This window comes from Variovorax ureilyticus (assembly GCF_037889935.1).
Taxonomy (GTDB): domain Bacteria; phylum Pseudomonadota; class Gammaproteobacteria; order Burkholderiales; family Burkholderiaceae_C; genus Variovorax; species Variovorax ureilyticus.
The window spans coordinates 388,669-445,294 of record NZ_JBBKZU010000004.1; the positions used below are offsets into that span (position 1 = coordinate 388,669).

A 56,626-nucleotide genomic window follows, 5' to 3' on the forward strand; every position below is an offset into this window, starting at 1 on the left:
TTTCGGGTTGGCGACGCCCGAGCAGCCGATCGCATTGCACATCGTGCAACTGATCATCTTCGGGGCTGTGAATTCGCTGCAGTTCACGGCGATGAACACCATCACGCTGAAGGACCTGGACGGCAGCATGGCAAGCGCCGGCAACAGCCTGCTGTCAATGGTGCAGATGCTTGCGATGAGCCTGGGCGTGGCGGTGGCGAGCGCGGTGCTGGCGGGCTACACCGGCGTTTTCGGAAATGCGACGCCGCTGGCGACCCTGCATGCCTTCGAGGCCACCTTTGTCACCATGGGGTTGGTCACCTTGGCCTCCGCGATGATCTTCTGGAATCTCCCACCCGAAGCGAGGGCGGTGCAGCCTGCACAGCCCGAGGTGTCCGGTCAGGGCTGAGACTCGCCCTCGTCCTGTTCAGGCGGGGTAGATCGCACCGAGAACGCGCGGCCCCCGAGCGCCGGTGACGCTCGCCAGATTGCCGGATTCCCCGCGCACCGCGCTGCGGGCCAACCAGGCGAAGGCGGCCGCTTCCACTTCCTGCGGCGGCAGGCCGCGTTCGACGGACGACACGACTTCGACGGCCGGCAGCAAGGTGCGCAGCCTGGAGAGGAGGTGGAAGTTGAGCGCGCCACCGCCGCAAACGATCAGCAACTCGCTGCCCGCGCCATGGCGCCTCAGATGCCCGGCGCACACCGATGCGGTGAGTTCCGTCAGGGTGGCCTGCACGTCGGCGGGGTCGCCTTCGGTCGTGCCCAGCTGCGCCGCGAGCCAGGTCGGGTTGAACAGGTCGCGGCCGGTGCTTTTCGGCGGGCTCTTGGCGAAATACGGATCGCCGAGAAGTCGCGCCAGCAGTTCGGGCAAGACGCGGCCACTCGATGCCCACTGGCCGCCGACGTCATAGGGCTGGCCGAGGTGCGCCTGGCACCAATGGTCGATCAGCGCATTGCCCGGGCCGCAGTCGAAGCCGAGCACCGTGCCCTCACCCGCCGGGAGAATGCTGAGGTTGGAAATGCCGCCGATGTTCAGCACCGCGACGGCCTTGTCGTCGCGTGCAAACAGCGCGCGATGGAAGCCCGGAACAAGCGGCGCACCTTGCCCGCCGGCGGCGACATCGCGGCTGCGGAAGTCCGCGACAACCGGAATGCCGGTCAGCTCTGCAAGGAGAGAGGGGTTGTTGATCTGCAGCGTGTAGCCGACCTCGTCGAACTCCCCGGGCCGGTGGCGCACCGTCTGGCCGTGCGCGCCGATCGCGGTCACGGCTTCTGGAGAGAGACCGGCATCGGCGACGAGTTGATGGACCACGCCTGCGTAGGCGCGTGCGAGGCCATTGCCCGCCAGGGCCGCACGATGTAATTCGTTGTCGCCGGGCGTGTTGAGTGCCATGAGCTCGGCGCGCAGGCCGACAGGAAAAGGTGCCGCTGCATAGCCCTGAACCGCGATGCGCCCGTCGGAGAAATCTGCCAGGACACCGTCGACGCCATCCATCGACGTCCCCGACATCAGGCCGATGAAGAGTTCAGCCATCTTCAGGGTGTGCAGATCAGGCCTGCGAGGCCTGGGTCAGTCCGCGCTCGCCTGAACCACCGAGAAGGCGGCGGCCAACTCGGTGCGCGTCGCGACGGCGAGCCGCTCGAATGCGGGCCGCGATGCGGCAGTGATCGGAGTGCCGCCATCCTGCTGGGCGATCGTGGTCGGGTCGTGGTATTCGCCGTTCACCCGGAATTCGAAGTGAAGGTGCGGCCCCGTGGCCCAGCCGGTGGAACCGACGGCGCCGACGGTCTGGCTCTGGCTGACGCTCTGGCCTTGACGGACGTCGATGCGGCTCAGGTGGGCGTACGCGGTTTCCTGATTGTTGCGGTGCTTCAGGATCACGATGTTGCCGTAGCCGCTCTGGATGCCGGCGAATTCCACGGTCCCATCGCCGACGGCGCGAACCGGCGTGCCGGTCGGCGCTGCGAAATCGATGCCGTGATGCTGGCGCCAGCTGTTGAGGATCGGGTGGAGGCGCATCGCGAACCCGCTGCTGACGCGCGTGAACTCGACCGGCGAGCTCAGATAGGCGCGACGGAGGCTGTCGCCGTTCGGGCGGTAGTAGCCGCCTTTCTGGCCGGACTCCTGATACCACAGTGCCTGATGCAGCTTGCCGCCGCTTTCGAATTCGGCCGAGAGGACGCGGCCGGTGCGCAGCGTCTGGCCATCGCCGTCGAAGGTTTCGTAGACGACGGCGAAGCGATCGCCCTTGCGCAGCGACCGGAAGTCGACGTCGCCGGAGAAGATGTCCGCCAGTTGGCTCGCCACCGCATCGGGAATGCCGGCGTCGTCCGTTGCGGCGAACAGCGAGGTACGCACGATGCCGCTGGCGAGACGTGTACCCGGCGTCAGCGTGTCGCTTTCAGTCCGGGCTTGGAAGCCCGCCGCCATTTTTTCGATGACCACGCGCTTGAAGTTGCCGTCGCCGTCCGGAATCCAGCGCGCGCTGAGTTTTTGCAGCGTGTTTTCTTGCGTGGCCTCGGCGGTGACCGTGCGTCCGGCGCGACTCAGAAACGCCGTGCGGGCGTCGGCATTGCCGCGCACGAAGGTGGCGGCCGCGGGATCCGCGATGCCCAGACGTTGCAGGAGTGCCTCAGCGGTATCGCTCGACCGCGTGATCTCGGTGCGAAAGAGGGTGAAGCTGTGGTTGTCGAGCGCTTCGACCTGGTCGGCGAAGGATAGGGGGGTGACCGCTTCGAACACCTGCTTGACGGGGAGGTCGGCCGCATCGGGACCGAGCGAGGCCACGGCGAAGGCGCCGCCGCCAGCGGACAGAAGCAGCGCGGCAACGGCAGCCGTGATCTGCTTCGGATACGTCCGAAATATGTAGGCCACACGGGAAGCGATCAGCTCCTCGGCGGCAAGAATGCCGTTGATCAAAACTTCGAATCCAGCTCAGGTTCTGCAAAACCGCGCTGCGAGGGCCGTGTCGAACGGTCGGCAGGTCGGTGCGGGGTGCAGCGCCGCTTAGAATTCGGCGCTTGAAAAAGTCGGCAGAGTATAGCCGTGGCATGACTTCTGCCATAGGAGAGCTCGCCCTAAAAGCCTAATGAAACCCGGTTTTGTTACATCCGCAAGTCTGTCTGAAGGCGTAGGCAGAGCGCTCGAAATTTCGCTTCGTGGAACTGACGAGCTTCTTCCCCAGGATGAGTGGATCCGCAAGCTCCAGCGCTCCGAAGCGACGGGGACGCCGCTTCGAATCAAGCTGGGCCTCGACCCCACTGCGCCGGACATCCACATCGGCCACACCGTGGTGCTCAACAAGATGCGCCAGCTTCAGGATCTCGGGCACACGGTGATCTTCCTGATCGGGGATTTCACGACAACCATCGGCGACCCGTCGGGCCGCAACACCACGCGGCCACCGTTGACCCGCGAGCAGATCGAGGCCAACGCCCAGACCTACTACCGGCAGGCCAGCCTGGTGCTCGATCCGGCCCGGACCGAGATTCGTTACAACTCGGAATGGAGCGACCCGCTGGGCGCGCGCGGCATGATCCAGCTGGCGGCGAAATACACCGTGGCCCGAATGATGGAGCGCGAGGATTTCAACAAGCGCTTCAAGGCCGGCCAGTCGATCTCGGTGCACGAGTTTCTGTACCCGCTGATGCAGGGCTACGACTCGGTCGCGCTGCGTTCCGACCTCGAGCTCGGCGGAACCGACCAGAAGTTCAACCTGCTCATGGGGCGGCACCTTCAGCAGGAATACGGCCAGGAGCCGCAGTGCATACTCACTATGCCGCTCCTCGAGGGGCTCGACGGCGTCGAGAAGATGTCGAAGAGCAAGAACAACTACATCGGCATCAGCGAAGACCCGAACACGATGTTCGCCAAGGTGCTCTCCATCTCGGATACCCTGATGTGGCGTTGGTACACGCTGCTGAGCTTCAAGTCGATCGCTGAGATTGCCGCGCTCAAGGCCGAGGTCGAGGCAGGCCGCAATCCCAAGGATGCGAAGGTGGCACTCGCGAAGGAGATCACCGCCCGTTTCCACAGCATCCCGCTCGCGGACGCCGCCGAGCAGGATTTCATCAACCGCAGCAAGGGCGGTGTGCCGGACGAGATTCCGGAGTTGAACCTTTCGGGCGCCCCGCTGGGCATCGCCCAGCTTCTCAAGCAGGCGGGACTCGCGCCATCGACATCGGAGGGCAACCGTCTCATCGACGGCGGCGGCGTTCGCATCGACTCCAGCGTGGTCAGCGACAAGGGCCTGAAGCTTCCTGCCGGAAGCTACGTGGTGCAGGTCGGCAAGCGCAAGTTCGCGCGCGTGCACCTCGCCTGACCTGGTCAGGTCAGCGGACCTCGATCGTCACGCGTCGGTTCCGGGGCTCTGGGACCTCGTCGGCGGTCTGGATGGCGAGTTCCCGCTCGCCCCTGCCGACGGCTTCGATGCGATTGGACTGAAAGCCCTTGTCCACGAAGATCTGTCGCACCTGGGCCGCGCGCACGCGCGACAGATCGTCGTTGTGCGCGACCGTCCCGACGGTGTCGGTGTGGCCTGCCACCACGATCTCGCCGCCGCTACGCGCCTGCGCCGCGACCAATGCTTCATTCAGCGTGCGCTGGGATGTGGCCGTCAGGACCGTTTCGTTCTGTTCGAAGTAGACCGTGAAGCGCTGCGGCGCTGGCGGCATGAGTTCGAAGAGCGCCTTGTTCTCGGCTTCCAGACGACTGGGATCGACCTTGTCGACGACCGGCGCCCCCCGTTCGCGCGACTTCGCGGTCGCGCGCTGAAATGGTTCGGAGAGTGTCTCTTCCCCATCCTGGGTGCTGACGACGACGGCGGAGGGCGTTCCGTCCGCCTGCGGCAGCAGCACCACACGCGTGCCGGAGGTCGAGCATGCCGCGACGACGAGCGTCGTGATCAGCCCGGCGACGAGGGATCCGAGGCGGCGAACTGTCACGGCTGTGGATCGGCTTGAACGATGAAGTCGGTGCCGCGGATACCGATGACCGCAGTGGGCGTTTCGACACGAACCGCATCCGGATGCGTCTTGCCGATCAGGCCGGTGACCATCCGCGCCGAGCCCTGCAGCAGTGAAAGGAGCATCCCCCCGTCCTGCGTGGTCGAATCGAAATGGAATTCCTTGAGATCCAGCCGCGAGGACGGTCCCACGACCAGTTTGGTCCCGTCGCGCAGGACGACGCTCGCACCCGAGTCGGGGCCGGTCACGATGCGGTCGATGGGGGCCACGACATCCCCGGACTTGCCGGTGCGCATGGAGCCGTCCGGTGCTAGCAGCCGGACGTCGCCGCGCACGGACTTGAGGACGCCCGCGCGTGCTTCGGGCTGGGGCTTGGCGGCGCTGGTGGTGGCGGTTTGGGCCAGCGTGTTCGCAGTGGCGCAAGCGAGAACAAGGCTGCACAGGGTCGTGACGACGCTTTTGATCACGTGAGAATCTGCCGTGGTTTTTCTTTTTGAAATACTACGCGAGTATTACCGGTGCACCCCGGCGCGCGGGCCACATCGCGATAATTCGGGTGATCTTTGAAGACCTTGACTCGCATCCTTTCTTGTCCTCCGTCCTCCGTCTCTCCAAGCTTTCCACATTGAGCCCGCGGACGCTGCTGCGCGTGTCGATCGCGGTCGCGCTCGTCACCATCGTGCTGAAGGGGTGGGCGGGATACATCACGAACTCGATGGGGCTGATCTCGGATGCGATGGAGTCCTTCGTCAATCTCGCGAGCGCGACCTTTGCCCTGGCGATGATCACGATCGCGATGCGCCCGGCCGACGCGGACCACCCCTACGGACATCACAAGGCCGAATACTTCTCGTCGGGCTTCGAAGGGGTCCTGATCATCGGCGCCGCGGCCGCGATCATCTGGGCGGCGGTGGTGCGCCTGCTGTCGCCTCAGCCGCTCGAACAGTTGGGGTGGGGGCTGGCGCTGTCGGTGCTCAGCTCGGCCTTCAATGGATTGCTTGCCCTCGTGCTGTTCCGCGCGTCGAAGGTGCACCATTCCATCGCGCTCGAGGCCGATGCGCGGCATCTGCTCAGTGACGTCTGGACGTCGGCCGGGGTGCTGGTCGGCGTCATCGCGGTGGCGCTGACAGGCTGGCTCTGGCTCGACCCGGTGCTGGCCATCGCCGTGGCGCTGAACATCCTGCGCGAAGGGGCGAAGCTGGTCTGGCGATCGTCGCAAGGGTTGATGGACGAGGCGCTGGATGCCGAGACCCAGTCGACGCTGCGGGCCACGCTTGCGCACTTTGCCGCCGGCGTGCCGGAAGGGGCGCAGCTGCGCTTCGACGACATGGTGACGCGCCGCGCCGGCCAGCGGCGCTTCGCCGATCTGCACATGCATGTGCCGGGTGCGTGGTCGCTCGAGCGCGCAGCCGGTCTGCGCGATGCGCTCGAGCAGGCCCTGATGGATGCCGTACCGGGCCTGCGCGTGACCATCCAGCTGCTGCCGCTCGGGATGGAAGCGCGCGCCACGCAAAAGGAAAAGGAGCACTCGCCATGAAGGCCATCCTGCAGCGCGTGAGCAGCGCGCGCGTCGACATCGACGGCCGCAGCGTGGGCGCCATCGACGCCGGTCTGCTCGTTCTGCTGTGCGCCGAACGCGGCGACACGGAGGCGCAGGCCGACCGGATGCTCGCCAAGATCCTGAAGCTGCGAATCTTTTCGGACGATGCCGGCAAGATGAACCTGAGCGTCCAGGACGTGGGCGGTGGATTGCTCGTCGTGAGCCAGTTCACGCTCGCCGCCGACGCGAGCGCAGGCAATCGGCCGAGCTTCACGCAGGCGGCCGCGCCCGACGACGGCCGGCGGCTCTACGAGTTCTTCGTTTCGAAGGCGCGGGCTGCGCATCCGGTCGTCGCGACCGGCGAGTTCGGTGCCGACATGAAGGTGCATCTGGTCAACGATGGTCCGGTGACCATTCCGCTGCAGATGGCGCCTTGAGCGCGGTCCGTCAATACGGGTTCTTGATCCCGAGCCCGCCGAGGATCTCGATCTCGCGCGCCTCCATCGCCTCGGCGTCTTCGTCGCTGGTCTCGTGATCCCAGCCCTGCGCATGCAAGGTGCCGTGCACCAGCAGGTGCGCATAGTGGGCGGCGAGGGTCTTGCGCTGTTCCCTGGCCTCTCTTGCGACGACCGGCGCGCACAGGACCAGATCGGCCATGACCACCGGCGACTGCGCGTAGTCGAAGGTCAGCACGTTGGTCGCGTAGTCCTTGCCGCGGAACTCGCGATTGAGCCGCTGGCCCTCTTCCGCGTCGACGATGCGCACCGTGATCTCGCCGTCGCTGTCGAGGGCGTGGCGGATCCAGCGCGCGACGCTGTGGCGTGGCAGCGCAGCGCGATGACGCTCCACGCCCTTGAAGCGGCCGAACTGCAGCGAGAGGGAAAGTGCCGGCAACGCCATCTCAGACGGCCCTCTTCTTGGCGCTGTCGTAGGCGTCGATGATTCGCGCCACCAGCGGATGGCGAACCACGTCCGCGCTCGTGAAATGCGTGATCGCGATGCCGTTGACCCGCTTCAGGACACGCTCCGCATCGATCAGCCCGCTCAACTGCCCTTTCGGCAGGTCGATCTGGCTGACGTCGCCGGTGACCACCGCCTTGGCTCCGAAGCCGATGCGCGTGAGGAACATCTTCATCTGCTCCGGCGTGGTGTTCTGGGCCTCGTCGAGGATCACGAAGGCGTTGTTCAGCGTGCGGCCGCGCATGAAGGCCAGCGGCGCGATCTCGAGCGCATTGCGTTCGAAGGCCTTCTGCACGCGGTCGAAGCCCATGAGGTCGTACAGCGCGTCGTACAGCGGTCGAAGATAGGGATCGACCTTCTGCGTCAGGTCGCCGGGCAGGAATCCGAGCCGCTCGCCGGCCTCGACCGCGGGCCGCGTGAGCACGATGCGTTGAACTGCGCTGCGCTCCAGCGCATCCACCGCGCTTGCAACGGCGAGGTAGGTCTTGCCGGTGCCGGCGGGGCCGATGCCCAGCGTGATGTCGTGGTTCGCGATGTTGTGCAGGTAGACGCTCTGGTTCGGCGTGCGTGCGCGCAGGTCGGCCCGGCGCGTGGCGAGGATGATCGAGCCGTCTTCGGCCTCGGTCATCGATCCGTCGCCCGCCAGCGTGAGCTGCACGACCGCCGCATCGATCGGCCGCTGCGCGATCTCGTAGAGCGCCTGCAGCACGTCCATCGCGCGCTCCGCATTCGCCTTGGCGCCGTCGACCTTGAACTGCTCGTGGCGGTGCGCGATCTTGACGTTGAGTGCTTCCTCGATGCGCCGCAGATTCGCGTCGAGCGGACCGCAAAGATGCCCCAGGCGCGTGTTGTTGGGCGGGGCGAAGGTGTGTCGCAGAATCACGCCATCCTCACTTTCATTCATTCCTCATGTCGTGCCGAAAGACTGCTCCCGAAGAATCGGGGGCCAGCGCAGCGCAGCCCATTCGGGAGACGCCGCGGAACTGGCTTGGCCAGGCCGCAGGCGTCGCCCCCCTGGGGGGGTGTCCGAGCCACACGCAGCGGGCGAGGCTGGGGGGGGGCCAATGATAGGCAAACTCACCGGCATCCTGGCTGAACGCAATCCTCCGCAGGTCGTGGTGGACTGCCACGGCGTCGGCTACGAGGTGGACGTGCCCATGAGCACCTTCTACAACCTGCCGGCCGCGGGCGAGCGAGTCTCGCTGCTCACGCATTTCGTGGTACGCGAGGACGCTCAGATCCTCTACGGCTTCGGCACCGCGGCCGAACGTGCGGCTTTCCGCCAATTGATCAAGATCACGGGCGTGGGGCCGCGCACCGCGCTGGGCGTGCTCAGCGGCATGAGCGTGACCGAACTGTCGCAGGCGATCACGCTGCAGGAGGCGGGTCGCCTGGTCAAGATTCCGGGCATCGGGAAGAAGACGGCCGAGCGGCTGCTGCTGGAGCTCAAAGGCAAGCTCGGCGCGGAGATCGCGCTTCCGGCCCACGCGGCCACCGACAGCCAGGCCGATATCCTGCAGGCGCTGGTCGCGCTCGGCTACAGCGATAAGGAGGCGGCCGCGGCATTGAAGGCGCTGCCGAAGGACGTGGCTGTGGGCGAGGGGATCAAGCTGGCGCTGCGGGCGCTGGCCAAGTAGGCGGCTCAGGCCGGCGCCGGGCCGCCCCAAGGCGGCCTGCGGCCCCCTCGGGGGGCAGCGACACACGCAGTGAGGAGAGTGGGGGCAACACTTTCAGCGCCAGTCCTGCACGGCGAGCGCCAGCGCGAACATCACGGTCTGGACGGCGACTGCGATGCTGTGCCGCTGCATGAGTTGACGGGCCAGAAGGACGCGATCCGCCAACGGGCGCGAAGCATCGGCGGTGCGCCGCAGCCCCAGCCCTTCGAGGGTGCCGTCGAGGGCTGCCAGCGAGCCGATGGCCCCTCGGGCGAGCGCTTCGTACATCCCGGCGTCGAGGCGCAGCCTGAGCGCCAGATAGCGTTCGAGCAGCCCGACCAGCGCCACCACCGCGTAGGCGGCCCATGACACCGAGGGCAGCGAGCGGCCCGTCAGCGCGAGCACCAGTCCCGCGATGAAGGAAAGCGCCAACCCCCAGGTGGCGAGCGTTCCGCTGGCGCGCAACAGGCCGGCCGTGGCAGCGCACAGCGCGCGATCGTTGTCATTCATGCTGGTGATCGACAAGGTTCTCGCCTCTTCACGGTGGCGCATTCTGCCGCATGGGGCGCCATGCCGGTCGGCCGACTAAACTGCTCGCTCAGCCCGCAAGCCCATGACCATCCAGACCGACGATTTCGCCCCGGCCCCGCAACGCGTGGTGTCTGCGGCGCCCGCCTCGCCCAATGAGGAAGCGATCGAACGCGCGCTGCGTCCGAAGCTGCTCGACGAATACGTCGGCCAGGCGAAGGTGCGTGAACAGCTCGAGATCTTCATCGGCGCGGCACGCCACCGGAAGGAAGCGCTGGACCATGTGCTGCTCTTCGGTCCGCCGGGGCTCGGCAAGACCACGCTGTCGCACATCATCGCGGCCGAGCTCGGCGTGAATCTGCGGCAGACATCGGGCCCGGTGCTCGAAAAGCCCAAGGACCTCGCGGCGCTGCTCACCAACCTCGAGCGCAACGATGTGCTCTTCATCGACGAGATCCATCGCCTCTCGCCGGTGGTCGAGGAAATCCTCTACCCCGCGCTGGAGGACTACCAGATCGACATCATGATCGGCGAGGGCCCCGCGGCGCGCAGCATCAAGCTCGACCTGCAGCCGTTCACCCTCGTCGGCGCGACCACGCGCGCGGGCATGCTGACCAATCCGCTGCGCGATCGCTTCGGCATCGTCGCGCGGCTGGAGTTCTACACGGCCGAAGAGCTCGCTCGCATCGTCCATCGCAGCGCGGGGCTGCTCGGCGTGCCGGCGGACGAAGCCGGCGGCCTGGAGATCGCACGACGGTCGCGCGGCACGCCGCGAATTGCCAACCGCCTGCTGCGCCGGGTGCGCGACTACGCGCAGGTCAAGAGCGATGGCCGCATCACGGCCGACGTCGCGCACAAGGCGCTGGCGATGCTCGACGTCGATCCACAGGGCTTCGACCTGATGGACCGCAAGCTGCTCGAAGCGGTGATCCATCGCTTCGACGGCGGTCCGGTCGGCCTCGACAACATCGCGGCGAGCATCGGCGAGGAGGCCGGGACGATCGAGGACGTGATCGAGCCCTACCTGATCCAGCAGGGCTACCTGCAGCGCACGCCGCGCGGCCGTATCGCGACACTCGCGGCGTACCGGCACCTCGGCGTCGCCGCACCTCAGCGCGACGGCGACATGTTCGGCAACTGATCGCCCACGCCGGCATTCGACGGGCGCACGTTGGCTGCGATCAGCCACTGCGCCGCGTAGTAGGTTGCAAGCACCCACAGCGACGCCACCGGCAGCGGCAGCACGAAGCGGTTGGTCGCCAGCAGCGAGTCGCTCAGCATGAAGAAGCAGGCGCCGGCCGCGACCTCGAGCGACGCCCGATCGCCCGTGACCGCTGCACGCCCGATGGCCTGCGCCGCCATGCAGGCGATCACCACCACGTAGAGTCCGACCGGAATGCGCAGGCCGCCCGGCAGCCCGCCCCACCACAGGAATGCATACATGGCCGCGCCGATGCCGAGTGTCGCGGCAAGCGCATTCGGCCGCGGAAACAGCCCGACGCCTTCCGCGAACAGCCCGATGTAGGCCAGGTGCGCGAGCAGGAAGCACACGAGCCCCGGCACGAAGAACTGCGGCCACATCAGCAGCACGTCGCCGGCCAATGAGGCGACGAGGCCGGCGATCAGCAGCCGGACGAAGCGACCCGGCACCTCGGGCCCGCGATGGCGCGTCAGCGCAAAGCCGATGAGCACAGCGAGCGCGAGCGGCTTGAACACCCCATGCAGCGCCCCGAGACCCAGCGCACCGCTGGCCGTCGCCAGCGCCGCCGCGTCGATGAAGAGGACTTCCGCCACCGTCAGGCGGCCCTGCAACGCGGCGCCCGTCGCCCAGAGCCCTGCGGTCAGCGCCGCGAGCCACACCAACGACGTGGTGAACGGCAGCGCGTCCGAGATCCACAGGAACGTGACGGCGCCCGCCAGCAGCGCGACGAACTGTGCGGCAGCGAAAGCCCTTACGCCGCCGGATGCCTGCGGCTCGTAGCGCTGCACCTGCCGGATGTCGAAGGCCGGCTTCGGGTCGATCGCCGCCACTTCCACCGGCCGCCAGCCGGGCGGCTTGATCCACACGCGCAGCTTGTCGCTCCATCGCCGGGCGCGCCAGCTATCGCGCGCGAGTGCCCAGTACACCTCGGCATTGGCCCAGATCGGGTCCCAACTCTGCAGCGGGCTGCGCGTGCCGTAGACGCAGGGTTCGTCTTCTTCCTTGAAGGTGCCGAAGAGGCGGTCCCACACGATGAGAATGCCGCCGTAGTTGCGGTCGATGTAGCGGTCGTTCACCGCGTGGTGTACGCGGTGGTTCGACGGCGAGCAGAACCAGCGGTCGAACCAGCCGAGCTTTCCGACCTGCTCGGTGTGCACCCAGAACTGGTAGAGCAGGTCGATGAGCGCGACCACGCCGAAGACCAGCGGCGGCACGCCCGCGATCGCCATCGGCAGATAGAAGATCCACCCGAACAGCACACCGCTGGAGGTCTGCCGCAGCGCGGTCGAGAGGTTGTAGTGCTGGCTCTGGTGATGCACCACGTGCGCGGCCCACAGCACTGCGCTTTCGTGGCCGAAGCGGTGCAGCCAGTAGTAGCAAAGGTCGTAGAAGACCAGCGCCAGCAGCCAGCCGTACCACTGCATCCAGAAATGCTCGTTCGGAAACAGCGCGAACGCCGACCAGCACGCGGTGTAGATGCCGATGCGCAGCAGCCCGGTGAGGACCGCGCTGATCTGGCTGAGCATGCCGAGACCGATGCTGTTGATCGTGTCGGGCAGGCGATAGGTGTCATGGCCGGTCCCGAGCTTCGCGCGGCGGCGGCCGACGAAGAACTCGATCCCCATCAGCAGGAAGAAGACTGGCGTTGCGAGAACGATGATCTGGCCCGGTCGCATGAGACGGATTGTCCCGGCCCGCGGTCATGTCGCCGGCATTGCTGCGTCATGGTTTGCCCGAAGGGCGCGCCAGCCGGCGGTGTCGCTGGCGCGTCATCGTGCTGCCATGACCCCGTCACGCGCCGCTGCGAACGTGCAGGGCCATGCAAAGAGATGACGCTTTCCTTCGTGCATGGAGCGAGCAGATCCCGGACGCGGACGAGACCGATTTCACGCGGCCGGTGCAGCCCTTCCGCACCCTGTGGATCTCCGACCTGCATCTGGGCACGCCCGGCTGCCAGGCGCGGATGCTGCTCGACTTCCTCAAGCACACCGAGTGCGAGACGCTGTTCCTGGTCGGCGACATCATCGACGGCTGGCAGCTCAAGCGGCACTGGTACTGGCCGCAGGCCCACAACGACGTCATCCAGAAGCTGCTGCGCAAGGCGCGCAAGGGCACGCGGGTGATCTTCATCCCGGGCAACCACGACGAGTTCGCGCGCAAGTACCTGCATCACAACTTCGGCGGCATCGACGTGGCCGAGGAGTGGATCCACGAGACGGCCGACGGCCGCAAGCTCTGGATCATGCACGGCGACCTGTTCGACGGCGTGATCCAGTGCGCGAAGTGGCTCGCGCATGTGGGCGACTCGCTCTACGAATTCACGCTCAAGCTCAATCGCCATCTCAACTCGCTGCGCGCGAGGATGGGGTTGCCGTACTGGTCGCTATCCAAGTACCTCAAGCTCAAGGTCAAGCGCGCGGTCAGCTATGTCGGCGATTTCGAGAGCGCGGTGGCCCGCGAAGCGCGCCGGCGCGGCGTGCACGGGGTGGTGTGCGGCCATATCCATCACGCCGAGCTGCGCGACATCGACGGCATCCTCTACGCCAACGACGGCGACTGGGTCGAGAGCCTGACCGCGCTCGCGGAGCGCGCGGACGGCGCGCTCGAGATCCTGCACTGGGCGGATCAGATGCCGGTCGCCACGCAGTCGGGACGTGCCTCCTCGCGACGGGATCCGGTGCACGCATGAGCGCCGCCCGGCCGCCCGAAGGCGCTTGCACCGCAGGGCGAAGCACGGAGGTTGCGCAATGAGGACCACGCGCACCGTCGACCTCGTGTACTTCAATGCCGGCGGCGGCCACCGTGCCTCCGCGCTCGCACTCGAATCGGCGATCCGGCGCGCCGGCCTGCCGTGGGCGGTGCGGCTGGTCAACCTGCGCGAAGTGCTCGATCCCAATGACGGATTTCGCCGGCTCACCGGCATGGACCCCGAGGACGTCTACAACAAGCGCCTCGCGCGCGGATGGACGCTCGGCCTCGCGCAGGAACTCAAGCTGCTGCAGGGAATGATCCGCTGGTGTCACGCGACGCTGGTGCGCCAGCTGCAGCAGCATTGGCTGGCGACCGAGCCGGACATGGTCGTGTCCCTGATCCCGAACTTCAACCGCCCGCTGTGCGAGGCGCTCGCATCGACGCTGCCCGGCGTGCCCTACGTGACGGTGCTGACCGACCTTGCCGACCATCCGCCGAATTTCTGGATCGAGGAGGGCCTGGACCAGGACCTGATCTGCGGTTCGGCCAGGGCGGTAGAGCAGGCGCTCGCCGCTGGCCATGCACCGGCGCGGGTTCACGCCAGTTCCGGGATGATCATTCGCGCGTCCTTCTACGACGAGCCGCCGGTGGACCGCCGTGCGGAACGGGCCCGTCTCGGCCTCGACCCCGATCGGCCGACTGGCATCGTGCTCTTCGGCGGGCAGGGCTCGAAGGCGATGCTCGGCATCGCGAAGCGCCTGCCCGATACGCAGCTCATCCTGGCTTGCGGCCACAACACGAAGCTCGCCGACGCCCTGCGCGAACTGCCGGCGCGCGCGCCGCGCCTGGTGCTGGGCTTCACGCCCGACGTCCCCCGTTACATGGCGCTGGCGGATTTCTTCATGGGCAAGCCTGGCCCCGGCAGCCTGAGCGAAGCGGTTCACATGGAACTGCCGGTGATCGTGGTGCGCAACCGCTGGACCCTGCCCCAGGAGCGCTACAACACCCAGTGGGTGCGCGAGCGGGGCTTGGGCATGGTGTGCAGCAGCTTCACCCGGGTCGGCGAGGCCGCCGCCGAACTCGTCCGGCATCTGGATCGCTACAAGGCGGCGACGCGCAAGGTGCGGAACAGGGCACTGTTCGAGCTGCCCGTCATGCTCGAAGGCATCCTGTCGCGCGCCGAGCGCCCGTTGCCGGGCGCGCTCGTCACTCCGCTCGATTTGTAGTCGATAGGGTTCCTTTTTCGCGACGAATCGGGTTTCATTTAGTACTTTGAGTTTACATATGGGTTACAGTCCGCCCATCGGCATCGCCCTGTCGGGCGCGCCCCATCGAGGACAAGACCGTGAGAAAAACATCCTGCTTCGTCGTGGCAGCTTCGTTGGCAGTGGCTGGATGCCTGGGCGGATGCAGCAACGGCCGTGATGACACTTCGGCCTCGGCCGCAGCGGTGCCCGTCACCACGAAGAATCTGGTGATCGTGACCTGGCGGCCCCCGGACAAGACAGCCGAGTTCCTCAGCGCCTGGCGCGCCAAGGAATAGCCGCGGGGCGCCCCGCCGAACGGAACTGCGCGCCGGAACTTGCCCTTCGGCGCATCGATCGGAACGCCATGCGCCAAGTCCGTCCACTCACCCTTTTTCATCAGCAGCGCCGCGCGGTGGCCGCCGCGCTGATCGGCATGCCGGCCCTCTGGCTCGGCGCGCGGGGCCAGACGCCGCATCAGCAGCGGATGCTGACCCCGTCCCAGACCGAGGGGCCGTTCTATCCGGTCGAATTTCCGAAGGATTCCGACTACGACCTCCTTCGCAATGGAAGCCGGCCTCCTTACGCCAGCGGCCATCCCGCCTGGGTCGAAGGCACGGTGACCGACATCGCCGGGCAGCCGGTCGCCGGGGCGCAGGTCGAGATCTGGCAGTGCGACGAGCAGGGGCACTATCACCATCCGGGCGACGGCGATCGCGCGGATGCGGGATTCCAGGGTTTCGGCCGGGTGACGGTCGACGCGGACGGGCGCTACCGTTTCCATACGATCCGGCCGGTTCCCTATAGCGGCCGCACCCCACACATTCATGTGAAGGTGAAGCTCGGCCGGCGCGAGTTGCTCACGACACAGCTCTACGTGGCCGGCGATCCCGGCAATGCGCGCGACGGAATCTGGCGCGGCCTCGATGAAATGGCCCGTGCAGCGGTGACGATGCCGTTCACGCCCGGGCCTGACGGCCTGCAGGCGCGATTCCCGATCGTCGTGCGGGCCTGAGCGCGTCCCGTGACTGGATCAAAAGCAAAAAGCCCCGCAAGTCATTGACTTGCGGGGCTTTTCTTTTTTTGGTGGCTCTTCACGGACTCGAACCGCTGACCTGTGGATTATGATTCCTCTTATACATGTGTTGATGATGATTCTGGGATGCTGACTTATCGTATGCGGATACAGTTAAATCAACAACTTACGTGAGTTTTTTATCTGATGATGTACTGATCCGTTGGTCTTTGTTTCTATAATTTGCTTACACGGCTGCTTACATGGCGGCCCATGTAAGCAAAGGGCCAGGAATGGATCGAGTCAACTTCACTGCTGCGCGCGTCGCCGGGTTCCGATGCCCATCGGGTAGCCAGCAGGGTTTCTTGTGGGACAGCGGCGCGCCTGGATTGGCGTTGCGGGTAACGGCGGCTGGCAGCCGGGCCTACATCTTTCAATCGCGATTTCAGGGCGCCACGATTCGCATGACGATCGGGTCTCCCGACTCTTGGCGCATCGGCGACGCCCAAGAGCGCGCCCGCGAGCTTCAACGGCAGATCGACCAGGGCCGCGATCCACGTGCTGTGAAGGCGGAGGTCATCGCTGCCGACGTCGCCGCGCGCCAAGCGGTCGTGCAAGCTTCGGTGACGGTCGGCGAAGTGTGGGCGGCGTATCTGGCCGAGCGCAAAGAGCGCTGGGGCGATCTGCACTATCGCGATCATGTGAAGTTGGCGCGCGCGGGCGGGGTGCCAGCCAAGCGAGGTACCGACGGTCGCGGCGTCACTATCGCGATGCCGCTGCACTCGTTGATGTCGCTGAAGCTGCGCGATCTTGATGCGGAGACTGTCGAGGCCTGGGCGCAGAAAGAAGCGAAGACCCGGCCTACCAGCGCCCGGCTTGCATGGCGCCTGCTGAAGGTCTTTTTGAACTGGTGCGCGGAGCACAGGGACTACAAAGCGATCGTTCCCACGAACCCAGCTAAGACAAAAAAGGCTCGCGAGGTTTTGGGCGAAGCTCGGGTGAAGAAGGATGCCCTGCTGAAGGAGCAGCTACGGGCATGGTTCGCGGCCGTGCGCAACCTTCCAAACCCGAGCATCGCTGGCGCGCTGCAAGTCATGCTGCTGACCGGCGCGAGACCGGGCGAGGTGCTGGAAATGCGTTGGGAAGACGTGAACCCGCAATGGCGTGGTCTGACCATCCGCGACAAGGTGGAGGGTGCGCGCGTCATCCCCCTGACGCCGTATGTCCAGCACCTTCTCGCGAATCTCCCGCGACGGAATGAATGGGTATTCGCAAGCACCCGCACCGTGAAGATGGATGGCAAGAATATGGCTCGTCGCGAGCGTCGTGCGCATGCCAAGGGCGAGTCGATGGCGTTGGGGGAGGTTGTCGAGGCCAGCGCCAGCGGCCACATCTCCGAGCCTCGCAGCCATCATGCATGCGCGTGCAAGACGGCGGGCATCGACGGCCTCACCCTGCATGGCCTGCGGCGCAGCTTCAAGAGCCTGACCGAGTGGCTGGAAATCCCGGCCGGCGTGGTGGCGCAGATCATGGGCCACAAACCCAGTGCGACGGCAGAGAAGCACTACACCGTGCGCCCGCTGGACTTGCTGCGCATCCACCACGAGCGCATCGAAGCCTGGATGCTGGAACAGGGTGCCGTTCCGTTCGGTCGCGACGACAAGGCCCAAGGCGAGGTCGCGCCCGCCGCCCAACAGGGCGCGGACAAGGCGGCCGAGGCGGCATGAACACCCGGCGCGCCCCGCGCCGCTCAAAAGCGGGGCAGGCGTCGGCCGAGACACTGGGGCGGCCAGCACCTCTCAATCGACCAGCAATCCCTTGAGGAGAAGACCATGCAAATTTCGACAATCACTCTGGTGAACGACTATCGCGGCGCCATTCGCGGCGACTCGACCGTCGGTTATTTCTCGAACGTAGACGGCCCCATGGACGTGAGCCTCTACATCTGCGCCGACAGCACGGACTCCCACATGTCGCGTGCCGCCGAGCGCTTCGAAGTGCCGATGGAGGCCCTGATCGCGTTTCGCGACAGCAGTGTGCACGGCGAGTCCCGCGCGCTCCCCGTGTAACCCTTGTTGCCCTCGCCGTTGGCCGATCAGGTGTCGGCCGGACGGCACCGGGGCGCTGAAGTCTCATATGGAAATTGGTGTTTCACCCCAACATCGCGCCGTCATGAAGCAGGCAGCGGCGCTGGAGCTGCGGAGGGCCGGTGGGAATCCGCCCGAGCACTCTGTACTGCTCGTCCTGGCCGAATGCGTGCTGTCCGGCGCTCCCATCGAGCCGGAATTTCAGGCGTGGGCGAATGCGATAGCGGCGAAAGTTGTTCTGGCGGAAAAGCTCCCTGCGCGGAAACGCGGCGTGAAGGCCGGTAGCGGGCGAGCGTCCTCCGAGCACGTTGCAGGGATGTACTTTGACCTGATCGACGGCGGCATGGCGAAGGGCGAGGCCATAGAGCGAATCTCCGCCGAGTTGCATCTTGTTGACCGGCAGGTGTCACGGCTGGTGGAGGCGGGCGGGGTGTGGCATGGGGCGTCCAGGGAGGCGCGAGATCAACAGCGCATCGAACGCAAGCACCGCGATTCGTCGTTCGCACCGGACCATGACGCAGATGAAGCCCCCCTCGGGCTTGCTGGGCTTGCCTTGGATGACGCACTGGCGCGCCTTGCCTCGATGATCGAGCAGTAGCACCGGCCCAATGGCGGAATCGTGCACCGTTCGGCGGGTGCACTTGGCCTTTGACATCAAAAGGTCGGGCAATTGAAGTCATAGGCGTTTGGGGTCCACGCCGACACCATCGAGGCATCGACAACGCCATACGTTGATGCAGTGACTCAAACGAATCTCAACACCCCACCAACCCCCACGAGCTTCCCGCCACTCGAATCCGTCACGAAGCCTAACGTGACGACTGCCGAGGCCGCTTACTACCTTAGCCGAAAGTCGCAGACCCTGCGCATCTGGGCGTCGTCCGACTCCGGCCCCATTCGCCCCATCCGAGTCAATGGCCGGCTTGGCTGGCCGGTTGCCTGTCTCAAGGCTTTGCTGGGAGTGCACTGATGCCCGCCGACCGCATCGTGCTCGTAGGCAACATTGGCCGTGAGGCTCTCGCGCAAAAAGAAGCCGGGGACAGCTTCCCGCCCCCGGCAAAGACCAATTGCAAAACTGCCGCTGTACGCGGCAACGCAATGGTTGCCTGGGCGCCAGTCGAGCCACAGCTTCGATTTTCCAAAGGGGACGCTCATCGCTTCGATCAGGCCCGCCTGAGCCTGATGATGCGAGGCCACTCGCTCACCGTCGAATGGACCATCGCCGGCCGCCATCGCTTCATCGTCGGTCATCGCGGCTGGTGCCGGTTCTTTGATTCTCTCGATGGCGTTGAGGAGTTCCTGCGCGGCCTGTGCGCCCTCAAGGCTGAGCAACGCTTCAAGGCGCCGGCCCTTCTGTCCAAGGTGAAGGGGTACTGATGCAGAGCGAAATCAACGCCCTGCGCGCCGCCGGCCACCGCGTAGAGCGCTCTTGCGCGGGCGGATGGCTTGTCAGCAATCCTTGCATGGTGACGTACTGCCGTGCTGCCGTAGACCTTGCGGCCCTCGCGCGCCGCGTCTTGCCGGACCTTGCCGCCTGATGCGCCGCTCGCGCCCGCCCAGCCGACCAACCGCCGTTGCCCACGCGGTTCACCACCTGTCGACCTCCAGCATTCGCATGTCCACCATCAATCACAAGAACCATATGCCCTCGCCGGAAGCGACCGCCAGCCAAGCGGCGCACGAAGACGACGAAGACGACCGTGAGGCCATCGAACAGACCGACTGGCGCCAACACCTGCCGCCGGAACTGGCCGCGCTGATGAATGACGGCACGGCCGATGCGGAGGCCGTCGTCGGCACGAAGTCTGCGGCCAAGGCTCGTCGCCGTCTCATGGAACTGGTGAAGACGCAGGAGCAGATCGAGAAGGCCCAGCGTAAGGAGCGCGCCCAAGACCGAGCGCTTCGTGCTGCCCGCGCAATTGCCGCGCGCAAGCTCAACGGGTGGGATCAAGAGGAGGCCGCGCGGCGCCTGGGCTATGCGAACAGCACCCAGCTCTCGCTCCTCGAATCCTGTAGCCGAGAAATCAATCTGGACCACGTGATGCGGTTTGCCGATGTGTATCGCGTGTCGACGGATTTCCTGCTTGGCCGCACCCCTACCGAAGTGGAACTCGACGCGCGCCGGCTGGCCGCGTCCCGCGTGGAAGACGGATTGCGCCATATCGCGGGCACGCTCATGGCCTACATCGGAGCCAGCGACTGCGCCATCGGTGGCCCGACGGTGGAGACGGTGCGCGCCCTGGTAACGCATACGCGTGCCGTGTCGTCCGCGATGGCACGCATTGACGGCCCAGCACTGGACAGCGTTAAGGGCGGCACCACTCTGGCGTTTGCCATCGAGCAGCTTGAGGAGGCCGCCATGGACGCGGCCCGCGCCATCACCGGCTACGACGGTGAGGTGCAGCGCCTTCGCGACCTTCTGCGCACGTCTGCTTCCAACGACGCTGCCGCATAGCGCCGCACGAACACGAACAGCCATTTCAACCCAATCCCAAAGAGGACCGACATGCTGACCTGGACCAACCCCGGCGAACGCCAATCCGCGCTCAACGCGGCCATCTACCTGAACCCGCTGGCAGCCGCCGGCAGCCCGGACGACAAGTCCGACCTTGTTGCCCTTCGCGAAACCGACATGGTGCAAGAGGCCGCCCGGCAGGCCGCCTATAGCGTGAGCCAAATTTGGGCTACGCACGGCCAGATGCTCGCTATCTCGGAGGCCGTGCGGCGCGTGGGCGAAGCCGGCGACGACCCGACCCCCTGGCGCATCGAACAAGAACTGCAAGACCTGCTCGGCGAGGCGGTCGTGATGGCCGAGGACGTGCGCGCGGCCGGCCGCATCGAGGAACGTGTCGTCGGCGCATTCAAGAGCATGCGCGCCCCGCACGAATGGGCAGTGCGTCAGCGCATCGACCATATCAAGGCCCTTGCCTTCGAGAAAGGCGCCACCGAGCAGATGGCCGATGAGATTGCGGGCCTACAAGACTGGCTGGACGAGCCGTGGCGCGATCCCGACGAACTGCGCGACCTTTCGCACTGGTTCGCGGAAGCGCACGCCGATGGCACTGGTGACGCCGCTCAAGCTAAAGGCGCGGAAGGCGAAGAGGCGCGCGAGAAGGCTCAAGCAAGTTGGAAAAGTCAGGGTCGGCACGTCGCTGCACGTCGCTGACCATGCACCCATGACGCCCTACATCACCCAATCCCTTGCGCCGGAGCCGCTGGTGGATGAAGCCGTGGCCGCCCCCGTGGCGGGCCTGTCTCCCCGTGGCCTCCAGACGCGCCGCCTCAAAGGCCAAGACCATCCTCCGTACGTTCGCATCGGCAGCCATCGCATCAAGTACGCCCTGTCCCAGGTGCACGCATGGCGCGAAGCCCGGACAGTGCGCGGGACGAACCCGAACAGCTCCCGTCCAACTATCAATTCCATCGCCATAGGCAACACCCTGACCACCAACGCATCGGCTATCGCCGAAATTCAGAGCAACAGCAAGATCACTGCCATCGCGCTGGACATCGTTGCCGCTCAGCAGCGTCACCTCGCGCAGCATGGGCACAACGCTGTATTGCGCGAGGTCATCCGCACGCTGGTCGATGCCGGTCAGCACGTCACACTGGAGTCGGCGCTGGCAACGGCCGAGGGTCTGGCCGACGCCATGGAGGTGCAGCACCGCCGCGACGCGGAGAGCGCTGCCGAAGTCCCCGGCGCCGTGCGCTTTTACCGCGAAGCCACCAAGCGCCTGCGGGGCGAAGTCGAGAGCGCCGCGGCCGATATGCGCACACAGCGCTCCGTCGCCGCGCACAAGCGCGACACCCTGAACATCGTCAACGATCCTGCGCAGGAACTGCGCGGTCGGCTTGCCAGCACCATTGGCGTGGACCTCCAACGCCTCAAAGATGCAGGCTTTGAAATCAAGATGCCGCCTTCCCCGGCGCCCGGCACCGCCGCCGAGGTCGAGGAGCAGAACATGATCGCCTACCGACTGGGCCAGAAGATCGCGCGCCTGGAGGTGTTCATCAAGCAACGCGCTATCGACATTGACGGTCTTGCCCAGGTCGCAACCGAGGACGGCCACGACGGCATCCTCGTCTCCATTGCCCATGTGCGCGAAGTCCTCGGGCTGGAGCCGGCCGAGGTGATTGTCTGATGCCCACGATTCGCATCAAGACCGCGCCCACGGACGCCGAGCCCAAGCGGCGCGGTTCCAAGCCGGGCGTGAAGCGCGGCAGCTACAAGCCCCGGCGCGCCAAGGTCGCCGAACCGCAGACGCCCGAGGAACTTGCCGCGCTGGAGAAGCGTGCGCGCGACTACTGGGGCGACTTCTACAGCGAGGGCCGCAAGGTCTACGCCAAAGAGCTTGGTCGGTACGTGTCGATGCGGCACTACATCCCGCCGGACGATTGTGAACCCGGACGAGACAAGCTCGAAACGGAGGTCACGTCGAAAGTGTGTCGCGGCTGCGGGCTCGATTGGCCCCTGAGCTACTTCAGCCCCAACGGGCGCGGCGGCTTCAAGGCCCGGTGCAAAGACTGCCTCGCCGACGATGCCCGCGACTACGCACACACCCCGGAAGGAAAGACGGCTCGCGCTCGCGCGCAGGCCAAGTTCCGCGCGGGCCTCAAGGCCCAGGAGCGCCAACTCAAGGCCCGCGAAGACTGGTTTGAAACCCTCAGGAAGACATCGGCTGGCCGCGCAATCCTGGCCGATTTCGAGGCCCGCCAAGCCGCGAACGGAAAGGGTGCGAAGTTAATTCCGGCTAACTTTTTCCGGGGAAAGTTTGAAACGAACTATCTCCAAGGGCCTCGCTCGGAGGTGCAGACATGACGGGCAGCCTTCCTCGCGTCGGCAATGCCGTCCAAGCCCTCAACGCTCAGCGCCAGCGCGAACTCGATTCGCGTCGCCTTGCCAAGAGCATCCTGAGCCCGACGGAAGTTGCCGGCAAATACAGCGCTGCGCGCATGCTTACGACCACGCTGGGCGGCACCGTGCGGCCGATCACATCGGCCGACCTCATGGCCTTCAAGAAATCCGTCGCTGCAATGGGCGACAAGGCCCGGCAGGGCATCACGGCGGCCGAGGCGCTGGGCTTGTCCCGCCCGTCCGACGTGCAGCGCGCGCGTGAGCAGATTCACTACTCGATGATCGCCCGCATGCAGGCCGGCAAGCTGCACATCGTGACGGACTCCGGACCGCAATCAAAGGTGACGCGGCACCATGTCAACGTCGAGGCGGTGCAGTACGCCTCGGCTCTCGCGCAGCCCGGTACGCCGCTGGCGGCTGCGACGTGGCTGGTGAAACAGAGCGCGCTCAAGTTCGAATGCGACTGCGAGCACTTCCGATACTTCCTGCGGTTCGTGGCGACAGCCGGCGGCTGGGTGGCGGGCCGCCCTGAACACGGATTCCCGAAGTTGAAGAACCCCGGCCTGGACGGCGCTTGTTGCAAGCACCTTGCGAGAACGCTCAGTGACCTCCAGCAGTCCGCCGGCATCCGCCAGCGCATCGCGACCATGATCGCCGAGGACCGCGCCCGCATCGATCGCCCCGGCAAGGCCCGGCCGAAGGTGTTCACCGTCACCCAGCGCGAGGCGGAGGCCATGCTGCCCAAGCGCGCGCGGACCATTCGCGTGCCGGCCGATGCGCCCCGCCGTGTCACTCTCGCGCCAACGGCCAGCCAGCAGGACATTGCGCTTGCGCTCAAGACTTACGCTGGCCGCTCGGATGCGAACTCGAAGGCCATCGCCCGCGCGCTTGCCGCCCTGGCTGCGCATGGCGTTGGAGCCCGCGCGTGACCGACTCCATTCGCTACCTCCTGGCCGCCGCCGCCCGTGCGGTGGCCCTCTCCACTCTGGTCCGCGCGAAGGGCCGCACCAAGCAACACCAAACCATGACCAACACAGATACCCTCATGACCGATCCGACTCCGACACCCGAAGCGCAGGCACTGACCGGCGAACTGCTCGCGAAGATGGTCCTCGGCTCCGACGGTCAACCCTATGGCGAAACGCCCGAGGAATGGGACGCCAACGCAACGCCCGAGCAGGTCATCTCGCTCCAGCCAGTCAAGTTCAAGATCATCGAGCCCGATGCCCGCGCCCTTGCGCGCGAACTCGGCGCCGTTGACCCTGATCACGAAGGCGACGCGGAGGCGGTCATTGTCGAGTTCGACAGCGACGAGACTGCCGCCGAGGCCCTCATGGGCCGCTATGTGGTCCTCGAAGTGGCCGAGGGTGTAACCCTGACGTTCCTCGTGTGGTTCTCGGCCGCTGACCGCGACGCACCTGTTCCCGAGGGCTTTGAACTCGGCTCCGACGCTGTGCGCAATCCGGCGCTTGACACCCTCGGCGCGCGGCAGGCGCTGCTCGTGCAGGTGTTCGCCGAGGACGACCTCTCCGACGAATCGAGCGTGCAGCCATGACCGCCAGCAACACCGACGACTGGAGCCTGATGCTCCTGCCCGATCCTGCGGCGCAACGCAATCGTGCCCGTGACCCGATGCGCCCGGCCTCGACGCCGACGACACCGGCGCCGCAATCTGCCGTCCGCTCGCCTGCCGCCGTGCTGGACGACTTGCGCGACCGCTTTGATGCCGTAGTCCGCCAGCGCGTCCCCGTTGCGCCCGTGCGGCGCTTCTACCGAGACGGCCGCCTGGACGGCTACATGCAGATCGTGCGCCAGCGCGTGCGTTGATCCGAGGGAGACGACATAACACTGTTCAAATCGGACGGCCAAGGCTTTCTCGTCGGTGAACTGATCGACACCACGCGCGACATGCTCGCCGTGCAGCAGCAAAGCCTCACGGTGTGGCGCGCGGTGCGCACGGACGTGGCGGCTATCGCCCGCGCCATGGGCGTGCAGTCCTCGCGCGCAATGCCCGCTTTTGCGGGCGTGGCGGTGCGTGCATCGAGTGCGGCGCCATCATCCACGCCTGCGGCTACAACAGCGCGCGGAGGTTCGGCGTCGTCTGGCCCTTCCGGCGCACGCCCAGCAACCGTTGCGACGCGCACCTCTCGCGCGGCGAACGCTGGCGGCCGGGCTGAAATGACATCGGTTGCGGTGGCACAGCCGCGCGCGGCCAATGGGCGCTTCGTGAAGGGCGGCGGTGCACCCAAAGCCGGCGCTCCCGGAAGCGGTGGCGGCGACGACGGCTCGGGTGGCGGCTTTCTCCGCGACGCGGCGGGGCGCCTGACTCGCGCTGCGGGCTCGCTGGCGCAGGCAACTGGCGGCCTGGAGCAGGTGGACGCCACGGTGGCCGCGAGCAAAGAAATTGCGGATGTGGCGGCGCCGCTCGGACGCGGACTGTTCGGGCTGTTCGGCCGCTCGGCAGAGCGCAAGAAAGAGCGCTGGTATCAGCGCATTTGGAAGGCCCTGACTTCGCCGATTGGCGCCAAGGGTGGCGGCGCACAGCCGGCGGCGGCCGGCGGGCCGGGCATGCTGCAAACGATGATGGGCGGCATGTTCGGCGGCATCGGCGGCCTGCTTTCCAAGGTGCCGGGCCTGCTGCTGACGGTGTTCACGCGCATCCTCGCGCCTGTTGCCGCCTTGTGGGGCGCGTGGAATGTGGGCCAGTGGATCGGCAGCAAGATCAACGACTGGCTCAACGAGTCCGGCGTCATGCCGAAGGTGTTCGATGCATTCGACGCCATTCGAGACGCCTTTGGCGCTGCCTGGGAGACGGTGAAGGGCGCGGTGGACACCATCGGCACAACCGTCAGCGAGGTGTGGTCAAAGATCACCGATACGGTGAAGGCAGCCGTTGATGGATTGGCGAGCATCCCCGACAAGATCGGCGAATTCTTCCGCAGCATCGACGAGTCCATTCGTGGCATCCCAGTCATCGGCAAAGCCTACGCGGCGGCCGTGGACGGCGCCAAGGCGGCCATCGGCGATGCGAAGAAGGGCTACGGGGAGGGCGAGTCCGGCAAGGCCGACGGCAAGCCCACCAATGCGGCGCAGGCTGCCGGCCGCGACGTGGGACAGGTGGTGCGCGGCGCGAAGGACGTTGGCACGCAGGTAGGTGCAGGCTGGAACACGGCGCGGGGCAATGACTCGGATGCACCCGAGGCCGCTACGACCGTGCAGAAGGTGGCCCGCAGCGTGGGCATGGGCGCCGGAAAGGCGGTGAACGCGGTTACGGGCAACGCGAACGCCAACATGATGCTGGAGGCTGGTCGCGCCTCCGGGATGGGCGATAAGGAACTGGCGAATTTCATGGGCCAAAACGCTCACGAGTCAGGCAACTTCCGCGTCATGTCCGAGAACCTGAACTACTCCAGCGTCGCGCGCATCCGATCCGCCTTCGGCAAGAACAAAGCCGTCGCGAGCATGTCTGACGCAGAGGTGGCCGGACTGGTCAACAACCCCGACGCGCTTGCGAACAAGGTCTACGGCGGGCGCATGGGCAACACCGAGGCCGGCGACGGGTACAAGTTCCGTGGTCGCGGCTTTACGCAACTGACCGGGAAGGACAACTACGCGGCGGCGGGCAAGGCGCTCGGCCTGGACCTCGCGAACAACCCTGACCTTGCTGCCGACCCCGCGAACGCGGCCAAGATCAGCGCCTGGTACTGGAAGAAGAACGTATCGGCGCGCGGTGCTGGGGAGGATGTGACGGCGGCCACCAAGGCGGTCAACGGCGGCCTGAACGGCTTGGAGGACCGCAAGGTCAAGACGGCCGAGTGGGCATCGAAGATCGCGGCAGCCAACGTGGCGACGCCCAAGGTGCCATCGGTCCCGTCCGCCAGCGTGCCGCCGTTGGCGCCACCGCAGGTTCCTCCAACGCCAGATGCAGGCATCCCCGAACGTCTGAATGGCTCGGGCGGCAGTCAGGCGGTGCAGGTGCAGATTGCCGACAAGACGCGCCAGGATGTGGGCAACCGCCGCATCGCGCATTTGGCGAGCGGCGGCATTTCTGCGGCGTAGCGCGCGGCTCCTGTCGATGGCCCGCTACGGCGGGCTTTTTGCGGGCGAGAAATAGAGAAGAGATTCAGAGCCCAAGGCCCAACATGGCGTTGAGTGTCATATCGAGCGTCACTGGTGAAATGCACCTTGCAGAAATGCGTGCGATGGTGGTCGGTTCGCCGTTGATACGCTTTGCCGACACCGTTTCGGTTTGGACTCCATATCCAATCACCCGAACGCCTTGGCCAATCGCCTCCCCATTGAATATCTCGGCGCCTTTGATGCCAATGGAGGCGTTGTCGGAGGTCGTAGCGTTGAAGATGGTCAGAGAGTCGTCATCGACGTTCCGAGTTTCTCCCACGAAGGAGCCGGACTTGCCTTTGCTGCCGAGCGTGACTCGCATGATGTCGAGGGGGGGCGTCCCATCTAGACCTTTGGCAATTTCCCACTCGCGGCAATTGGTGGGTTTCACTTGCTTTGATCGAAGGCTGCTCTTTAGCGCCTCAATAGATGCCTTTTGGCAGCCGTCCTTCGTTGCGCTGTCGGCATTGATCTTGTCGCAATCGAGCACCGCGCTCCTGTCGCCGGAGCCGGATCGCTGAACAATCTTTGCTGACGCAGCTTCGGCCGCAGCCCGCGCCGTCTTTTGGCGTTCGGCTTCGGCACTGGCACGCTTGGCCGCATCCGCGTCGGTGAGCGGCCGAAGAGCCTGTTCACACTGATTGGTGTTCAGATAGAAGGGATCGGCAAATTTTTCTTTCGCATCGCCGCAGATTTTTGACGCACTGCGGGATGCAAATTCGGCGTGTTCGTACAGATCCTTGGCGATCTGCTCATACTGGGCCTGCTGTTCGGCGGACGGGCCACTCAACTTTTTTGCCTGCGTCGTAGGTGCGGCTTGCTGGCCTGCCTGCTCTTGGGGCGTCGCGGCGGGTTGATCTTGTTTGACGCCAGCAGCAATCGCGGCCCCGATGGCGATGGCGAGTGCTCCTTTTAGATTGTCGAGATCGCTCGCCCTTGCGCTGAATGGGGCTGTGAGAAAAAGCGCTGCCGCAAGCAATGCTCCGCCGCCGCGTTGAAGTGTTTTCGTTTCTCTGACCATTTCTTTCTTCTCCTCGATGGTTTGTGAAACGAGAGGTTACAACAAGGGGCGCGTAACTCGGTCGGAAGTGCTTGGTCGTGACGCGATCAAGTTGGCGATAAGCAGAAAAATATTACGCTGAGCTTGGAGCCCTGCCATCATCGCCATCGCCATCGCCTCGGACGCGTGCGCAGGTGGCTCAACTTGCGCCACCTCAAACGGCACTGCCGGCTGCGCCGCCACATCGGTCGCGACTTGCCGCTTTGCAGGCCCAAGGGCTTCCCAAATTTGCGCACGTCGCTTCATGTGCGCTGCGCGCGCGGCGGTCAGTTCCGCGCGGCAGAGGTTCTCGTCAATCTCGATCAGCTCGCGCTCAAGCGAGCTTGCCTTGATGATGCGCGCATTGATTTCCTTCCATCCAATCGCGCGCGCGGCTTCCACTCGATGGCAGCCTGCCACGAGCAGGTAGCCGGGCGTAATGATGCCGCGATCCGCGACGAGCTTTTCGACGACAACGATGGGGGGTGATTTGCCCGATCCGCTGCGACCGGTGCACATGAAAGGGCCGCGCGGCGAAGTGCCCAGCGCGGCCGATGCGAGGGTTGGGCGTTTACTTGACGACGTGCAGGTGCCCGCCCTTGTGGAGGCGGAAGCGGCTGCGGTATGCCGGGTGGGTGTAGTCGCGCTGCGTGCCCGGCACGGGCTTCGCGTCGCGCATGAATCGCTCCATGGCGAGAGTCGCGGAGCGCGTCTGGTACAGGTGGCACGTCGGCGGCGCGTTCTCGTTCTCGCTGGGGTTGCGCACTTGGCCGACAACCGGCAAGCGGAAGTCCTCGGCCTCGCGAATGAGCCAGCCCACGAGGTCGGCGCCGAGGCCATGCTGCACACGGGCGCGGCGGCGGATGCTGCTGATGGTTTCAGTGCCGGCCGGCGGCGCGTCGTGCACCTTCGAGTCGGCGATCAGCTTCACGTCGTCGGCGATGCACTCCAGTTTCTCGGCCTGCCGGGCAGTGACCGCGCGGAGGCGTTCTTGGGCGTTTCGCAACTCGACGTTTTCGCGTTCCAGCTTGAGCATGACCTGCGCCTGGAGCATCAGCCGCTCGGCTTCGGTGAGCATGCGCGCGGGCTGACCTCCGTGGGCCGTCTCCAGTTCCTGCCAGCGGTCGATGATCCGGGCGCGCAGTTCGATGCTGTAGCCGCTCATGAGGATCAGCGTCTCGCGCTTGGGAAGAAGGTAGGCGGCTTGCGGGCGGCCGTAGGCATCGGGGAGATTGGCTGAAAAGTCAGCCGATGTTTTCCCGAGTTCGGAAAGCATCTTACGAATGTCGGCGAGCACGTTCTTGTGCTCTTTGCCCGTCAGTTCTGCAATCTCGCGGCTGCTCATGGTGAGTGGTTCGCTGACGGCCGGCATCGGCATCAGGTCGCCGCCAGCAATCGGCTTGGGCTGCGAATTCGCACGCGCACGTGGCGGGGCCTCATCGTTTGCGGCCAATGTGTCCTTGCGCGTGAACATGCCCAGCACGGCCGGCTGCGCCTCACGGAACATCCAGGAGGCGAACTGCCTCGCAAGGAAGGCGCCGCACGGGGCCTTGCCGATCATCTGCGCGAGGTCGGCGCCATCGATGATGCGAAAGCGGTTGGATGCGTTGTGGTTCGGGAAGTAGCGGGCGTCGCTGCCGCAGGTCGAGTCCACCACGGGCGAGCCTCCGGAGAAGCCCAGTACGTGGGCCACGTCGGCCGCCGACAGCCACAGTGCGCCGTCGATGCAGACCGCGCGCACGGTGCGGTTGCCGTACAGGAGCGTGGTGAGCTTGCTTTGCTCCTCCGATTTGCCTCCGAGACTGCCCACGAGGGTGATCTTGTTGGTCATGCGTGCTCCTCTCAAGCGAGGTTCATAGCGCCTAGAACGGCGCGGCTGGCGAGATCGCCCAGGCCGATGACGATGAAGCCTTGCAGCAGCGGGCGCGCGGCGAGGTAGTTGCGAGTGGCGCCGACGGCGCGGATGAGTGTGTTGCGCATAGTTCCTCCTTCGGGTGCGCGGGTTGATGCCTCACCGGATCGCCGCTTGATAGGTGAGGGCCGTCAAGGGAGTACTCGCCGTTCGCATCGCGCCGGAAGGAGGAACGGCGCGGCCCTTTTCAGAGCACGGCGGGCACTCGCTTGAAGACCCTCATCGAGCGATGCGACGGCTCGACGTGGTTCGTTTGTATGGGGACGAGCCGAGCATGCTGTGGCACCTTTTTCCCGTGGCGCGAACCGCCCGCCACCAAGTAATGGGCAGCTTGGCGAGGCCACCATTCCGCCTTGGGCGGACGCGCTGGCGCGCGTCGTTTTCTCAACCTTGAAGGCCTGCGTACGCCGCGCGCAGCGCGGAGGGCCGGAGGCGATTGGCAGTGCTCGATCAGGCTGGGCGGTGACTGTCAGGGTGGAATCGGGCGACAAGCCGCCTTTACCGCCCACAGGCGGTCCGGCCTCGTTACCCGCGCACATCACGGGGTGCAGCCGCGCCCGTTGCGCTGCACTGGCTGGCTTTCCGCCCGTCGGGGGCGTCTTGCCCGGCCCAGCCCACTTGCCCCGCCACCCGCCACATTAAAGTCACGGACGTTGCAAGCCAATCCACCGGCGCAGCCTGCTCTTCTTTGCTGCGCGCACACCGAAACCAAGAACGTTGAGGGACGGTGCGACGGGACTCTGCCGCGCCGATGCTCGGCCGCATATCAATCCGTCACCCCTTGCCGCCCCGCGACCCGATAGAAGTCCCGGCGGTCGCGGAAAGCAAAACCCCTGAGGTTCGTGCTTCCCACGGTGACGGCCGGGCGCCCTTGCGGGCCAGGAAAGCAAGAACCTCAGGGGCTCTGAAATCTGTCTGATGTCTCGGCCGTCACGCGTTGACGAGATGAGTTTCTCGGGTCAGTCCAAGATGCTGGGGGCCATTTTTTCCAAAGAAATCCGGGCCATAAATGGAACGTGCGTTACATCGCGGCCGGGTTGAAGGCGACACGCAGATTGCGATTGGTCGGCATGAGTCACGCCACTTGTCACGGGTCTGTCCGGCAGACAAGGGCGGAGGCCGGGGGGCGGTTCCTCAATTCGAGTGACCGTCACGAGGCCCCGTGCAGCCAGCATTTCCATGGTTCGGCGCACGTTCTCATGCCGCTCTCGACCAGTTCCGCAATCTCGCGGCTGCTCATGGTCGGCGGCGCGGCGCCGAATGGTTGGCAAGCGCAGGCACTTTCGCAACGCGCGTAAGTGGTTGTCGCAAAACGAGACGATGGCGTATGTCTCGCTTTTGTCCCTGGCGACAGGGGAGGTGCGGTCGGAGGACTGTCTCTGGGGACACGACCTCCGTGTCCCCAGAGACGAGGGCGCTCGCGGCGCACATACAACACCAACCGTGAACCTCGAATCGAACAACCATTGAGCATCCTTATGATTCGATCTGGGCCACGCGGCATTGGGCCGGCTGTTGCCAGATGTCCAAAGTGGGCGCCGAGAATCGAGGAACTTACATGATTAGCGTTGGCTTTTTTAATAACAAAGGCGGGGTTGGGAAGACCACGCTTCTGTGCAACTTGGCGGCCTCGCTAGCGCTACATCAGGGGCAGCGGGTGCTGGTCCTTGATGCGGATCCCCAATGCAATGCTTCCGCGTATTTGCTCCCTCAATATGAGCTTGATTCGATTCTTTTGAGCGGGAAGCACAATAGCATCGACGCTTTTTATGAACCAGTCAGACGTGGTCAAGGCTACCCAAAAGAAACGCCTACCGTTTTTCAAAGTCCAAGGTTTGGTGTTGATTTGATTGTCGGAGATCCGAAGCTTTCCATTCGTGAAGATCTTTTGGCAACTGACTGGGCCGCAACTCGAAATGGGGACCCACGCGGTTTTCAGACAACCTACGCGATCAAGGAATTGATTGGTCGCTTGGACGCCTATGATCTTATTTTGGTTGACATGGGGCCGTCCTTGGGAGCGCTTAACAGGTCGACGCTGCTTGCTGTTGACTATTTTGTTATGCCACTTTCAGTGGATATTTTTAGCCTGATGGCGGTTTCGAATATTCTAGGTTCGTTCAACAATTGGAAAGCCGCGCTCGATGGGGCGATCGAGCGTCACAAGGCGGAGGAGGGTCACGCGTTCGAAATTCAGGGAGTCGAAGTCGGCTGGAACCTAAAGTTCGCTGGCTATGTGATGCAGCAGTACACTGCCAAAAAGAAGGAGGGGGCGCGTCAAGCAGTGGAAGCCTTCGAGACCATCATCAAGCAGCAGAATCAGGAACTGATTTCACTGTGTGATTTCTTCTTGGTCAAGCCTGATGAAGTGGAACTAGGAGAAGTGCCCACGTTGAGCAGCGTCGTGCCGCTTTCACAGCAAGCCCATGCTCCAATTTTCGACCTTGGCGCAAAAGATGGAATTGTGGGCTCTGGATACAACAGAGTGGCAGAAGCGGGGCAGTTCTATCACGAAATTGCGGAGAATTTTTTCAAGAGGCTCTCAGCATGATCAGTTGGGACCCCGAAGTTGTCCAATCAATTGGACGAAGGCGGAGCGTCATCATGATCGGCTCAGGAGTTTCAAGGAATTCTGTCAACAGAGATGGCAAGCGACCGCCTACATGGGAAGGCTTCCTTCGCGAGGCGTCAAAATCTTTGGGAAGCCCGCCTCAGATTGAAAAATTAATAGACCAGCGAGACTACCTCACCGCCTGCGAAATCGTAAAACGAAAAATGGCGCGCGATGGATTTATATCATTGGTTCAACGCGAATATCAGCAGGCAGGCTATCAAAGTGCGTTAATACACGAGCATATCTACAATTTGGATTCGGCCATTATCGCCTCGCCAAATTTTGACAATATATATGATACTTATGCGGCCGGAGCCTCTAATGGAACGTTAGTGATGAAGGATCATACGAGTTCCGATATTGTTAATTATCTTGGTGGTGGCGAAGTACGATTGCTTTTAAAGACGCACGGCTCCGCAAACAATCCTGCCCAGTTGATTTTTACGCGTAGAGACTACGCTGCGGCAAGAACAAAACATGTGCTTTTCTACGAAATTCTCAAATCACTCGTTTTAACGCACACGTTTCTGTTTCTTGGGTGTGGGATTGACGATCCGGATATCCGTGCACTTTTTGAGGACGTTCAGTTTGCCCACGAACGCATGCCTCATCACTTCATGACGATGCCGCAAGGTGAAGTAGATGACGACGTGATGGCCATCGCGACCGAAGCGATGAAAGTGAAGTTTCTCCAGTACTCGCCGGCTAACGGACACGAAGAACTGACAGGCTCACTCGGCGAACTCGTTAAGCTCGTGGATGCGTTTCGTGATCTCCGGGCGGGAGATCGAAAGTGGTAGTTCTGGGGCCTCTTCCACGAGCGAGGCATTCCCCATTTGCTTTCCAAGTGGAGGTATTCGGGCCGTGACCGTCATGTTCCTCTGTCGCAGCTAGCTACCAGAACCGCCACCACGGCCGGCGGCGCATACGCTGCTCCAGCGGGCGGAGGTCGAGTTGATCGGCGAGGCCAGCGGCGGCGCCGAATCGGCTCGCAGGCGCGTCGCCGGATGAATGGGAAGGAATGGGTGGTGTGTTGGCCGGTCGCAAGTTGGCGGCGTGCTGCTCACCGGGATCAGTGCTATTCGTCGTCGTCATCGCGGTCATCTGCCTCAAAGTCCTCGCGCAATTCGCGCAGCGTGCCGTCGCGCGCGGCCTCGCAAACCATCCGCGCCATGCATCGATAGGCGGCTGCCGTCGCTGCGTCGCTGTACGCGAAGGCAGCGCGCTCGAAGAGCTTCTCCATTTCCGACCCTGGCGCGATGCGGCTGTAGATCGGCATGAGATAGTCGTCACAGAGCCTGGGGTTGAGCAGATTCATGCGGCCGGCGATCACGTCCTCCAGAAACGCGCGGTCCGTGACCAGTTGGGCGTTGCCGATCACGCGTTCGGCGGCTGGATCTGTGGTGGATGGCTTGGCGGACATGGCGCCATTGTGCGGGCGTTGCCTCATAGCGCGAAGAGCACGCGCTCGTACACTCAATCGGGCTGGGCGAGCGCGTTGATTTAACGCAGCATCATTGCTGGCGGCGGCGATAGCGCTTGGCAACGCTCTTCGGCGGCGGTGCTCGCTTGGTTGGACTTGGTCCGCACGTGGTCCCCGATGAAAAGCGGAGGCTGCAATTCCGCATCGATGCACGCCACGGAGCTGAGCAGGTCGCGCCGACGCTCGTTCATGCGCCTGGCGCTGAAGCTGCTCGTCGTGAACGATAGTCGTCGCGCGATCGTGGTCAGGGTCTCCCCCGATGCTTCAATCGAGTAGCCTTCACCGATGCATATCCGCCCCACGAACTACCCGCATGAGTGAATCGGCCGAAGACCAACTGGGCCATCTGCTGGCGCTATCCGAGGCGCTCGACGGCGACGTTGCCAAGCTGCTTCGAAAATGCCAGCCTGCGAGCGCGCGCGCGGCGATCAGTGTGGCGCTTTGCCGCGCAGCGTTCGAGCACGCGGTCAGCCAGCGGGTGCTTCTGGAATCAGGATTGAGCGGCACCGCGATGGCGCTCTGCCGGTTGCAGTTCGAAGCGGTCGTGCGGGCGGCATGGACCGGACAAGGCGCCAGTGAGAAGTGGATCAAAGCGTTCACCACGCCCGTCGAAGTCGAGGGACACAGGGAGCCGATCATGGGCCCGCCCATCCCGGCCATGCTCGATACCTTCGCACTGCACGCACCGCACGTCGCCGCGGAGTTTCGCAAGCTGTACGGCACTATTGAAGGCATGCATTCGTTCGTTCACGGCGGCGCGCAGGCCGTGGTGCACGCGCTCATGGGCGGCTACCCTGCCGAGAATCTGGCGAAGGCCCTGTTCAATCGGAACCTCTTACAGTGGTTCACGGCGAACTGCGCGATCGTCGCCACAGAGAACGCGGGTCTCAGGCCGCGCCTGAACCTTCTGAGGGAGAAGCACGGCGGGTGCATGCCGCCGATTGTTGTTGCGCAATAGCTCAAGGCTTCGCGTCTCGCTTTTGTCCCCCGGGACGGTCACACCATGTCACGCGTGACAGTTCGGCGGTGTCACCGAACTGTCCCCGGGGACATATCCTCCATGTCCCCGGCGACGGGAGCCCGAGGAGCATAGATTTCGGCCCAGCGGAGCGCTCGCGGCGCTCGTACAACACCATGCGCGGACCTTGACGACGGCTGACTTAACGTGCGTGCATGCCAACCGGGGCAAAGTCGAAAATCGGCCATGCCCGACCTTGAGCCGCAGAGCATATTGCGGTGATCTCCGCTTCGCTGGGCTCGGAAGCGCTCGGACTCGGGACGGGCGGTTCCAGTGCACGCCGACTATCGCGATCAAGGCCTTCTCGCGTCGCCTTAAGGAACGCGCTAAGCGGCCGCCCGAATCTGGATAGACTCTTCGCGACCCGATTTCGCAGCCCCCATGAACCAGTTCTTCGCAGACCAGATCGATCAGCTCGATCTTGCAATCGACCAACTAGCAGTCCGTGACAGGAACTTCGATCGGTTCGCCTTGATGCTGATCGACAACGTCGTCGAACTGGTTCTGCACCAGCACGCAAAGGACAAGATCCTGTGGGGCAAAGCTTTCGAGTCGAACAGGAAGCCCAAGCCCGAATGGAAGACCGCCGTAAACGCGACCGGTCAAGGCTTCGATGCCAAGGTGCGATATGCACGAGAGACATCGATGATCTCGGCATCGACGGCCGACAGCATTCAGTACCTGCACTATTTCAGAAACTCGGCCTACCACCAAGGGAGCCGGCACGAGGGCATCCTGCACTCGCTTGCGGTGTTCTACTTCCGTGCAGCGTGTTCCGTGCTTCGCGCGTACAAGCCGATGATGTATGGCACGTACTCGGGCGACAAGATCTCTCACCGAGCGGTGAAGTACCTTGGCAAGCCGGATCTGTTCGGCCAGAAGGAGGCGTTTGAGCGAGCCTGCGTCCGACTCACCGAGGTCGCAGGGGCGCTTGACGAAAACTTGGTCGAAGACCTGCAGACGGACATGCTGACGACAATCGAGCAAACTGACGAATGGCTTGATTTCATTTCTGAAAACTCTCCGGACAGACCGAAAAGAGCCGAGGTCGTGCTCGAGTGCCAAGCATGGCCGTTTGCCTGGACTGACGAGGGCAAGGCGTTTGCACTAAGCAACGGCTGCAAAGCGACGAACGTCGTCGAGTTATCCAACTGGCTTGGCCACAACTATCCGTGGCCCGTCAAAGTCGACCCCATTGGGAGCTGGAAGAAGCGTCACGCGTCGCTGACGCAGGAGACTGACCTCGATGTGGCACTCAAGAAATACTGCGACTTCATGAGGCAATCAGAGGCGTTTCGTGAGGCGCTTGACGAAGCTGTCTCTCAATTGGATGGCTACATCCAGCAGCAGATTGACGAATACCGAGGAAAGTGACCGGATTGATCGGTCCCGAGCGTCTGGTTTTCGCAGGGCGCTTAAAGTATCCCGACTCCTTTGGGCAACCCATTCCTGCCCTTCGCGGAGCGGCTGGGCAACATCGAGTGGGAGGATGGTGATCTTGCGGCGATGCGCTGAGCGATCCGTAACGCGCAAGTCATCGAGGCTCTCCCAACCCTTGATCGCTCGAACAATGACGCGAACGATGACTTGTCACCGGCGGCCGGATGCGCGATGGGACGGTCGCGATCTGTCGCCGAACAGTCGCGGACCTGTCCAGCGCACAGGTCCTACACGGGCGAGCGACTTGCTAACTGTGCTTCGAGCTGCGCGTTGGCACTGGGGGATGCGACCAGGTAGACTTCGGCATTCCGCGCGTTGGTCCCGATTTCGGTTAACCTGGTGACGCGCTAGCGGGTGTGCTCGGCGCCTGCAGAAAGCAATGAAATCGATGACTCGTCCGAGCCCGATACCTGTAATTGATCTCTTCGCCGGCCCAGGCGGGCTTGGTGAGGGCTTTTCCTCCGCTACCCACTCAGACGGCAACAAGGCGTTTGAAGTGAAGGTTTCCATAGAGAAGGACGAGACCGCCCATAAGACCTTGGCGCTCCGGGCGCTTTTCAGGGCGTTTCCGGATGGCAAAGTTCCAGATTGCTACTACGACTACGTCAAGGGAAAGATTCGACGCGAGCAGCTTTTCGCGCACCCTTCCGTCAAAGCAGAAGGAGAGAAGGCGCTGTCTGAGGCGCGTTGCGCGGAGCTGGGGATCACGCCGCACAAGACGGTCGACGCCTGGATTCGTGAGGCGATCGGCCGCGCAAACGAGTGGGTGCTTATTGGTGGGCCGCCATGCCAAGCGTATTCGTTGGCTGGGCGATCGCGCCTTCGGCCCAACAACGAAGAGGCATTTGAGAGCGACAAGCGGCATTTCCTCTATACGGAATATCTTCGGATCATCAAGTCATTCAGCCCTTCCGTGTTCATCATGGAGAACGTCAAGGGCATGCTCAATTCGAAGCATGGAGGTTCGCCGATCTTTGACCGCATCTTGGCCGACCTCAGGAATCCTGGAAACGGATCGACCTACCTCGTGCGCTCGCTGGTCGTCGATGGCGACGAGCCGAAGCCGTTGGAATACCTGATCGAATCGGAACGGTTTGGCGTGCCTCAGTGTCGGCATCGCGTGATCCTGTTTGGCGTGCGTTCGGACATGGCAAAAATGACGCCGCCGTCGCTGTGGGGAAGTGGCAAGTTCAAGCTCAAGGCCGCGACGAAGATGGTGAGCGTTCAAGCTGCCTTAAGCGGACTGCCCTCGCTGCGCAGTCGCCTCTCGCAGAGGGACGACTCCCATCGCGCATGGCGGTCGGTGCTTAAGACTGCGCCTGAATCCCTGAGCTATTGGCGGGCGCCGATTCGACCGGATATCGAAGCGGAGATGAAAGTCGCCTGGAAGGAGGCTGAGGCGCACACGTCGCACGGCGCGCACTTCCATCCTGCACCCGTGACCCTGTGCGACACGATGCCAACGTCTCTTCGCAAATGGCTGCACGATCCGAAGCTGGGCGGCGTTTTGCAGCACGAGACACGCCAGCATATGGCGCCCGACCTGCATCGCTACATGTTTGCCGCATGCTTCGCGAGGCTGCAAGGGTATTCGCCCAAGCTTGGGCTGTTCCCTCCCAAGCTGTTGCCCGACCACGAGAACATGCAGGCTGAAGACATTCCGTTTGTCGATCGCTTCCGCGTTCAGCTTGCTGACAAGCCCTCGTCAACGGTCGTTTCTCATATCTGCAAGGATGGTCATTACTTCATCCACCCTGACCCGGCGCAATGCCGTAGTCTGACAGTCAGGGAGGCCGCGCGCCTGCAAACATTCCCAGATAACTATTTTTTCGAGGGTACGCGAACGCAGCAATATCACCAGGTCGGTAATGCTGTGCCGCCGCTTCTGGCCCGTCAGATCGCAGAGGTAGTCCTTGACTTCATGCGGGCTGTGCGCCGCTGATATAGCCAGTTGCTTCGGCGCTCTCGATCCATTGAGAAAGTGACTTTGGCATCGTCGTCGAAGCAGCGGGGTCGCGCGTCGCACATTCCCAGACTACCAAGACCCGCCAACCATCAGAGAGTAGGGCTTCGATAGCCTTTCGATCTCGTTCGACGTTGCCTGCAAGCTTGTTGCGCCAAAATTCCGGGCGAGTGGATGGAAGCTTCGAGTTTTTGCAGCCCTCGTGCATGTGCCAGAAGCAACCGTGCGCAAAAATCGCGATCTTGCGGCTCGGCAGAACTACGTCCGGTGCTCCCGGCAAGTCCCGGCGGTGCAGCCTGAATCGATAGCCTGCGGCGAACAAGGCGCGTCGTACCACCACCTCTGGCTTGGTGTTCTTCCCCCTGATGCCAGACATCATTCGACTTCGAATTTGGGGAGAAACGACGTCGACCAATTGACGCTCCTCGACCGACTAGAGTCGCAGCACTTCTGGAATGTCGGACGCAGGAGTCGAGTAGCTTGCGCTCATGATCGCTTCCTTGCACTCTGGGCGCTTGGCCCATTCGGACACCATTCTCCCGCCGGACGAGGAATGTAGAACGTCGTTGACTTCCTTCGCCCAAGTGCCTATCTGGTTCAGCAATTCCGGTGAAACCGCCTGCTTGGTCCAGATTCGATCGAGGTCGATGCGATCCCCCAGTTTTTCGGCCAACAAGGAAACCGTGTAGGCGGTCACGTTTGCTTGAAAGGCTTGGAACATGGGCCGCAACAGTTTCTGCGCGTCGCGGTAGATCTTGGCCTTTGCAATCATGGCCTTGAATTCCGCCACCGTGGGGAGTGAAGACTCTTGACCATCCGTTGGAGCCAGTGCCGCCATGAAACGGTCGAAGTTCTTCTGGGAGCCGAGGCTGACGATGTCGGGCTTGCGGTCCCATGCGGTCAGGTATTTGGCTAGATCGGTCTTGGTGATTCGCCTCGCAGGAGGGATTGCCTCCTTCAACGCCTTAAGCTTTGCCGGTGTGTTTCCTTCGCGAGCCAGCAGGGTGTTGTAGCTGCCTGCGGCACGTTCATAGAACCATTGGCCCACCCCATCGGGGCAGTAGATTGAGCGCGAAAGCTTTTCGATCTCGACGTGGAAAGGCTTGTTCGCAGAGAGGTCGGATTGGCGGACGGCGTTCTGGCTGTTGGCGAACCGCGAGATGTCTGACACCAGAGCTTCCTCCTTGATGGAGTCCTGCGCCTTCATGACGATTATCTTTGCTGGGACTCTCACCCGGCTCAGGTCCGTCTCGGTGTATTTCTTCTTGGTGAAGTAGAGCGATGCCGTAGTCTGGCCGCCGTTGACGATCTGCAAGCCCTTGAGCCAAGCGATGCCCGCGGCGCCGTCCGCCGTCCTCCCCAAGCGCATCTCATCGGCGACTATCACAATGCCGTTGTTGTAGGCCATGAATCGCTCCGGGGCCGTCCGAAGCGTGGATTGAATGCCGGCGTTCACCCCTTTACCTTTGACGCTCAGAAACGAGCGCACGTTGGCTTCTAGAAGACGCGCTCCGAACTTCTCATAGAGCAGTCGCAGCGCTTCGCCGGGCACGGCCGTCATCGCGTAGTCGTAGTCATCGTTTTCGCCTGGCACGAACACGCAAGGCAGCGGCGAGCCTGAGACCTCGTTGAAATCGACAACCAGCTCGTCGCGCGGTTTGCCTTCGGACCAATGCCGGTGCAGCCGCTCGATGTCCATCACCTCCAAGCGTACGCCCTTGCCGCCGATGTCGCGCGTCTTGAAGCTCTTGGACTTGGCCACCCGGTCGGTGATAACGTAGACGCGGACCTGTTCGAGGTCGTTGTAGATGGCCTGCAGCGTCTCGGCCAGTGAGCGAACGTCGCTGGACGGATCGAGCCTCTGCGCCATCTTGCCTTCTGCGCATAGCGTCAAGAATCGCAGACAGCGCTCGGCAGCCACCTTTGTTTCCGAGTCCGGGACGGGCGTCGGCTCATCGACGCCCGCGTATAGGCTGACGAACAAGTCGAGCTGATCGCCGTCATCGGAGATGGAGTAGCCGCTCAACCGCAGGATGGCGTTGCCCACGGTGCCTTCGAAGTGGCACTCGACGGGCTCGAAGGTCATGCCGATCTCCGACATGTGCTCCATTACGATGCCGGCGAAGACCAGCTCCTCATAGAGCGCGCCCTCGCGCATTTGAGATTTGACGGCGGCCTGCGTCTCACGCAGGAAGTCCGGCAGGGTTGAACTCATATTGCTCCCAATTTCTTCAACGCGTCAGCGGCGGGGATGCTCGGTCCCGCAGCCTTGTCCAAATCGATCTCGTAGGTGGCTCGGGTAACGCCCAGCGGGACGCTTCCGGGAGTGAGCCGAGGGAACCCGTCCTTCACTTCGACGACCCGAGTATCTGCCAGCGCGAAGCGGCGGATGTAGCGGTCCGCGTGGGCGTCGAAGTAGCCAGCGGCGATCAATCGCTCACTCAGCAGCCGGGTGGCCTCGGCCTCGCCCGCCGCGACATCGCGCATCTCCGCCACGAACTCCGGCAGTCTCTGCCCCGACTCGGTTTGGCGTAGCCGCGCGCCTGCGAGAAATAGCGGCTGGCGAACTGAGTCATCGAGTTGCTCAAGCGAGCCGATCTTTGCAGGGAAGCCAGCGGCCGACAGCGTGGCCTTCACCTCCAGTGAGCCGGTGCCGATCTCGAAATCCCGGACTCCGTCGAGCGGGCCGACCCACGATTCGATGGCGACGGCCAGGGAGACGCCCGCGTCGATGATTGCCCGCAGCAGCGTGAGCTCGCCCACCAAGCCGATCTCCGCCTCGGGACTCAGAGTCTGCGAGCCCTTTCGCATGAACTCCTGCCATGCGCCCACTCGACCAAGAAAGACTCGCAGCAGCTTTGCTTCGGCCTCTCCGCTTGAAGCGGCCTCGTCCAGCGCTCCCACTACATCGCAGGCCATGGCCGCGAAAAGCTCGGCGCTGCCAGCAGTCCGTCGCGTCAGTGCGAGTCGCAGCGGGCTGCCGCCCTCGGAATTCGCGCGCTCGACGCTGAAGCCCTGGCCTTCCGGAAGCTTCTCGGCCGACGCCAACCGGACCGAGGGGAAGCCGAGCAGGATGGCCTCGGCATTGTCTGGCGAGCGTCGGCCCGCCTGCACTTCGATGAGTCCAGCCGGTGGCAGCGAGATGGCCTGCCATCCGGGCGTGGGATGGTCGCCGGAAAGCGAGGACCAAGCCAGCAGGAATTCTTCACTCGGACGGGCCATATTCCTGCATCCAGTAGAGGAGGTTGACTTCGTATTCCACTTCGATCGGGTTGTCGCTGGCAGGGAAGGCGATGGCGAAGGCCATGATGGGTTTGCTCCATCCCGGAACGATGAGCCGCTCGGGCGCCTTGTCCTTGTAGAAGAAGGGCGTAAGTGGGTAGAGCAGCAGCAACCCGCGGTCCACTGAAGCACCGAGACTTCCGCGAGCTTCGCGGATGCCCTTGCCGCTCGGGAAATCCGGCGGCGTGACTCGCCCGCGCGCCGGGTCGGGCTTCCACGCCGCGCGGGTGCGCGCCAAGGCTTCGCGCCAAGCGTCGTCTCCAAGGTCGATGCCCTCGTCCTTCGGGTCCGTAAGCACGCCGATTGCGAAGCTCTTTGGGTCGTTCCGTTCCGGGTCGTCCGAGTCTTCGGTCTTGCGAATCGAATAGTTCGTCGAAGGATCGCCACCAGGGAATGTGTGTGCATCACCTTCGCCCAAGCCGCCGCCGAGCAGCGCGACGTTCCACTGGGTCAACTGCCCGGTCTCGGTCATCTTGATGATGAACTCCGAGAGCAGTGCGGCCTTGGCGCTGGTGGCGTTCGGGTGCGTCGAATACGTTTCGAGGAAGGCGAGCACCTTGGCTGCATCCACGTTCTTCCAGAGCCGCGCGCTTGGCCAGGAGTCTTGATCACCGTCGCGGCCATATTTCGGGCTGTCTTCCCAGGGGCTGCCGAGGGAGGCAATCAAGGCATCGGTCGCATCGAGGTTCTGCTGCTGGATCCTCGCGTCCCGATGGAAAAGGATGGTTTGCGGACGCGTCCCGCTGTAGGTCAGCGACAGCGTCTGGGCATTGCGCATCTTCAACGGGGAGGTGACGGTGAGCACCTCGTGCGACATGACTTTGAGCCCGTATTGCTCAGGCGTCAGCCTGGCATCCGCCATGTAGTCGAATTCTTCGCGCAGTTCCTCCGATGCGTCGGCGATGTGGCCGAACCACTTCACCAAATCGGGAGAGGTGTAAAGGCGGCAAAGATCCAGGTAGCCGGGGCGGTAGCCGAACCAGCGGCCCATCTGCATGAGCGTGTCGTACATCTTCGTGGTGCGCACGAAGTAGCTCACGCTCAGTCCTTCAAGCGTCAAGCCCCGAGCCAGTTTGTCACCGCCGACCGCGATCACTTTGAGGGCGGCACCAGGCGCCGCATAGTCGAGCGCGTCCTTGGCGGTGCCATTGATCGATCGGACTTCGATGTCGTCCAGGACATCGGGCAAGATAGCAAGAACTTCATCCCAGCTCGGCATCGCGGGAGGGCGCTCTTCGGCGGGCGACAGCGCCGCGACCTCGTCGCGCATGGGAAGGAAGTCGTTCTCCCAGATATTGCGCAGTTGATCCAGCAGAGCGTCCGCGTCGATTCGACGGGTGATCTTCTGGCGCATGCGGCGCACGGCCTCTTCGACCTGCTCGCGCACGTGGTTTTGCACGTCGACCAGTCGGGTGACGTGGACCAGCATGGAACTGTGCTGGTCGCCCTGGCCTCGAAGCTCGCGAACCGCGCAGGTGAGGACGAAGGCACAGATCGCCTCGCGAAGCGAAGGCGGGATGGTTTCTTGGCCGTTGTAGGTCGGGACGTGCGCCTTCTTGTGTTTGGGCGGCATCCAGCCCGCGTCCGTCTCGGGGTCATAGTGATCGGAAATGTTCCGCGAGAGGGGCAGGGCGCCTTTGCGCCCCTCTTTCGTCATCTTGCCGAACATGCGGGCGGGGCCCACATAGTTGGACGGCGCGGCCAGGTTGATGATGAAGGATCGCGGGAAGAGGTCTGGGCCTTCCTTCTTGGTCGCGCCCTTGTGATGGATGAAGATGTTGGCGAAGGGGGTGGCCGTGTAGCCGACATAGGCCTTGCGGGTGAAGGCGTGCAGAACTTGGCGGATGAGGCTGTTGATGGTTTTCGGCTGATGCTCTTCGTCCGGCGTTCCATCGTCGTTGAACATCTGCTCGCCTGTATCGACCGAGGCATGGTCCGCCTCATCGTCGATCATCAGCAAAGGCAACTTCGTCACGAGCTTGCGTCCGCCATCAGCGTCCGTGCTGTCAGCCACGCGCGTCTGAATCCAGTTCAGCAAGGCGGTGAGGACCGATTTTTCTTTTTTGACGACGAAGAGCCAGGGGCGCTCTTCGGGCGAGATGCCGTGGAAGTGCTTTGCGATAGCCTTGTTGAAATCCCCGTTTTCCGCGCGTGTTGTAGCCGAGTTGGTCTTCAGGTCCTCCCCGAACTCGGCAACGCCGATGGGCATGCCCGGGTCGCGATCGATGGTCGTCTCGTAACCCAGAAAGCCTTCTTCAAGCCGCATCTGGGTTTGGGACCGCAGATTGTTGTGCATGCCCGCGAGCACGATGATGATCTTGTAGCCGGCGTCGGCCGCCTTGCAGATGAGCCCAGAGTAGTTGCTCGTTTTTCCTGACTGCACATGGCCGACGACCAGCCCGCGGCGGTCCCAGTCGTCGGACCGTTTCGGGTCCTCCAGCAGCCCAAGGATGTCGTCGGTGGCCTCATTGAGACCCTCAACCACCGTGTCGGAAAGCTTGGATTCCAGAAAGTCGCGGTAGCGCCGCCAGTAGTGCCAGTCTCGTTTGCGAGCGGCGGTCAGCCACTCGACGTGATTCTTGTCGTCTTTCAGGGTTGTGGACTTGCCGACCCAGTGGCTATTTCGCTGGATCAGTATGCTGACGGCCTTGCCCTGATCGACCTGGCTTGGGCCGTCCTCATCGAATGTGGCCGCAGCCTTCTGGACTTTTTCGGCGATCAGCACCGGCGTGATTGTTGCCCCATCTCTCGCAGCCTTCTTTATGAGGCGTTGCGCGGTGGCGATGACGTTTTCAAGCAACTCCGCCTGGGCGGCTGCCTCTTCTGCTGCGGTCATTGGATCCTCCCTAGTTGGCCGACCAGCATTGGATATTTCTGGAATGGTTCGATCCTGAGCATTGCCTTGCGGGCCTCTTCGATGCTCAAGCCTTTGCGCTCCATCAAGTCATCAAAGAGCACGGTCGCAACCTCGATTACGGCGGCAGTGGGCTCGCCCTCGAAGCCCGTGCGTGGCGTTTCCTTGTTTTCCGCCGTATCGAGCCAGATACGCTGCACCGGGACGGTCTCTTCGATCACTCGCAGCATCGCCTTCACCAGCGGCTGCAAGTCGCCCGCGCGCTCCAAGACGGCGGCCACCGACGGGTGCGAATCGTCGATTCGATAGCGCATGCCGGATTTGAGCCGATCGACCCGCCAAGCCTGCTCGACGGGCTGATTGCCAGCGGCCGGTGCCGGCGACCCACGGAACGCGAAGACGCGGCGGGCGCGATCCCGAGTGTTCTCAGCCAGCGCCATCAACCACGGGCGAAGCGACACCGGCGGGCGTGCCGTCGATTTGCGGACATCGATCTTCCAGTCGGCGTCCGCGGTGTTGGGTATGTCGAGCCGGATGCGCGCCAAGCGATGGGCTTCCTCTCGATTCCAGGCCTTGAAATTCCCCAGGCCGAGCCATCCGCCAGCGACCAAGAGCCGCTCGTTTCGGTAGACGTAGAAGCCTTGCTGCGCGGTCCAGCCGGCCGGGCCGGCGTTCTCTTCGAACTCCTCATTGCTCAGCTTATCGCGGTGGGGTAAGACATGGCACTGCGCGAGCACCAACCCGCTGTCGGTTCGCTGCTGGGCGATTGGGGAGGCCCAGGGCTTGGCGGGGTGCCCAGTCATGAAAGGATCCCAAGGTTCGACAGGGCGGCCGTTGAGCAGCAGCTTGATTCGAGCGCGCGGGCCTTGCAGCAGGCGGTGGAAGACCATGGCCAAGTGCGACTCGACGTTGTCCAGCAAGTCGCCGAAGTTGTCGGCGGTGTAGCCGGCGGTGACGATGCGGTCGAGCCTTTCCCAGAGCACCAGCGTGCCAGCCTTCCTGCTGTCGAGGCTGGCGAGGTATCGTTGCGACCCCTCAGCGGGGCCTTCGAAGAGCAGCCAATCGCTCTGCGGGTCGGCCGCCAGTTCGTCGAGATCCCATCGCAGGCAGCTTCGCTCGCCGTCCCTCACGCTGGCGACTGTCAGCCGGCGGCATTGCGAGAGCGACGCCGTCTTCAAGCCCATGCCGAATCGCCCCAGGTCATGCGCTTCGCGCGCGGCCAAGGGGTTCTTGTCCCCCAGGCGCATGGCCCCTTCAAGCTCCGCGTCATTCATCCCAAGCCCGTCGTCCAGGATCAACACACGGCTGTCCGCGCCATCCCATTGGAAGTCGATGCGGACCTCGCCCGCTCCAGCGGAGATGCTGTTGTCGACGATGTCGGCGAGAGCGGCCGCCGTCGAGTAGCCCAAGCCCCTCAAGGATTCGAGCATCGCCATGGCGCGTGGCGGCGCTTTTCGGGTCCGTCGGCTCATTTCCAGTAGCCCTTCCCTGGCCAGAATTCGAAGCCATGCTGAAGGAGCTGGCGCGCAAGTCGCCGATGTGTTTTCTCGGGCGTGTTCATGAGGCTCACCCAAATCCTGCCCGAGGATTCCGCTCGCTCGTCCTCGACATCAACACCGAGCTCCGCCGCCTGGGCGAGAATGATTTCAAGCGCTGAACGCTTCGCAGAGTCGGCCGGTTGAATTGAATCGCGCGGAAGCCGATGCGCGGCTTGCCGCTTCGGACCAGACGCCTTCGGCGCAGCCTCGGCGGTACCGGGCGCATCGGCGCCATCAGGCTCTTCCGCGGTGGGGTCGAAGGCGCTCGGCTCAGGTTGGATGCCCAGGGCAAGGCGTGCGAAGGACTCGGATCGCGCGGGATGTTGAAGCTTCTTGATCGCCTTGGCTTCGATTTGCCGAATCCGCTCCCGTGTCACTTCAAAACGCGCGCCGATCTCGTCCAGAGTCAAAGCCTCATCAACGCCGATGCCGAAACGTAGGCGGAGGACCCGCTCTTCCTTGCGATTCTTGGTCGACAGCGACGAGATCAGGTTGTCCACTGCGACACGCAGTTGAATCTCGTCGACAACATCTGCGGGGTCGGGCGATGTATAGGCATCGCGAGCGTCGACTGCGATCATCTCGTCGACGGGCAGTTCGTCGATGCAAGAGGGCGCGCGAGCGATGCGGAGCAGGACTGCGACCTTGTGCGAGGGCATCTCCATGCGCCCGGCCAGCTCCGCGAGAGTTGGTTCGCGGCCGATTGCCGTCTCGAAGGCCTCGGCCATGCGTTGCATGCGCTGGACCTTCTCGTAGATGTGAACCGGCACGCGGATGGTCCGAGCCTTGTCGGCGACATAGCGGCTGATCTGCTGCCGGATCCACCAAGTGGCGTAGGTTGAGAACCGAAAGCCGCGGCGCCAGTCGTAACGATCGACTGCCTTGAGCAGACCGATGTTCCCCTCCTGCGCCAAGTCGTCCAGCGGCTCGCCGCTGTAGAGGTATTTCTTGGCGTGGAAGAAGGCCAGCTTCAGATTCGCCGCCGTCATTCGATCGCGAGCTTTTCGGAAGTCGGCCAGAGCGCGGACAAAGCCAGGGCAAGGCGCCGGCCCACCCGCAACATCGATGAGCTCCAACAGGAAGCGGCGGTTGAGGTGCAGGGCAGCAAGGGTCTGGCGGATCTCGTGGGTCGAGGGTTGTGAGGCCTCGCCGCGCTCGGCCAGCGCGCCGAGTTGACGGAGCGCATCGGTGAAGCCGGTGGTCCCGCCGTCGGCCGGCGCCTCGGCCACCGGATCGCCTTCTTCGCCGGGTGCGTCCTCAGACAATTCGTCTTCGGACGCGTTGGCCTCGGCTGTTGGGGCTTCAAAGTCGTCGCTCGAAGCAGGGTCCGGGCTTGGCTCGGCGACGCCGACCCATACCGAGGACAGCGGGCGCAGGCCACCGATGGCTGCAGCTCCAGCGGTGAGCGTCCGCGCGATCCCTTCCGGCCAGGTCGCCAGGGCGTCCAGGGCGGCTTCCAGGGCCGCTTCCATGTCCTGCGCAAGCCGGACCTCTTCCTCGGCGGTGAGCAAACTCAACCGCTGGAAATCGCGCTGATAGATCTGAAGAGGCTCATGGCGCGGCGCGGCGGCGCGGTCGATCGCGCTCAGGGCCTCGTCGAGTGCAGTCTCCTCGTCGGATGTCTCTTCGGGATCGACGAATACTTCGAAGCTTTCGCTGGCATCGGCGTATTCGAATCGCTCGTCGAGGTCCGCCCCCAGGTCGTTGACGACCATGGCCAAGTACGCTTCGGCCTCAGGGCTGGCCGAGCGGTCCTCATTGGTCGACAGAGCCTGGACATCCAAGCTCGGGACGCTCCCCTCGCGGATCGCCCGCAACAGAAGGCGCCTGAGCAGCGCGCGGCTTTCAGCGTCGTCTTCGCGAGCCAGCGGCAGGGCCGCTTCGGGCAGATGGACGTCGATGTCATCCCATCCGGACGAGGAGTCGATCGGCTCGTGCGACGTGATCGCGATCTGGATCGCGCTGGCCGCATCCAAGACCACGAGGTCGGCCGCGGGCGGCGTGGCTTCCTCTTCGGCTTCCCATCCCGACAGATCGAACTCCCCGTCGCCATCCAATTCGATGGCAGGCGTTGAGTGCGGAAGCGAACCGGGGGCCTTCGGTACGGCCGGGTCTTCAGGTCTAAGCGAATCCGTGGAGGCCGAGGGCCGAGGGTCTGCCGCTGCTTCAGGGGCGCCAACCGGAGATGCCCCGAGCGTGATTTCGCAAGCAAGGAAGGATGGGGGTGGCGCGCGGACGGCGCGAAGAATCGCGGCGGTGTCATCTGATCCAGCCGTGACAGCGATTTCCAGTGCTGTCTTGCCCGAGGGGTCGAGCAGGCCGTGATCGGCTCCGGCGCCCAGCAGCAGCCTGCAGATGGCCGCCTTGTTTCTTGCGGCCGAGAGCATGAGCGGCGTCATTCCGCTGGCATCGCGGGCGTTGAGGTCGTCGCCCCGGTCAATGTGGATTTGAACGGCGCTTTCGACGCCGGCTACGACTGCCATCCGCAGAAATTGGCTCAGGGGCCGGGGCCCGCGGACGTTCGGTTCATTCATCCGCGCACGTTCCTGCGATCCGTGAGTCGCGGATTCGCTCATTTGCTGATCGATTGCTCCGTCCATGTCCAAAATGGGCGCAGCGGCTCGTCCTTCCGCGGCCATTCTGGTTGATCTAGTTTTCGTTACATGTTAACGGACTCGCCGGACCAAGCATCCCCAAAAATGGCGATGCAGCGCGCGAATCTCGGCAGTAATGCCCACTCGGATGACGCAACAAGCGAATCGAGGCCCGCTAGTTGGACTTCGAAGAATTAAGGCCCAAGGGCCTTGATGAACCCACCAAAACGGGATATGACTAGCCAAGCACGGCTGATTACCGACAGCACGTGCTCGAAGTCGCGAGGGGACAAACGCTCTGAACCGCTTCGCGCCTCACTGGCCCAATGCAAATCTGCTTACACCAGCGCTTACATGCGAAAAAGCCGGCAAGGTCATGTTAGTGACTACTTGCCGGCTTTGCCGTTTACTTACTGGTGGCTCTTCACGGACTCGAACCGCGGACCTGTGGATTATGATTCCATCGCTCTAACCGACTGAGCTAAAGAGCCGAGCCCAGAATTATAGCCTGCCCGGAGGCGACCTTCCGTCCCCGGTCGAAGTTTTCCGAACTTCCGGCCTCACCGCGGGGAACCCACCTGCATCGCCGGCCGCGCGACGTGAGGTAAAAATCCGCCGATGTCAGAGACCACCGCCATCCCTGAACGCCTGGGCGACATGCCCGACGACCAGCTCATGCTGGCTTATGCGGGCGGGGATGCGTCCGCCTTCGACGTGCTGTACGGGCGCCATGAGAACGCACTCTTCCGGTTCGCGCGCCGGCTTCTCGGTGTGCGCCTTGCCGCCGAGGTCGGCGAGGTCTTCCAGCAGACCTGGGGCCGCATCGTCTCGTCGCGCGACTCCTTTTCGCCCGAGGACGCCTCCTGGCGCGTCTGGGCTTTCACGATCGCTTACGAACTCGCCATCGAACAGCTGCGCCTGAGCGGCCGGCAGGCGGTGTTCTACGCGCACGATGAGGACGGCGATGGCCTCGAGGCCGCGCGCATCTTCGGCATCGGCGTGCTGCGCGGTGCCGGCGACGCGCATCCATCGGCGCAGGAACTGGCCTTCTGGCGCGCGGCGGGTCGCCGGCTGCAGGCGTGCCTCGACGAGTTGCCCGACGACCAGCGCGCGGCCTTCCTGCTGCATCACGAGGAAGGTTTCACGATCGAGGTGCTGGCCCGCGCGCTTGGCGTCGATGTCGACACCGTCGCAGACCGCCTGCACCGTGGACTCGAGCGATTGCAGGACTGCATGGAGCGATACCTCACCGTGCTGGAGCGGCACCGATGAGCGCCGACGACACCGACTTCGGCAACTTGCACGACCCGCGCCTCTGGCGAGCCCTGGAGCACGCGCCGGACCAGGGCGCGGCGCCCGACTGGCGGGTGCGCAACGAGATCCTGAAGCAGGCACATGCCGCGATCGGCGAACCCGATCCGGAGGACGCCGAGGCCGACCTGGAGCGCGCTGCGCAATCCTGGTGGCACCGCCTCGGCGCGGAGCGCGACGGCCGCGAAAAGCCGAGGCGGCGCTGGCCCGCGGCAGTTGCTGTGGCGATGGTGGCCTTCGTGGCGGTCATGCTCTGGCGGCGCGAGCCCGCGTCCCCGTCCGCGCCTTCGCTCGAAGAGAAGACGCAGGTGGCCGCGCGTTCGCCAAGGACTGAAGAGCCGGCGCCAGCGCCCTCGGAATCCCGGCCGCCGCCGAGCGATCCCTCGTCAGTCCCCTTGCTGCCGCCGAGCTTTTTCATCAAGCCGGAACTGCCCGCGCCGACCCCCGAGCCGCCGCCGGTGCCCGAAGCGGAGCCTACGCCGCCTCCGAAGAAGGCTGCTCTGGCCCCGCCTGCGACTCCTCCTGCGCCAGTGCAGGCACCGCCGCCGCCTTCGCAGAAGGCTCAGAAATCGCCACCAACGCCTCCACCACCCTCCGCGCCAGCGCCTGCGCCATCGGCCCCCTTGCAGCGCGAGACCGTGGCATCGGCAAAGCCCGCGTCGCCGGCCGCGCCTGCGGCTTCAGCGTCGGTTCGTACGGACGAGACCGAACCACCGACCTTCGAAGCCCTTGGACGGTGGAATCGCATCACGATCTCGAAGCGCGGCGGCGAAAGCCGCAGCCTGGAGCGCGCCGACGTGCGCGAAGTCAGCGCGCTGATGGCTTCGGCCGCGCTTTCCGCGGTGGGCCCCCAGCCGCTCAAGGGCACGCCGGAGTGGCGCGTGACGTTGGAGCGCGGCGCCGAGGTGCTGGCGGTCTTCGAGCTCTCGGGGCCCCAGGTGCGCTGGCGCGAGGGCCGGACGCCCGCCGCAACGGGCAGGCCGTCGGCGGGTTCGCTCTCTGCGCTGCGCGACGCGCTCGGTCGTGCGGTGCAGGAACCGCAGGCCGCGCAGGGCGAGCCGTCGCGCAGTCCCTGAACCGTCTTATTCGTGCTTGAAGTCCGGCGCCCGCTTGGTCAGGAAGGCGTCCATGCCTTCCTTCTGGTCGGCGGTCGCGAAGAGCGAATGGAACAGGCGCCGCTCGAACATCACCCCGTCGGACAGGCCGCTTTCGAAAGCGCGGTTGACGGATTCCTTGGCAGCCATCACCGAGAGCTGCCCGAAGCCCGAGATCACGAGCGCCGCGCCCAGCGCTTCTTCCATCAGCTTGTCCAGCGGCACGATGCGGCTCACCAGACCGGCGCGCTCGGCCTCGGCGGCGTCCATCATGCGGGCGGTCAGGACCATGTCCATCGCCTTGCTCTTGCCGACCGCGCGCGGCAGGCGCTGCGTGCCGCCGGCTCCGGGGATCACGCCGATCTTGATCTCGGGTTGGCCGAACTTCGCGTTGTCGGCCGCGATGATGAAGTCGCACATCATCGCCAGCTCGCAGCCACCGCCCAGCGCGAAGCCCGCGACCGCGGCGATGACCGGCTTGCGGATCGAGCGGATGGTTTCCCAGTTGCGGGTGATGAAGTCGCCCTTGTACGCATCGAGAAAGGTGTACTTGGCCATCGCCGCGATGTCGGCGCCGGCGGCAAACGCCTTCTCGCTGCCGGTGACGATGATGCAGCCGATGGCATCGTCGGCGTCAAAGGCCTTCAGCGCCTGGCCGAGTTCGGTCATCAGCGCGTCGTTGAGCGCATTGAGCGCCTTGGGGCGGTTGAGCGTGATGATGCCGACCTTCTCGGCTTCGACCCGTACTTCGATGTTCTCGTAGCTCATGCGTATCTCCTTCGTCCTTGAAAACAAGCCTCCATCGGGGCCTGCGGTGCGCTGATCCGGGCTAGTGCCGGGTCAGCCAGGATGCAAGCTTCGCCGCATCCTGCGCGAACAGCCGCCAGGTCGTCACGCCGGCCGGCAGCGTGACCGGCAGCCGCAGCAGCCGCCGGTCACGCGCGACCAGCGCCGTGAATTTCTTCAGCGGGCCAAGATAGAGGGCCAGATCGTCCAGCCGCGCGATGCGCCAGGCCTGCGCCGGGCGGCCCTTGGCACCGGGCATCTCGATGCCGATCCATTCATCGTTGGCGGAAAAGCCCGCCTGCTCGGCCGCGCCGGCGCGCAGCACCGCCTTGACCTGGACGGAGCCGTTCGACTCGGCCACGCGCAGCCCGAACTCCTGCGCGCGCTGCGCCGGATCGTTCAGCGCGGCGACCCCATGGGCGCGCAGCAGGTCGGACAGGGGCAGTTCATCCGTCGAGTGAACCCAGCGCGCAATCTCCTTCGCGAACGAGCGGCCGCCGGCCGTTTCGAGGGCGGCGGCGAAATCGGCCTCGTCGATCGGACCGCCCTCGCTCCGGGTCCAGAGCAGGCGCATGACCTGGTCGAGCGTGCCCTTGCCCTCGGCGCGCAGCGTGAGATCGAAGCACAGCGCGACCAGCGCGCCCTTGGTGTAGTAGCTGACGGTGGTGTTCGGCGTCTGCTCGTCCTGCCGGTAGTACTTGACCCAGGCATCGAAGCTGGCCTCGGCCACGGACTGCACGAGCCGTCCCGGCGTCTGCAGCACCTGGTTGGCCGTCTTGTTCAGGAGCTTGAGGTAGGTGGCGTCGTCGACGAGCCCCGCGCGGCGCAGCAGCAGGTCGTCGTAATAGCTCGTGAAGCCTTCGAAGAGCCACAGCAGGCGCGTGTAATTTTCCTGGTCGTAGTCGTAGCGCGCGAACTCGGCGGGCCGCAGGCGCTTCACGTTCCAGGTGTGGAAATACTCGTGGCTGATGAGCCCGAGCAGCGTGGTGTAGCCCTCTGGCTGCTTGCGCGCTTCGAGCTGGGGCAGGTCGCGGCGCGTGCAGATGAGCGCGGTCGAATGGCGGTGCTCGAGGCCGCCGTAGCCGTCGTCCACCGCATTGAGCATGAAGACGTACCGGTCGTGCGGCGCCTTGGGGCCGTGGCGCTTGCCGACCTTGTCGCCATGCCAGAAGCGCATCTGCGTCTCGCAGATGGCTCGGGTGTCGGCCAGCAGCCTTTCGCCATCGAAGGAGGCGGGCGCCCCGGCGACGACGAAGCGGTGCGGCACGCCGCAGGCTTCGAATTCGCCGCTCCAGAAGGCGCCCATCTCCACGGGGCTGTCGGCCAGTTCGTCGTAGCCCGAGGCCAGGTACTTGCCGAAGCCGTGGCGGTCGGTGTGAACCGCCGTCAGCGCCGTGGCGCAGGACCAGCGCGAGCCGTCCTTCGGCGCCGCAGGCGCGACGATCTCGATGGCATGGGGCGCATCGGCTTGATCTTCGACCCGAAGGCAAAGGCTGGTGCCATTGAAGAAGCCGCGGTCCTCGTCGAGCCAGGCGGTGCGCACCGAGTTGTCGTAGGCGCACACCTCGTAGCGAAGCGTCAGCGGCTTGCCGGGCGTGCATTCGATGTGCCAGGTGCACTTGTCGACTTGCCGGACGGCCAGCTTGCGACGGCCCTGCGCCGCCCGCAGGTTCTGCAGGTTCTTCGAGAACTCGCGCACCAGATAGCTGCCCGGGATCCAGACCGGCAGCGCCACCCGCTGAACCGCCGCGGGTTCGTCGATGACGAGCGAGACGCCGAACAGGTGCGCTCTGCGGTCCGCGCACTCGACGCGGTAGTGGATGGCCGGCGCGGCCATCAATTGAGCGCGGCGAGTTGTTTCTCGACCTGTGCAGCAGGAATGGCACCCGGCGCGCGCGTGCCGTCGCTGAAGAACAGCGTCGGGGTGCCGGTGACGTTGTACTTCTGGCCGAACTCTCGATTGCGCGTCAGCGCGGCGGTGTCGCACTCGCCGGCTTCCGGCACCACGCCGCGCTGCATCCAGTCGTTCCATGCCTTGGCCTTGTCCTTGGCGCACCAGATGTTGCGTGCCTTGACCACCGAGTCCGGACCGAGCACCGGGTAGAGGAAGAGCTGGATGGTGACGTTGTCGACCTTGGTCATGTCGCGCTCGAACTGCTTGCAGTAGCCGCAATTCGGGTCCGCGAACACCGCGAGCTGCCGCTTGCCGTTGCCACGCACGATCTTGATCGCATCCTTGGAGGGCAGCTTGTCGAACGCCACCTCGCTCAGTTTCTCGATGCGCTCCTCGGTGAGATTGCGGCGCGCCTTCACGTCGATGAGGTTGCCCTGCAGCAGGTAGTTGCCCTGCTCGTCGGTGTAGAAGATCTCGAAGCCGTTGATGCGCACTTCATACAGGCCCGGCAGCGGCGCCTTGGTGACTTCGTCGATCTTGGCGAACTGCGGAATGCGCGCGGCCAGGTTCTTGCGGATCTCGGCTTCGCCGGCCGAAGCGGTCAGGGCGTGGCCGAGGGTGAGTGCGGTCAGCGTGGCAAGGAGAGGGCGTGCGAGTTTTTTCATGGTGGTGTTTCCCGGCATTCATTGCAGGCCCATGGCCTGCCGAGCGATCCAGTTCTTGACGAGCCGTGTGCGGTCGAATCCGCGCATGCCCCAGTTGCGCAGCGCCGGCAAAGGATCGGCGCTGTGGGCGAAGAGTTGCTGAAGGCTGTCGGTGGCGAGGCTCATCGACAGCACGCCCGTGCGGCGCGCGCGCTCGTAGCGGCGCAGCAGGCGGGGGTCGCCCACGCTGCGCCAGTAGTCGCGCGACTTGATGACTTCCGCCAGGGCCGCCGCATCGCCGAGGCCGAGGTTGAGTCCCTGGCCCGCGAGCGGATGCACCGTGTGGGCGGCATCGCCCGCCAGCGCCCAGGCGGTGCCGTCGTCGAAGCGTCCGGTCCATCGGTCGGCGATGGCGCGCTGCAGGGGCCAGCTCGCGCGCTCGCTGGCGAGCCTGAGTGCGCCGAGCGCATCGTGCGTGGTTTCGCGCAGCCCGGCGCAGAACTGCTCGGCGTCCTGCGCGAGCAGTTCCGGGACGCGGTGCTGGTCCACCGACCACACCAGCGCGACCGAACGATCGAGCGCGTGCGCATCGGCGGGCCGGTTCGCATCGGCCATCGGCAGGAGCGCCAGCACCTCGCCCTTGTCGTTGAACCATTGCCGGGCGGTGCCGTCGTGCGGGCGTTCAGCCTCGATCCGTGCGGCGATCGCGTGCTGGGGATAGCGGGTCACCTCATGGCCGACGCCGAGCGCCTCGCGCGTGGCGCTCATGCGGCCTTCGCAGATGACGGTGAGCGGTGCTGCGACCGGCGCGTTCACCACTTCGATGCGAGGCTGGAAACGCACCGCGTCGGCGAGCTGCCGTTCGAGCGCCGGGACATCGACGATCCATGCGAGCGCCTCGACCTTCTGCTGGGCTGCGTTGAACTGGACGCGGCCGCCTTCGTCGCCGTAGACGAGCATTTCGCGCACCGCGGTGGCATGCGCGGCATCAGGCCACGCGCGCAGCGATTCGAGCAGTTCCTTGGAGGCCGTATTGAGTGCGTAGGCGCGAACGTCCTCCGCGGCGGGTTTCGTGTCCGGCGCCACCAGCGCCACGCGCACGCGCTCGCGTGCGAGCAGCAGCGCCAGGGTGCGGCCGACGATGCCGGCGCCGCGAATGCAAACCTCGGGGGGGAGAGCCATCGTGGCATTGTAGGAGCGACCTCCTCGCGCGGCGGCATGCGGGAGAATCGACGGATCCCAATATTTGGATGCACGTTCCGGTGAAAACTTCCGAATTCGACCTCCAGGCCACCATCGCCCGCCTTTTCGTCTACCCCGTCAAGTCGTGCGCCGGCGTCGAGGTGTCGGAAGCGCTGCTCATCGAGACCGGTCTCGAATTCGACCGCGCATGGATGGTGGTCGACGAGTCGGGTGAATTCGTCAGCCAGCGCGAACTGCCGCGCATGGCGCTCATCCGTCCGCAGCTCAAGCACGCCGAGATGGTGCTTCGCGCGCCGGGCATGCTGGCCCTGCACATCGCCTTCGACCGCGTGGAGGCCCCGACGCGCGTGCGCGTGTGGAATGACGAGGTGGCCGCCTACGACATGGGCGATCTGGCGGCGCAGTGGTTCAGCGATTTCCTTTCGGAGCCGGGCAAGCCGAAAAAGCTGCGCATGGTGCGCTTCGATCCCGAGGAGCGGCGCCTGTCGAGCCTCAAGTGGACGGATGGCGTGGAAGCGCTAAACCAGTTCGCGGACGGTTTTCCGGTGCTCGTCGCGAGCGAGGGATCCATGGCCGAACTCAATTCGCGACTGGCGGCGGGCGGCCACGAGGCGGTGGGCATCGAACGCTTCCGTCCCAACGTGGTTCTGGCCGGCATCGAGGCGCACGACGAAGACCGGGTCGACACCCTGCACATCGAGACGGCGGAAGGCGAGGCCAGCCTGAAACCGGTCAAGCCGTGCGCGCGGTGCCCGATCCCCGACATCGATCCCGCGACCGGCACCAGCAGCCCGGAAGTAGGGGACACGCTGCGCAGCTACCGCGCCGATCCGCGCGTCGATGGCGCGATCACCTTCGGCATGAACGCGATCGTGCTCGCAGGCGTGGAGCATGCCTTGCGGGTGGGCCAGCGCGTGGGCGCCAACCTGCGCTTCGAGTGAATCCGGCGGCACCGGAACGGGGCGCCTAAAATCCCCGGTTCCCCCAAAGATTTCTGAAAGCATCCGCCATGAGCCTCCAGTGCGGCATCGTCGGCTTGCCCAATGTCGGCAAGTCCACTCTTTTCAATGCCCTGACCAAGGCGGGCATCGCCGCCGAGAACTATCCGTTCTGCA

54 protein-coding genes and 1 tRNA gene (2 of these 55 running past the window's edge) are annotated in these 56,626 nt (G+C 64.5%); 31 read left to right on the forward strand and 24 right to left on the reverse strand.

Annotation, left to right across the window (positions count from 1 at the left end; genetic code table 11):
* Positions 1-388, forward strand: the 3' end of a protein-coding gene (gene mdtD, locus WKW77_RS12035; RefSeq protein WP_340357066.1) for a multidrug transporter subunit MdtD. 1,031 nt of this gene lie to the left of the window's left edge; 388 of the gene's 1,419 nt are visible here — the last part of the coding sequence; its start codon lies beyond the left edge, outside the window; its stop codon occupies positions 386-388.
* 18 nt (positions 389-406) lie between these two features.
* On the opposite strand, the gene WKW77_RS12040 is transcribed toward mdtD, so the two are convergent.
* Both WKW77_RS12040 and WKW77_RS12045 read right to left on the reverse strand, forming a co-directional pair.
* A complete protein-coding gene (locus WKW77_RS12040) occupies positions 407-1,516 on the reverse strand; it encodes an anhydro-N-acetylmuramic acid kinase (protein WP_340357067.1) in 1,110 nt (369 codons plus the stop codon).
* A gap of 36 nt (positions 1,517-1,552) precedes the next feature.
* Positions 1,553-2,902, reverse strand: a complete 1,350-nt coding sequence (locus tag WKW77_RS12045) for a peptidoglycan DD-metalloendopeptidase family protein (RefSeq protein WP_340357068.1) — start codon at positions 2,900-2,902, stop codon at positions 1,553-1,555.
* Positions 2,903-3,071: 169 nt separating this feature from the next.
* Here WKW77_RS12045 and tyrS point away from each other — a divergent pair, with 169 nt between their 5' ends.
* Positions 3,072-4,304, forward strand: coding sequence for a tyrosine--tRNA ligase (gene tyrS, locus WKW77_RS12050; protein ID WP_340357069.1), 1,233 nt, complete (start codon positions 3,072-3,074; stop codon positions 4,302-4,304).
* Positions 4,305-4,314: 10 nt separating this feature from the next.
* Here the strand turns inward: tyrS and WKW77_RS12055 are convergent, their stop codons facing one another.
* Together WKW77_RS12055 and WKW77_RS12060 are read right to left on the reverse strand one after the other, a co-directional pair.
* Positions 4,315-4,926 carry an OmpA family protein gene (locus tag WKW77_RS12055; protein ID WP_340357070.1) on the reverse strand — a complete coding sequence of 204 codons (612 nt, stop codon included), beginning with the start codon at positions 4,924-4,926 and terminating at the stop codon, positions 4,315-4,317.
* Positions 4,923-5,414 (reverse strand): FecR family protein, encoded by a 492-nt coding sequence (locus WKW77_RS12060; protein WP_340357071.1) that lies wholly within the window; start codon positions 5,412-5,414, stop codon positions 4,923-4,925. The genes WKW77_RS12055 and WKW77_RS12060 overlap by 4 nt, the downstream gene beginning before the upstream one ends.
* Positions 5,415-5,536: 122 nt before the next feature.
* Between WKW77_RS12060 and WKW77_RS12065 the strand changes: the two genes are divergently transcribed.
* Both WKW77_RS12065 and dtd read left to right on the forward strand, forming a co-directional pair.
* Positions 5,537-6,484, forward strand: a complete 948-nt coding sequence (locus tag WKW77_RS12065; protein ID WP_340357072.1) for a cation diffusion facilitator family transporter — start codon at positions 5,537-5,539, stop codon at positions 6,482-6,484.
* Complete coding sequence (dtd, locus tag WKW77_RS12070) at positions 6,481-6,924, forward strand: D-aminoacyl-tRNA deacylase (RefSeq protein ID WP_340357073.1); 444 nt, start codon at positions 6,481-6,483, stop codon at positions 6,922-6,924. The genes WKW77_RS12065 and dtd overlap by 4 nt, the downstream gene beginning before the upstream one ends.
* A 10-nt stretch (positions 6,925-6,934) precedes the next feature.
* On the opposite strand, the gene ybeY is transcribed toward dtd, so the two are convergent.
* Positions 6,935-7,387 carry an rRNA maturation RNase YbeY gene (gene ybeY, locus WKW77_RS12075; protein ID WP_340357074.1) on the reverse strand — a complete coding sequence of 151 codons (453 nt, stop codon included), beginning with the start codon at positions 7,385-7,387 and terminating at the stop codon, positions 6,935-6,937.
* Between the two features lies 1 nt (position 7,388).
* On the reverse strand, positions 7,389-8,330 hold the full coding sequence (locus WKW77_RS12080) for a PhoH family protein (protein WP_340357165.1): 942 nt from the start codon (positions 8,328-8,330) through the stop codon (positions 7,389-7,391).
* 181 nt (positions 8,331-8,511) lie between these two features.
* Here WKW77_RS12080 and ruvA point away from each other — a divergent pair, with 181 nt between their 5' ends.
* Complete coding sequence (gene ruvA / locus WKW77_RS12085) at positions 8,512-9,084, forward strand: Holliday junction branch migration protein RuvA (protein ID WP_340357075.1); 573 nt, start codon at positions 8,512-8,514, stop codon at positions 9,082-9,084.
* Positions 9,085-9,177: 93 nt separating this feature from the next.
* On the opposite strand, the gene WKW77_RS12090 is transcribed toward ruvA, so the two are convergent.
* Positions 9,178-9,612 carry a hypothetical protein gene (locus tag WKW77_RS12090; protein ID WP_340357076.1) on the reverse strand — a complete coding sequence of 145 codons (435 nt, stop codon included), beginning with the start codon at positions 9,610-9,612 and terminating at the stop codon, positions 9,178-9,180.
* A gap of 103 nt (positions 9,613-9,715) precedes the next feature.
* On the opposite strand from WKW77_RS12090, the gene ruvB reads away from it, so the two are divergent.
* Complete coding sequence (gene ruvB / locus WKW77_RS12095; RefSeq protein WP_340357077.1) at positions 9,716-10,771, forward strand: Holliday junction branch migration DNA helicase RuvB; 1,056 nt, start codon at positions 9,716-9,718, stop codon at positions 10,769-10,771.
* Here the strand turns inward: ruvB and WKW77_RS12100 are convergent.
* Entirely contained in the window at positions 10,741-12,507 is a 1,767-nt protein-coding gene (locus WKW77_RS12100; RefSeq protein ID WP_340357078.1) for a lysoplasmalogenase family protein, read from the reverse strand. The genes ruvB and WKW77_RS12100 overlap by 31 nt on opposite strands.
* Before the next feature lie 143 nt (positions 12,508-12,650).
* Between WKW77_RS12100 and WKW77_RS12105 the strand changes: the two genes are divergently transcribed.
* The 16 genes from WKW77_RS12105 to WKW77_RS12180 all read left to right on the forward strand — a co-directional run bounded on the left by WKW77_RS12105 (position 12,651) and on the right by WKW77_RS12180 (position 26,782).
* Complete coding sequence (locus WKW77_RS12105) at positions 12,651-13,520, forward strand: UDP-2,3-diacylglucosamine diphosphatase (RefSeq protein ID WP_340357079.1); 870 nt, start codon at positions 12,651-12,653, stop codon at positions 13,518-13,520.
* Between the two features lie 58 nt (positions 13,521-13,578).
* Positions 13,579-14,748, forward strand: a complete 1,170-nt coding sequence (locus tag WKW77_RS12110; protein ID WP_340357080.1) for a glycosyltransferase family protein — start codon at positions 13,579-13,581, stop codon at positions 14,746-14,748.
* Positions 14,749-14,867: 119 nt separating this feature from the next.
* On the forward strand, positions 14,868-15,065 hold the full coding sequence (locus WKW77_RS12115; RefSeq protein WP_340357081.1) for a hypothetical protein: 198 nt from the start codon (positions 14,868-14,870) through the stop codon (positions 15,063-15,065).
* A gap of 68 nt (positions 15,066-15,133) precedes the next feature.
* Positions 15,134-15,781 (forward strand): dioxygenase family protein, encoded by a 648-nt coding sequence (locus WKW77_RS12120; RefSeq protein ID WP_479694168.1) that lies wholly within the window; start codon positions 15,134-15,136, stop codon positions 15,779-15,781.
* Between the two features lie 293 nt (positions 15,782-16,074).
* Positions 16,075-17,508 carry a tyrosine-type recombinase/integrase gene (locus WKW77_RS12125; RefSeq protein ID WP_340357082.1) on the forward strand — a complete coding sequence of 478 codons (1,434 nt, stop codon included), beginning with the start codon at positions 16,075-16,077 and terminating at the stop codon, positions 17,506-17,508.
* A gap of 105 nt (positions 17,509-17,613) precedes the next feature.
* Positions 17,614-17,850: a hypothetical protein gene (locus tag WKW77_RS12130; protein WP_340357083.1), complete on the forward strand. Its 237-nt coding sequence runs from the start codon at positions 17,614-17,616 to the stop codon at positions 17,848-17,850.
* 67 nt (positions 17,851-17,917) lie between these two features.
* Entirely contained in the window at positions 17,918-18,466 is a 549-nt protein-coding gene (locus tag WKW77_RS12135; RefSeq protein ID WP_340357084.1) for a hypothetical protein, read from the forward strand.
* A gap of 371 nt (positions 18,467-18,837) precedes the next feature.
* Positions 18,838-19,245 (forward strand): hypothetical protein, encoded by a 408-nt coding sequence (locus tag WKW77_RS12140; protein ID WP_340357085.1) that lies wholly within the window; start codon positions 18,838-18,840, stop codon positions 19,243-19,245.
* A gap of 238 nt (positions 19,246-19,483) precedes the next feature.
* Positions 19,484-20,323, forward strand: coding sequence for a helix-turn-helix domain-containing protein (locus tag WKW77_RS12145; protein ID WP_340357086.1), 840 nt, complete (start codon positions 19,484-19,486; stop codon positions 20,321-20,323).
* Positions 20,324-20,374: 51 nt separating this feature from the next.
* The gene (locus WKW77_RS12150) at positions 20,375-21,034 is read left to right on the forward strand and encodes a hypothetical protein (RefSeq protein WP_340357087.1); all 660 of its coding nucleotides are present in this window, start codon (positions 20,375-20,377) and stop codon (positions 21,032-21,034) included.
* Between the two features lie 10 nt (positions 21,035-21,044).
* Positions 21,045-22,010: a hypothetical protein gene (locus WKW77_RS12155; protein WP_340357088.1), complete on the forward strand. Its 966-nt coding sequence runs from the start codon at positions 21,045-21,047 to the stop codon at positions 22,008-22,010.
* Positions 22,010-22,687, forward strand: coding sequence for a hypothetical protein (locus WKW77_RS12160; RefSeq protein ID WP_340357089.1), 678 nt, complete (start codon positions 22,010-22,012; stop codon positions 22,685-22,687). The genes WKW77_RS12155 and WKW77_RS12160 overlap by 1 nt, the downstream gene beginning before the upstream one ends.
* Positions 22,684-23,652, forward strand: coding sequence for a hypothetical protein (locus WKW77_RS12165; RefSeq protein WP_340357090.1), 969 nt, complete (start codon positions 22,684-22,686; stop codon positions 23,650-23,652). Before WKW77_RS12160 ends, WKW77_RS12165 begins: the two co-directional genes overlap by 4 nt.
* Entirely contained in the window at positions 23,649-24,278 is a 630-nt protein-coding gene (locus WKW77_RS12170) for a hypothetical protein (protein ID WP_340357091.1), read from the forward strand. Before WKW77_RS12165 ends, WKW77_RS12170 begins: the two co-directional genes overlap by 4 nt.
* A complete protein-coding gene (locus WKW77_RS12175; RefSeq protein ID WP_340357092.1) occupies positions 24,275-24,550 on the forward strand; it encodes a hypothetical protein in 276 nt (91 codons plus the stop codon). Before WKW77_RS12170 ends, WKW77_RS12175 begins: the two co-directional genes overlap by 4 nt.
* Before the next feature lie 81 nt (positions 24,551-24,631).
* Positions 24,632-26,782, forward strand: coding sequence for a glycoside hydrolase family 19 protein (locus tag WKW77_RS12180; protein WP_340357093.1), 2,151 nt, complete (start codon positions 24,632-24,634; stop codon positions 26,780-26,782).
* Positions 26,783-26,846: 64 nt separating this feature from the next.
* Here the strand turns inward: WKW77_RS12180 and WKW77_RS12185 are convergent, their stop codons facing one another.
* Genes WKW77_RS12185 through WKW77_RS12200 form a run of 4 tightly spaced genes read right to left on the reverse strand, consistent with a single transcriptional unit; the run spans position 26,847 to position 29,861 of the window.
* Positions 26,847-27,863 (reverse strand): hypothetical protein, encoded by a 1,017-nt coding sequence (locus WKW77_RS12185; RefSeq protein WP_340357094.1) that lies wholly within the window; start codon positions 27,861-27,863, stop codon positions 26,847-26,849.
* A 36-nt stretch (positions 27,864-27,899) separates the two neighbouring features.
* A complete protein-coding gene (locus WKW77_RS12190) occupies positions 27,900-28,400 on the reverse strand; it encodes a ParB N-terminal domain-containing protein (RefSeq protein WP_340357095.1) in 501 nt (166 codons plus the stop codon).
* A gap of 52 nt (positions 28,401-28,452) precedes the next feature.
* Positions 28,453-29,712 carry a Rha family transcriptional regulator gene (locus tag WKW77_RS12195; RefSeq protein WP_340357096.1) on the reverse strand — a complete coding sequence of 420 codons (1,260 nt, stop codon included), beginning with the start codon at positions 29,710-29,712 and terminating at the stop codon, positions 28,453-28,455.
* Positions 29,713-29,723: 11 nt separating this feature from the next.
* A complete protein-coding gene (locus tag WKW77_RS12200) occupies positions 29,724-29,861 on the reverse strand; it encodes a hypothetical protein (protein WP_340357097.1) in 138 nt (45 codons plus the stop codon).
* Between the two features lie 1,490 nt (positions 29,862-31,351).
* Here WKW77_RS12200 and WKW77_RS12205 point away from each other — a divergent pair.
* Positions 31,352-32,344, forward strand: a complete 993-nt coding sequence (locus WKW77_RS12205; protein WP_340357098.1) for a ParA family protein — start codon at positions 31,352-31,354, stop codon at positions 32,342-32,344.
* On the forward strand, positions 32,341-33,207 hold the full coding sequence (locus tag WKW77_RS12210; protein ID WP_340357099.1) for an SIR2 family protein: 867 nt from the start codon (positions 32,341-32,343) through the stop codon (positions 33,205-33,207). Before WKW77_RS12205 ends, WKW77_RS12210 begins: the two co-directional genes overlap by 4 nt.
* 278 nt (positions 33,208-33,485) lie before the next feature.
* Here the strand turns inward: WKW77_RS12210 and WKW77_RS12215 are convergent, their stop codons facing one another.
* Positions 33,486-33,830 carry a hypothetical protein gene (locus WKW77_RS12215; protein WP_340357100.1) on the reverse strand — a complete coding sequence of 115 codons (345 nt, stop codon included), beginning with the start codon at positions 33,828-33,830 and terminating at the stop codon, positions 33,486-33,488.
* A gap of 373 nt (positions 33,831-34,203) precedes the next feature.
* Between WKW77_RS12215 and WKW77_RS12220 the strand changes: the two genes are divergently transcribed.
* The 3 genes from WKW77_RS12220 (at position 34,204) to WKW77_RS12230 (ending at position 38,290) form a co-directional block, all read left to right on the forward strand.
* Entirely contained in the window at positions 34,204-34,848 is a 645-nt protein-coding gene (locus WKW77_RS12220; RefSeq protein WP_340357101.1) for a DUF6988 family protein, read from the forward strand.
* A gap of 441 nt (positions 34,849-35,289) precedes the next feature.
* The gene (locus WKW77_RS12225; protein WP_340357102.1) at positions 35,290-36,282 is read left to right on the forward strand and encodes a hypothetical protein; all 993 of its coding nucleotides are present in this window, start codon (positions 35,290-35,292) and stop codon (positions 36,280-36,282) included.
* 445 nt (positions 36,283-36,727) lie between these two features.
* Positions 36,728-38,290 (forward strand): DNA cytosine methyltransferase, encoded by a 1,563-nt coding sequence (locus WKW77_RS12230; RefSeq protein WP_340357103.1) that lies wholly within the window; start codon positions 36,728-36,730, stop codon positions 38,288-38,290.
* On the opposite strand, the gene WKW77_RS12235 is transcribed toward WKW77_RS12230, so the two are convergent.
* The 7 genes from WKW77_RS12235 to WKW77_RS12265 form a co-directional block, all read right to left on the reverse strand.
* Positions 38,268-38,726 carry a very short patch repair endonuclease gene (locus tag WKW77_RS12235; RefSeq protein ID WP_340357104.1) on the reverse strand — a complete coding sequence of 153 codons (459 nt, stop codon included), beginning with the start codon at positions 38,724-38,726 and terminating at the stop codon, positions 38,268-38,270. The genes WKW77_RS12230 and WKW77_RS12235 overlap by 23 nt on opposite strands.
* 18 nt (positions 38,727-38,744) lie before the next feature.
* A complete protein-coding gene (locus WKW77_RS12240; protein ID WP_340357105.1) occupies positions 38,745-40,526 on the reverse strand; it encodes an AIPR family protein in 1,782 nt (593 codons plus the stop codon).
* A complete protein-coding gene (locus WKW77_RS12245) occupies positions 40,523-41,533 on the reverse strand; it encodes a PD-(D/E)XK motif protein (RefSeq protein ID WP_340357106.1) in 1,011 nt (336 codons plus the stop codon). Before WKW77_RS12245 ends, WKW77_RS12240 begins: the two co-directional genes overlap by 4 nt.
* On the reverse strand, positions 41,517-44,429 hold the full coding sequence (locus WKW77_RS12250) for a Z1 domain-containing protein (protein ID WP_340357107.1): 2,913 nt from the start codon (positions 44,427-44,429) through the stop codon (positions 41,517-41,519). Before WKW77_RS12250 ends, WKW77_RS12245 begins: the two co-directional genes overlap by 17 nt.
* Positions 44,426-45,883 (reverse strand): ATP-binding protein, encoded by a 1,458-nt coding sequence (locus WKW77_RS12255; RefSeq protein WP_340357108.1) that lies wholly within the window; start codon positions 45,881-45,883, stop codon positions 44,426-44,428. The genes WKW77_RS12250 and WKW77_RS12255 overlap by 4 nt, the downstream gene beginning before the upstream one ends.
* A 32-nt stretch (positions 45,884-45,915) precedes the next feature.
* Positions 45,916-48,519: a sigma-70 family RNA polymerase sigma factor gene (locus WKW77_RS12260; protein ID WP_340357109.1), complete on the reverse strand. Its 2,604-nt coding sequence runs from the start codon at positions 48,517-48,519 to the stop codon at positions 45,916-45,918.
* A 474-nt stretch (positions 48,520-48,993) separates the two neighbouring features.
* Positions 48,994-49,070: transfer RNA gene (locus tag WKW77_RS12265), tRNA-Met, on the reverse strand.
* A gap of 127 nt (positions 49,071-49,197) precedes the next feature.
* Here WKW77_RS12265 and WKW77_RS12270 point away from each other — a divergent pair.
* Positions 49,198-49,851, forward strand: coding sequence for a sigma-70 family RNA polymerase sigma factor (locus WKW77_RS12270; protein ID WP_340357110.1), 654 nt, complete (start codon positions 49,198-49,200; stop codon positions 49,849-49,851).
* Complete coding sequence (locus WKW77_RS12275) at positions 49,848-50,966, forward strand: hypothetical protein (protein ID WP_340357111.1); 1,119 nt, start codon at positions 49,848-49,850, stop codon at positions 50,964-50,966. The genes WKW77_RS12270 and WKW77_RS12275 overlap by 4 nt, the downstream gene beginning before the upstream one ends.
* A 6-nt stretch (positions 50,967-50,972) precedes the next feature.
* Here WKW77_RS12275 and WKW77_RS12280 read toward each other — a convergent pair whose 3' ends face one another.
* The 4 genes from WKW77_RS12280 to WKW77_RS12295 all read right to left on the reverse strand — a co-directional run bounded on the left by WKW77_RS12280 (position 50,973) and on the right by WKW77_RS12295 (position 55,490).
* Positions 50,973-51,752, reverse strand: coding sequence for an enoyl-CoA hydratase (locus WKW77_RS12280; RefSeq protein ID WP_340357112.1), 780 nt, complete (start codon positions 51,750-51,752; stop codon positions 50,973-50,975).
* Positions 51,753-51,813: 61 nt separating this feature from the next.
* A complete protein-coding gene (locus tag WKW77_RS12285; protein ID WP_340357113.1) occupies positions 51,814-53,607 on the reverse strand; it encodes a M61 family metallopeptidase in 1,794 nt (597 codons plus the stop codon).
* Complete coding sequence (locus tag WKW77_RS12290) at positions 53,607-54,329, reverse strand: DsbC family protein (RefSeq protein ID WP_340357114.1); 723 nt, start codon at positions 54,327-54,329, stop codon at positions 53,607-53,609. The genes WKW77_RS12285 and WKW77_RS12290 overlap by 1 nt, the downstream gene beginning before the upstream one ends.
* Before the next feature lie 18 nt (positions 54,330-54,347).
* Complete coding sequence (locus tag WKW77_RS12295) at positions 54,348-55,490, reverse strand: FAD-dependent monooxygenase (RefSeq protein WP_340357115.1); 1,143 nt, start codon at positions 55,488-55,490, stop codon at positions 54,348-54,350.
* 80 nt (positions 55,491-55,570) lie between these two features.
* Between WKW77_RS12295 and WKW77_RS12300 the strand changes: the two genes are divergently transcribed.
* Positions 55,571-56,452, forward strand: a complete 882-nt coding sequence (locus WKW77_RS12300; RefSeq protein WP_422823177.1) for an MOSC domain-containing protein — start codon at positions 55,571-55,573, stop codon at positions 56,450-56,452.
* A gap of 68 nt (positions 56,453-56,520) precedes the next feature.
* Positions 56,521-56,626, forward strand: the beginning of a protein-coding gene (ychF, locus tag WKW77_RS12305; RefSeq protein WP_340357117.1) for a redox-regulated ATPase YchF. 986 nt of this gene lie beyond the right edge of the window; 106 of the gene's 1,092 nt are visible here — the first part of the coding sequence; it begins with the start codon at positions 56,521-56,523; its stop codon lies off the right edge, out of view.

Coding starts and splice junctions, on each gene's coding strand:
- dtd (WP_340357073.1), top strand. CDS start 6,481: ATGAAGGCCATCCTGCAGCGCGTGAGCAGCGCGCGCGTCGACATCGAC.
- WKW77_RS12225 (WP_340357102.1), top strand. CDS start 35,290: ATGAACCAGTTCTTCGCAGACCAGATCGATCAGCTCGATCTTGCAATC.
- WKW77_RS12255 (WP_340357108.1), bottom strand. CDS start 45,883: ATGGCGATGCTCGAATCCTTGAGGGGCTTGGGCTACTCGACGGCGGCC.
- WKW77_RS12040 (WP_340357067.1), bottom strand. CDS start 1,516: ATGGCTGAACTCTTCATCGGCCTGATGTCGGGGACGTCGATGGATGGC.
- WKW77_RS12175 (WP_340357092.1), top strand. CDS start 24,275: ATGACCGCCAGCAACACCGACGACTGGAGCCTGATGCTCCTGCCCGAT.
- WKW77_RS12200 (WP_340357097.1), bottom strand. CDS start 29,861: ATGCGCAACACACTCATCCGCGCCGTCGGCGCCACTCGCAACTACCTC.
- WKW77_RS12250 (WP_340357107.1), bottom strand. CDS start 44,429: ATGACCGCAGCAGAAGAGGCAGCCGCCCAGGCGGAGTTGCTTGAAAAC.
- WKW77_RS12090 (WP_340357076.1), bottom strand. CDS start 9,612: ATGAATGACAACGATCGCGCGCTGTGCGCTGCCACGGCCGGCCTGTTG.
- WKW77_RS12245 (WP_340357106.1), bottom strand. CDS start 41,533: ATGGCCCGTCCGAGTGAAGAATTCCTGCTGGCTTGGTCCTCGCTTTCC.
- WKW77_RS12270 (WP_340357110.1), top strand. CDS start 49,198: ATGTCAGAGACCACCGCCATCCCTGAACGCCTGGGCGACATGCCCGAC.
- WKW77_RS12275 (WP_340357111.1), top strand. CDS start 49,848: ATGAGCGCCGACGACACCGACTTCGGCAACTTGCACGACCCGCGCCTC.
- WKW77_RS12290 (WP_340357114.1), bottom strand. CDS start 54,329: ATGAAAAAACTCGCACGCCCTCTCCTTGCCACGCTGACCGCACTCACC.
- WKW77_RS12195 (WP_340357096.1), bottom strand. CDS start 29,712: ATGACCAACAAGATCACCCTCGTGGGCAGTCTCGGAGGCAAATCGGAG.
- ybeY (WP_340357074.1), bottom strand. CDS start 7,387: ATGGCGTTGCCGGCACTTTCCCTCTCGCTGCAGTTCGGCCGCTTCAAG.
- WKW77_RS12220 (WP_340357101.1), top strand. CDS start 34,204: ATGAGTGAATCGGCCGAAGACCAACTGGGCCATCTGCTGGCGCTATCC.
- WKW77_RS12215 (WP_340357100.1), bottom strand. CDS start 33,830: ATGTCCGCCAAGCCATCCACCACAGATCCAGCCGCCGAACGCGTGATC.
- WKW77_RS12160 (WP_340357089.1), top strand. CDS start 22,010: ATGCCCACGATTCGCATCAAGACCGCGCCCACGGACGCCGAGCCCAAG.
- WKW77_RS12155 (WP_340357088.1), top strand. CDS start 21,045: ATGACGCCCTACATCACCCAATCCCTTGCGCCGGAGCCGCTGGTGGAT.
- WKW77_RS12185 (WP_340357094.1), bottom strand. CDS start 27,863: ATGGTCAGAGAAACGAAAACACTTCAACGCGGCGGCGGAGCATTGCTT.
- WKW77_RS12135 (WP_340357084.1), top strand. CDS start 17,918: ATGGAAATTGGTGTTTCACCCCAACATCGCGCCGTCATGAAGCAGGCA.
- WKW77_RS12230 (WP_340357103.1), top strand. CDS start 36,728: ATGAAATCGATGACTCGTCCGAGCCCGATACCTGTAATTGATCTCTTC.
- WKW77_RS12285 (WP_340357113.1), bottom strand. CDS start 53,607: ATGGCCGCGCCGGCCATCCACTACCGCGTCGAGTGCGCGGACCGCAGA.
- WKW77_RS12120 (WP_479694168.1), top strand. CDS start 15,134: ATGCGCCAAGTCCGTCCACTCACCCTTTTTCATCAGCAGCGCCGCGCG.
- WKW77_RS12180 (WP_340357093.1), top strand. CDS start 24,632: ATGCTCGCCGTGCAGCAGCAAAGCCTCACGGTGTGGCGCGCGGTGCGC.
- WKW77_RS12125 (WP_340357082.1), top strand. CDS start 16,075: ATGGATCGAGTCAACTTCACTGCTGCGCGCGTCGCCGGGTTCCGATGC.
- WKW77_RS12105 (WP_340357079.1), top strand. CDS start 12,651: ATGCAAAGAGATGACGCTTTCCTTCGTGCATGGAGCGAGCAGATCCCG.
- WKW77_RS12260 (WP_340357109.1), bottom strand. CDS start 48,519: ATGAATGAACCGAACGTCCGCGGGCCCCGGCCCCTGAGCCAATTTCTG.
- WKW77_RS12190 (WP_340357095.1), bottom strand. CDS start 28,400: ATGTGCACCGGTCGCAGCGGATCGGGCAAATCACCCCCCATCGTTGTC.
- WKW77_RS12130 (WP_340357083.1), top strand. CDS start 17,614: ATGCAAATTTCGACAATCACTCTGGTGAACGACTATCGCGGCGCCATT.
- WKW77_RS12280 (WP_340357112.1), bottom strand. CDS start 51,752: ATGAGCTACGAGAACATCGAAGTACGGGTCGAAGCCGAGAAGGTCGGC.
- WKW77_RS12150 (WP_340357087.1), top strand. CDS start 20,375: ATGCTGACCTGGACCAACCCCGGCGAACGCCAATCCGCGCTCAACGCG.
- WKW77_RS12240 (WP_340357105.1), bottom strand. CDS start 40,526: ATGAGTTCAACCCTGCCGGACTTCCTGCGTGAGACGCAGGCCGCCGTC.
- ruvA (WP_340357075.1), top strand. CDS start 8,512: ATGATAGGCAAACTCACCGGCATCCTGGCTGAACGCAATCCTCCGCAG.
- ruvB (WP_340357077.1), top strand. CDS start 9,716: ATGACCATCCAGACCGACGATTTCGCCCCGGCCCCGCAACGCGTGGTG.
- WKW77_RS12295 (WP_340357115.1), bottom strand. CDS start 55,490: ATGGCTCTCCCCCCCGAGGTTTGCATTCGCGGCGCCGGCATCGTCGGC.
- WKW77_RS12110 (WP_340357080.1), top strand. CDS start 13,579: ATGAGGACCACGCGCACCGTCGACCTCGTGTACTTCAATGCCGGCGGC.
- tyrS (WP_340357069.1), top strand. CDS start 3,072: ATGAAACCCGGTTTTGTTACATCCGCAAGTCTGTCTGAAGGCGTAGGC.
- WKW77_RS12100 (WP_340357078.1), bottom strand. CDS start 12,507: ATGCGACCGGGCCAGATCATCGTTCTCGCAACGCCAGTCTTCTTCCTG.
- WKW77_RS12140 (WP_340357085.1), top strand. CDS start 18,838: ATGCCCGCCGACCGCATCGTGCTCGTAGGCAACATTGGCCGTGAGGCT.
- WKW77_RS12145 (WP_340357086.1), top strand. CDS start 19,484: ATGTCCACCATCAATCACAAGAACCATATGCCCTCGCCGGAAGCGACC.
- WKW77_RS12210 (WP_340357099.1), top strand. CDS start 32,341: ATGATCAGTTGGGACCCCGAAGTTGTCCAATCAATTGGACGAAGGCGG.
- WKW77_RS12205 (WP_340357098.1), top strand. CDS start 31,352: ATGATTAGCGTTGGCTTTTTTAATAACAAAGGCGGGGTTGGGAAGACC.
- WKW77_RS12165 (WP_340357090.1), top strand. CDS start 22,684: ATGACGGGCAGCCTTCCTCGCGTCGGCAATGCCGTCCAAGCCCTCAAC.